Annotated in this window: 68 protein-coding genes, 7 tRNA genes, 3 rRNA genes and 1 pseudogene (3 of these 79 running past the window's edge); 21 read left to right on the top strand and 58 right to left on the bottom strand. The window is 26.8% G+C overall.

The window, feature by feature from the left end; genetic code table 4:
* Positions 1 to 11: the start of a hypothetical protein gene (locus ACZ91P_RS04780; RefSeq protein ID WP_465158271.1), read on the bottom strand. The gene continues 214 nt to the left of window position 1, outside the view; 11 of the gene's 225 nt are visible here — the first part of the coding sequence; the start codon lies at positions 9 to 11; the stop codon falls past the left edge of the window.
* Positions 1 to 250, bottom strand: the 5' portion of a protein-coding gene (locus ACZ91P_RS04775; protein ID WP_465158270.1) for a hypothetical protein. Its footprint begins 35 nt before the window's first position; the window shows 250 of its 285 coding nt (coding positions 1–250); it begins with the start codon at positions 248 to 250; its stop codon lies off the left edge, out of view. The genes ACZ91P_RS04780 and ACZ91P_RS04775 overlap by 46 nt, the downstream gene beginning before the upstream one ends.
* A 1,239-nt stretch (positions 251 to 1,489) precedes the next feature.
* Complete coding sequence (locus ACZ91P_RS04770; RefSeq protein WP_465158269.1) at positions 1,490 to 1,801, bottom strand: hypothetical protein; 312 nt, start codon at positions 1,799 to 1,801, stop codon at positions 1,490 to 1,492.
* The gene (locus tag ACZ91P_RS04765; protein WP_465158268.1) at positions 1,759 to 1,962 is read right to left on the bottom strand and encodes a hypothetical protein; all 204 of its coding nucleotides are present in this window, start codon (positions 1,960 to 1,962) and stop codon (positions 1,759 to 1,761) included. Before ACZ91P_RS04765 ends, ACZ91P_RS04770 begins: the two co-directional genes overlap by 43 nt.
* A gap of 187 nt (positions 1,963 to 2,149) precedes the next feature.
* On the opposite strand from ACZ91P_RS04765, the gene ACZ91P_RS04760 reads away from it, so the two are divergent.
* Positions 2,150 to 2,959, top strand: a complete 810-nt coding sequence (locus tag ACZ91P_RS04760; RefSeq protein WP_465158267.1) for a GNAT family N-acetyltransferase — start codon at positions 2,150 to 2,152, stop codon at positions 2,957 to 2,959.
* 24 nt (positions 2,960 to 2,983) lie between these two features.
* Here the strand turns inward: ACZ91P_RS04760 and ACZ91P_RS04755 are convergent, their stop codons facing one another.
* The 27 genes and pseudogenes from ACZ91P_RS04755 to ACZ91P_RS04625 form a co-directional block, all read right to left on the bottom strand.
* Entirely contained in the window at positions 2,984 to 3,163 is a 180-nt protein-coding gene (locus ACZ91P_RS04755; protein ID WP_465158266.1) for a hypothetical protein, read from the bottom strand.
* Positions 3,157 to 3,564, bottom strand: a complete 408-nt coding sequence (locus ACZ91P_RS04750; RefSeq protein ID WP_465158265.1) for a hypothetical protein — start codon at positions 3,562 to 3,564, stop codon at positions 3,157 to 3,159. The genes ACZ91P_RS04755 and ACZ91P_RS04750 overlap by 7 nt, the downstream gene beginning before the upstream one ends.
* A gap of 69 nt (positions 3,565 to 3,633) precedes the next feature.
* Entirely contained in the window at positions 3,634 to 3,885 is a 252-nt protein-coding gene (locus ACZ91P_RS04745; protein ID WP_465158264.1) for a hypothetical protein, read from the bottom strand.
* A gap of 323 nt (positions 3,886 to 4,208) precedes the next feature.
* Positions 4,209 to 4,748, bottom strand: coding sequence for a hypothetical protein (locus tag ACZ91P_RS04740; RefSeq protein ID WP_465158263.1), 540 nt, complete (start codon positions 4,746 to 4,748; stop codon positions 4,209 to 4,211).
* Positions 4,732 to 4,935 (bottom strand): hypothetical protein, encoded by a 204-nt coding sequence (locus ACZ91P_RS04735; RefSeq protein WP_465158262.1) that lies wholly within the window; start codon positions 4,933 to 4,935, stop codon positions 4,732 to 4,734. Before ACZ91P_RS04735 ends, ACZ91P_RS04740 begins: the two co-directional genes overlap by 17 nt.
* Positions 4,936 to 5,207: 272 nt before the next feature.
* Entirely contained in the window at positions 5,208 to 5,480 is a 273-nt protein-coding gene (locus tag ACZ91P_RS04730) for a lipoprotein (RefSeq protein WP_465158261.1), read from the bottom strand.
* Positions 5,480 to 5,586 (bottom strand): 5S ribosomal RNA (rrf, locus tag ACZ91P_RS04725). The genes ACZ91P_RS04730 and rrf overlap by 1 nt, the downstream gene beginning before the upstream one ends.
* Positions 5,587 to 5,657: 71 nt before the next feature.
* Positions 5,658 to 8,575 (bottom strand): 23S ribosomal RNA (locus ACZ91P_RS04720).
* A gap of 273 nt (positions 8,576 to 8,848) precedes the next feature.
* Positions 8,849 to 10,368: ribosomal RNA gene (locus ACZ91P_RS04715) — 16S ribosomal RNA — on the bottom strand.
* The 16S, 23S and 5S rRNA genes sit together here, the layout of an rRNA operon.
* 512 nt (positions 10,369 to 10,880) lie before the next feature.
* Positions 10,881 to 11,834 (bottom strand): annotated as a pseudogene (locus tag ACZ91P_RS04710) (IS30 family transposase).
* A gap of 583 nt (positions 11,835 to 12,417) precedes the next feature.
* Entirely contained in the window at positions 12,418 to 12,612 is a 195-nt protein-coding gene (locus ACZ91P_RS04705) for a hypothetical protein (protein ID WP_465158260.1), read from the bottom strand.
* Positions 12,613 to 12,631: 19 nt separating this feature from the next.
* Positions 12,632 to 13,333 carry a hypothetical protein gene (locus ACZ91P_RS04700; protein ID WP_465158259.1) on the bottom strand — a complete coding sequence of 234 codons (702 nt, stop codon included), beginning with the start codon at positions 13,331 to 13,333 and terminating at the stop codon, positions 12,632 to 12,634.
* A 3-nt stretch (positions 13,334 to 13,336) separates the two neighbouring features.
* A complete protein-coding gene (locus ACZ91P_RS04695; protein WP_465158258.1) occupies positions 13,337 to 13,579 on the bottom strand; it encodes a hypothetical protein in 243 nt (80 codons plus the stop codon).
* Between the two features lie 13 nt (positions 13,580 to 13,592).
* A complete protein-coding gene (locus ACZ91P_RS04690; protein WP_465158257.1) occupies positions 13,593 to 13,862 on the bottom strand; it encodes a hypothetical protein in 270 nt (89 codons plus the stop codon).
* A gap of 419 nt (positions 13,863 to 14,281) precedes the next feature.
* Positions 14,282 to 14,539 carry a hypothetical protein gene (locus tag ACZ91P_RS04685; RefSeq protein ID WP_465158256.1) on the bottom strand — a complete coding sequence of 86 codons (258 nt, stop codon included), beginning with the start codon at positions 14,537 to 14,539 and terminating at the stop codon, positions 14,282 to 14,284.
* A gap of 210 nt (positions 14,540 to 14,749) precedes the next feature.
* Positions 14,750 to 15,208, bottom strand: coding sequence for a hypothetical protein (locus tag ACZ91P_RS04680; protein ID WP_465158255.1), 459 nt, complete (start codon positions 15,206 to 15,208; stop codon positions 14,750 to 14,752).
* A gap of 12 nt (positions 15,209 to 15,220) precedes the next feature.
* Positions 15,221 to 16,003 (bottom strand): hypothetical protein, encoded by a 783-nt coding sequence (locus tag ACZ91P_RS04675; protein WP_465158254.1) that lies wholly within the window; start codon positions 16,001 to 16,003, stop codon positions 15,221 to 15,223.
* Positions 16,004 to 16,028: 25 nt separating this feature from the next.
* Entirely contained in the window at positions 16,029 to 16,814 is a 786-nt protein-coding gene (locus ACZ91P_RS04670; RefSeq protein ID WP_465158253.1) for a hypothetical protein, read from the bottom strand.
* Positions 16,815 to 16,850: 36 nt separating this feature from the next.
* Positions 16,851 to 17,399: a hypothetical protein gene (locus ACZ91P_RS04665; RefSeq protein WP_465158252.1), complete on the bottom strand. Its 549-nt coding sequence runs from the start codon at positions 17,397 to 17,399 to the stop codon at positions 16,851 to 16,853.
* Positions 17,400 to 17,413: 14 nt separating this feature from the next.
* Entirely contained in the window at positions 17,414 to 18,061 is a 648-nt protein-coding gene (locus tag ACZ91P_RS04660) for a hypothetical protein (protein WP_465158251.1), read from the bottom strand.
* A gap of 17 nt (positions 18,062 to 18,078) precedes the next feature.
* Positions 18,079 to 18,537: a hypothetical protein gene (locus ACZ91P_RS04655; RefSeq protein WP_465158250.1), complete on the bottom strand. Its 459-nt coding sequence runs from the start codon at positions 18,535 to 18,537 to the stop codon at positions 18,079 to 18,081.
* An 11-nt stretch (positions 18,538 to 18,548) separates the two neighbouring features.
* Positions 18,549 to 18,947 carry a hypothetical protein gene (locus ACZ91P_RS04650; RefSeq protein ID WP_465158249.1) on the bottom strand — a complete coding sequence of 133 codons (399 nt, stop codon included), beginning with the start codon at positions 18,945 to 18,947 and terminating at the stop codon, positions 18,549 to 18,551.
* Positions 18,928 to 19,179, bottom strand: a complete 252-nt coding sequence (locus ACZ91P_RS04645) for a hypothetical protein (protein WP_465158248.1) — start codon at positions 19,177 to 19,179, stop codon at positions 18,928 to 18,930. Before ACZ91P_RS04645 ends, ACZ91P_RS04650 begins: the two co-directional genes overlap by 20 nt.
* Positions 19,157 to 19,420, bottom strand: coding sequence for a hypothetical protein (locus ACZ91P_RS04640; RefSeq protein ID WP_465158247.1), 264 nt, complete (start codon positions 19,418 to 19,420; stop codon positions 19,157 to 19,159). Before ACZ91P_RS04640 ends, ACZ91P_RS04645 begins: the two co-directional genes overlap by 23 nt.
* On the bottom strand, positions 19,375 to 19,659 hold the full coding sequence (locus ACZ91P_RS04635; RefSeq protein ID WP_338988664.1) for a hypothetical protein: 285 nt from the start codon (positions 19,657 to 19,659) through the stop codon (positions 19,375 to 19,377). The genes ACZ91P_RS04640 and ACZ91P_RS04635 overlap by 46 nt, the downstream gene beginning before the upstream one ends.
* 899 nt (positions 19,660 to 20,558) lie before the next feature.
* Positions 20,559 to 25,427: an ankyrin repeat domain-containing protein gene (locus ACZ91P_RS04630; RefSeq protein WP_465158245.1), complete on the bottom strand. Its 4,869-nt coding sequence runs from the start codon at positions 25,425 to 25,427 to the stop codon at positions 20,559 to 20,561.
* A 422-nt stretch (positions 25,428 to 25,849) separates the two neighbouring features.
* Complete coding sequence (locus ACZ91P_RS04625; protein ID WP_465158244.1) at positions 25,850 to 26,080, bottom strand: hypothetical protein; 231 nt, start codon at positions 26,078 to 26,080, stop codon at positions 25,850 to 25,852.
* Between the two features lie 602 nt (positions 26,081 to 26,682).
* On the opposite strand from ACZ91P_RS04625, the gene ACZ91P_RS04620 reads away from it, so the two are divergent.
* From ACZ91P_RS04620 to ACZ91P_RS04610, 3 genes are read left to right on the top strand one after another with little or no spacing between them, the layout of a single operon-like run.
* A complete protein-coding gene (locus ACZ91P_RS04620) occupies positions 26,683 to 26,973 on the top strand; it encodes a UPF0236 family transposase-like protein (RefSeq protein ID WP_465158243.1) in 291 nt (96 codons plus the stop codon).
* Positions 26,945 to 27,556 carry a hypothetical protein gene (locus ACZ91P_RS04615; RefSeq protein ID WP_465158242.1) on the top strand — a complete coding sequence of 204 codons (612 nt, stop codon included), beginning with the start codon at positions 26,945 to 26,947 and terminating at the stop codon, positions 27,554 to 27,556. Before ACZ91P_RS04620 ends, ACZ91P_RS04615 begins: the two co-directional genes overlap by 29 nt.
* On the top strand, positions 27,534 to 27,854 hold the full coding sequence (locus ACZ91P_RS04610; RefSeq protein WP_465158241.1) for a hypothetical protein: 321 nt from the start codon (positions 27,534 to 27,536) through the stop codon (positions 27,852 to 27,854). The genes ACZ91P_RS04615 and ACZ91P_RS04610 overlap by 23 nt, the downstream gene beginning before the upstream one ends.
* A 759-nt stretch (positions 27,855 to 28,613) precedes the next feature.
* On the opposite strand, the gene ACZ91P_RS04605 is transcribed toward ACZ91P_RS04610, so the two are convergent.
* From ACZ91P_RS04605 to rdgB, 3 genes are all read right to left on the bottom strand, one after another.
* Positions 28,614 to 28,799 carry a hypothetical protein gene (locus ACZ91P_RS04605; RefSeq protein ID WP_465158239.1) on the bottom strand — a complete coding sequence of 62 codons (186 nt, stop codon included), beginning with the start codon at positions 28,797 to 28,799 and terminating at the stop codon, positions 28,614 to 28,616.
* Positions 28,800 to 28,904: 105 nt separating this feature from the next.
* Positions 28,905 to 29,423 carry a tRNA (cytidine(34)-2'-O)-methyltransferase gene (locus ACZ91P_RS04600; RefSeq protein ID WP_465158238.1) on the bottom strand — a complete coding sequence of 173 codons (519 nt, stop codon included), beginning with the start codon at positions 29,421 to 29,423 and terminating at the stop codon, positions 28,905 to 28,907.
* Positions 29,401 to 30,015, bottom strand: coding sequence for an RdgB/HAM1 family non-canonical purine NTP pyrophosphatase (gene rdgB / locus ACZ91P_RS04595; protein WP_465158236.1), 615 nt, complete (start codon positions 30,013 to 30,015; stop codon positions 29,401 to 29,403). Before rdgB ends, ACZ91P_RS04600 begins: the two co-directional genes overlap by 23 nt.
* A 68-nt stretch (positions 30,016 to 30,083) precedes the next feature.
* Here rdgB and ACZ91P_RS04590 point away from each other — a divergent pair, with 68 nt between their 5' ends.
* Positions 30,084 to 30,758, top strand: a complete 675-nt coding sequence (locus ACZ91P_RS04590; RefSeq protein WP_465158235.1) for a phosphotransferase — start codon at positions 30,084 to 30,086, stop codon at positions 30,756 to 30,758.
* A 124-nt stretch (positions 30,759 to 30,882) separates the two neighbouring features.
* Here the strand turns inward: ACZ91P_RS04590 and ACZ91P_RS04585 are convergent, their stop codons facing one another.
* From ACZ91P_RS04585 to ACZ91P_RS04545, 9 genes are all read right to left on the bottom strand, one after another.
* On the bottom strand, positions 30,883 to 31,461 hold the full coding sequence (locus tag ACZ91P_RS04585) for a DxFTY motif-containing membrane protein (protein ID WP_465158234.1): 579 nt from the start codon (positions 31,459 to 31,461) through the stop codon (positions 30,883 to 30,885).
* A 78-nt stretch (positions 31,462 to 31,539) separates the two neighbouring features.
* Positions 31,540 to 31,613, bottom strand: a tRNA-Gly gene (locus ACZ91P_RS04580).
* 86 nt (positions 31,614 to 31,699) lie between these two features.
* Positions 31,700 to 31,786, bottom strand: a tRNA-Leu gene (locus tag ACZ91P_RS04575).
* A 16-nt stretch (positions 31,787 to 31,802) separates the two neighbouring features.
* Positions 31,803 to 31,878 (bottom strand) — tRNA-Lys (locus tag ACZ91P_RS04570).
* A 4-nt stretch (positions 31,879 to 31,882) separates the two neighbouring features.
* A tRNA-Gln gene (locus ACZ91P_RS04565) sits at positions 31,883 to 31,957 on the bottom strand.
* A gap of 15 nt (positions 31,958 to 31,972) precedes the next feature.
* Positions 31,973 to 32,056 (bottom strand) — tRNA-Tyr (locus ACZ91P_RS04560).
* A gap of 6 nt (positions 32,057 to 32,062) precedes the next feature.
* Positions 32,063 to 32,138 (bottom strand) — tRNA-Thr (locus tag ACZ91P_RS04555).
* 12 nt (positions 32,139 to 32,150) lie between these two features.
* Positions 32,151 to 32,226 (bottom strand) — tRNA-Val (locus ACZ91P_RS04550).
* A gap of 170 nt (positions 32,227 to 32,396) precedes the next feature.
* The gene (locus ACZ91P_RS04545) at positions 32,397 to 33,338 is read right to left on the bottom strand and encodes a hypothetical protein (RefSeq protein WP_465158233.1); all 942 of its coding nucleotides are present in this window, start codon (positions 33,336 to 33,338) and stop codon (positions 32,397 to 32,399) included.
* Between the two features lie 155 nt (positions 33,339 to 33,493).
* Between ACZ91P_RS04545 and ACZ91P_RS04540 the strand changes: the two genes are divergently transcribed.
* Complete coding sequence (locus ACZ91P_RS04540; RefSeq protein WP_465158232.1) at positions 33,494 to 34,456, top strand: GMP reductase; 963 nt, start codon at positions 33,494 to 33,496, stop codon at positions 34,454 to 34,456.
* A 28-nt stretch (positions 34,457 to 34,484) separates the two neighbouring features.
* On the opposite strand, the gene rpsU is transcribed toward ACZ91P_RS04540, so the two are convergent.
* On the bottom strand, positions 34,485 to 34,649 hold the full coding sequence (gene rpsU, locus ACZ91P_RS04535) for a 30S ribosomal protein S21 (RefSeq protein ID WP_465158231.1): 165 nt from the start codon (positions 34,647 to 34,649) through the stop codon (positions 34,485 to 34,487).
* Between the two features lie 448 nt (positions 34,650 to 35,097).
* Between rpsU and ACZ91P_RS04530 the strand changes: the two genes are divergently transcribed.
* The 3 genes from ACZ91P_RS04530 (at position 35,098) to ACZ91P_RS04520 (ending at position 36,267) form a co-directional block, all read left to right on the top strand.
* On the top strand, positions 35,098 to 35,268 hold the full coding sequence (locus ACZ91P_RS04530) for a hypothetical protein (RefSeq protein ID WP_465158230.1): 171 nt from the start codon (positions 35,098 to 35,100) through the stop codon (positions 35,266 to 35,268).
* A gap of 585 nt (positions 35,269 to 35,853) precedes the next feature.
* Complete coding sequence (locus tag ACZ91P_RS04525) at positions 35,854 to 36,063, top strand: hypothetical protein (RefSeq protein ID WP_465158229.1); 210 nt, start codon at positions 35,854 to 35,856, stop codon at positions 36,061 to 36,063.
* A gap of 9 nt (positions 36,064 to 36,072) precedes the next feature.
* Positions 36,073 to 36,267, top strand: a complete 195-nt coding sequence (locus ACZ91P_RS04520) for a hypothetical protein (protein ID WP_465158228.1) — start codon at positions 36,073 to 36,075, stop codon at positions 36,265 to 36,267.
* A gap of 59 nt (positions 36,268 to 36,326) precedes the next feature.
* On the opposite strand, the gene ACZ91P_RS04515 is transcribed toward ACZ91P_RS04520, so the two are convergent.
* The 5 genes from ACZ91P_RS04515 to ACZ91P_RS04495 all read right to left on the bottom strand — a co-directional run bounded on the left by ACZ91P_RS04515 (position 36,327) and on the right by ACZ91P_RS04495 (position 42,714).
* Complete coding sequence (locus tag ACZ91P_RS04515; protein WP_465158227.1) at positions 36,327 to 36,695, bottom strand: hypothetical protein; 369 nt, start codon at positions 36,693 to 36,695, stop codon at positions 36,327 to 36,329.
* Between the two features lie 240 nt (positions 36,696 to 36,935).
* Positions 36,936 to 37,895 carry a hypothetical protein gene (locus tag ACZ91P_RS04510; protein ID WP_465158226.1) on the bottom strand — a complete coding sequence of 320 codons (960 nt, stop codon included), beginning with the start codon at positions 37,893 to 37,895 and terminating at the stop codon, positions 36,936 to 36,938.
* Positions 37,896 to 37,907: 12 nt separating this feature from the next.
* Entirely contained in the window at positions 37,908 to 41,996 is a 4,089-nt protein-coding gene (locus ACZ91P_RS04505) for an ABC transporter permease (protein WP_465158225.1), read from the bottom strand.
* Positions 41,997 to 42,038: 42 nt separating this feature from the next.
* Positions 42,039 to 42,185, bottom strand: a complete 147-nt coding sequence (locus ACZ91P_RS04500) for a hypothetical protein (protein WP_465158224.1) — start codon at positions 42,183 to 42,185, stop codon at positions 42,039 to 42,041.
* 364 nt (positions 42,186 to 42,549) lie between these two features.
* Positions 42,550 to 42,714: a hypothetical protein gene (locus ACZ91P_RS04495; protein WP_465158223.1), complete on the bottom strand. Its 165-nt coding sequence runs from the start codon at positions 42,712 to 42,714 to the stop codon at positions 42,550 to 42,552.
* 1,281 nt (positions 42,715 to 43,995) lie between these two features.
* Between ACZ91P_RS04495 and ACZ91P_RS04490 the strand changes: the two genes are divergently transcribed.
* Positions 43,996 to 44,280 carry a hypothetical protein gene (locus ACZ91P_RS04490; protein ID WP_465158222.1) on the top strand — a complete coding sequence of 95 codons (285 nt, stop codon included), beginning with the start codon at positions 43,996 to 43,998 and terminating at the stop codon, positions 44,278 to 44,280.
* A 183-nt stretch (positions 44,281 to 44,463) separates the two neighbouring features.
* On the opposite strand, the gene ACZ91P_RS04485 is transcribed toward ACZ91P_RS04490, so the two are convergent.
* Positions 44,464 to 44,601 (bottom strand): hypothetical protein, encoded by a 138-nt coding sequence (locus ACZ91P_RS04485; protein ID WP_465158221.1) that lies wholly within the window; start codon positions 44,599 to 44,601, stop codon positions 44,464 to 44,466.
* 343 nt (positions 44,602 to 44,944) lie between these two features.
* Between ACZ91P_RS04485 and ACZ91P_RS04480 the strand changes: the two genes are divergently transcribed.
* From ACZ91P_RS04480 to ACZ91P_RS04435, 10 genes are all read left to right on the top strand, one after another.
* The gene (locus ACZ91P_RS04480; protein WP_465158220.1) at positions 44,945 to 45,103 is read left to right on the top strand and encodes a hypothetical protein; all 159 of its coding nucleotides are present in this window, start codon (positions 44,945 to 44,947) and stop codon (positions 45,101 to 45,103) included.
* An 11-nt stretch (positions 45,104 to 45,114) separates the two neighbouring features.
* Positions 45,115 to 45,573, top strand: coding sequence for a hypothetical protein (locus ACZ91P_RS04475; protein ID WP_465158219.1), 459 nt, complete (start codon positions 45,115 to 45,117; stop codon positions 45,571 to 45,573).
* Positions 45,574 to 45,959: 386 nt separating this feature from the next.
* Positions 45,960 to 46,817: a hypothetical protein gene (locus ACZ91P_RS04470; RefSeq protein WP_465158218.1), complete on the top strand. Its 858-nt coding sequence runs from the start codon at positions 45,960 to 45,962 to the stop codon at positions 46,815 to 46,817.
* Between the two features lie 36 nt (positions 46,818 to 46,853).
* On the top strand, positions 46,854 to 47,945 hold the full coding sequence (locus ACZ91P_RS04465) for a hypothetical protein (RefSeq protein WP_465158217.1): 1,092 nt from the start codon (positions 46,854 to 46,856) through the stop codon (positions 47,943 to 47,945).
* 63 nt (positions 47,946 to 48,008) lie between these two features.
* Positions 48,009 to 48,170 carry a hypothetical protein gene (locus ACZ91P_RS04460; RefSeq protein ID WP_465158216.1) on the top strand — a complete coding sequence of 54 codons (162 nt, stop codon included), beginning with the start codon at positions 48,009 to 48,011 and terminating at the stop codon, positions 48,168 to 48,170.
* Between the two features lie 13 nt (positions 48,171 to 48,183).
* Positions 48,184 to 48,876, top strand: a complete 693-nt coding sequence (locus ACZ91P_RS04455) for a hypothetical protein (RefSeq protein WP_465158215.1) — start codon at positions 48,184 to 48,186, stop codon at positions 48,874 to 48,876.
* Positions 48,877 to 48,896: 20 nt separating this feature from the next.
* Positions 48,897 to 49,439: a hypothetical protein gene (locus ACZ91P_RS04450; protein WP_465158214.1), complete on the top strand. Its 543-nt coding sequence runs from the start codon at positions 48,897 to 48,899 to the stop codon at positions 49,437 to 49,439.
* A 355-nt stretch (positions 49,440 to 49,794) separates the two neighbouring features.
* Positions 49,795 to 50,028, top strand: coding sequence for a hypothetical protein (locus ACZ91P_RS04445; protein WP_465158213.1), 234 nt, complete (start codon positions 49,795 to 49,797; stop codon positions 50,026 to 50,028).
* A 76-nt stretch (positions 50,029 to 50,104) separates the two neighbouring features.
* Positions 50,105 to 50,950 carry a hypothetical protein gene (locus ACZ91P_RS04440; RefSeq protein ID WP_465158212.1) on the top strand — a complete coding sequence of 282 codons (846 nt, stop codon included), beginning with the start codon at positions 50,105 to 50,107 and terminating at the stop codon, positions 50,948 to 50,950.
* Between the two features lie 51 nt (positions 50,951 to 51,001).
* The gene (locus tag ACZ91P_RS04435) at positions 51,002 to 51,211 is read left to right on the top strand and encodes a spiroplasma phage ORF1-like family protein (protein ID WP_465158211.1); all 210 of its coding nucleotides are present in this window, start codon (positions 51,002 to 51,004) and stop codon (positions 51,209 to 51,211) included.
* Between the two features lie 7 nt (positions 51,212 to 51,218).
* Here the strand turns inward: ACZ91P_RS04435 and ACZ91P_RS04430 are convergent, their stop codons facing one another.
* Positions 51,219 to 51,350: a hypothetical protein gene (locus ACZ91P_RS04430; protein WP_465155538.1), complete on the bottom strand. Its 132-nt coding sequence runs from the start codon at positions 51,348 to 51,350 to the stop codon at positions 51,219 to 51,221.
* A gap of 64 nt (positions 51,351 to 51,414) precedes the next feature.
* On the opposite strand from ACZ91P_RS04430, the gene ACZ91P_RS04425 reads away from it, so the two are divergent.
* The gene (locus ACZ91P_RS04425; protein ID WP_465158209.1) at positions 51,415 to 51,849 is read left to right on the top strand and encodes a hypothetical protein; all 435 of its coding nucleotides are present in this window, start codon (positions 51,415 to 51,417) and stop codon (positions 51,847 to 51,849) included.
* A 31-nt stretch (positions 51,850 to 51,880) separates the two neighbouring features.
* Here ACZ91P_RS04425 and ACZ91P_RS04420 read toward each other — a convergent pair whose 3' ends face one another.
* The 7 genes from ACZ91P_RS04420 to ACZ91P_RS04390 form a co-directional block, all read right to left on the bottom strand.
* Complete coding sequence (locus ACZ91P_RS04420) at positions 51,881 to 52,276, bottom strand: hypothetical protein (RefSeq protein ID WP_465158208.1); 396 nt, start codon at positions 52,274 to 52,276, stop codon at positions 51,881 to 51,883.
* 197 nt (positions 52,277 to 52,473) lie between these two features.
* A complete protein-coding gene (locus tag ACZ91P_RS04415; protein WP_465158207.1) occupies positions 52,474 to 53,154 on the bottom strand; it encodes a hypothetical protein in 681 nt (226 codons plus the stop codon).
* Between the two features lie 258 nt (positions 53,155 to 53,412).
* Positions 53,413 to 56,148 carry a DEAD/DEAH box helicase family protein gene (locus tag ACZ91P_RS04410; RefSeq protein ID WP_465158206.1) on the bottom strand — a complete coding sequence of 912 codons (2,736 nt, stop codon included), beginning with the start codon at positions 56,146 to 56,148 and terminating at the stop codon, positions 53,413 to 53,415.
* A 59-nt stretch (positions 56,149 to 56,207) separates the two neighbouring features.
* Complete coding sequence (locus ACZ91P_RS04405) at positions 56,208 to 56,906, bottom strand: hypothetical protein (RefSeq protein ID WP_465158205.1); 699 nt, start codon at positions 56,904 to 56,906, stop codon at positions 56,208 to 56,210.
* A gap of 188 nt (positions 56,907 to 57,094) precedes the next feature.
* Positions 57,095 to 57,229 carry a hypothetical protein gene (locus ACZ91P_RS04400; RefSeq protein WP_465158204.1) on the bottom strand — a complete coding sequence of 45 codons (135 nt, stop codon included), beginning with the start codon at positions 57,227 to 57,229 and terminating at the stop codon, positions 57,095 to 57,097.
* A 29-nt stretch (positions 57,230 to 57,258) separates the two neighbouring features.
* A complete protein-coding gene (locus ACZ91P_RS04395) occupies positions 57,259 to 57,540 on the bottom strand; it encodes a spiralin repeat-containing protein (RefSeq protein WP_465158953.1) in 282 nt (93 codons plus the stop codon).
* Between the two features lie 6 nt (positions 57,541 to 57,546).
* A protein-coding gene (locus ACZ91P_RS04390; RefSeq protein ID WP_465158952.1) for a spiralin repeat-containing protein crosses the window boundary here: on the bottom strand, positions 57,547 to 57,671 show its 3' portion. Its footprint extends 61 nt past the window's final position; the window shows 125 of its 186 coding nt (coding positions 62–186); its start codon lies off the right edge, out of view; it ends in the stop codon at positions 57,547 to 57,549.

Genomic DNA, 57,671 nt, shown 5'->3' with positions numbered 1-57,671 from the left:
ATATCTTTCAACCATCTTTAGTTAAATCTAAAATATTATTAATTTTGTAATGTTGCATATATGAATTAATAACATCTCATTTATCTTCAAATAAATTTAAATACATTTTTGCTCATTCTAAACACTGTAAATCATAATGATTTTTATGGTGCGAAATACGACAATCAACGGGCTGACAATTAACTCAATCAAATGATGTTGTTATTTCATTTCAAGTTTTATTGATATATTTACTTTTATATTCTTGCATAATATTTTTTTCCTTTCTTTTTATTTATATTTTTTAAATAAAAAGAAAAATCCTTTGTTGGTTAATATTTTGATATTTAGTAAATAATGTATTGTATTTTAGTATTTATTTATTTCGCCACCCGCTTCACTTCGGGGGGGAGCAGGTGGCGGTAGGATATTTTGACAGAGTTTATCCCCGGATGGAAGTAAAACAAATTTACCCAGTTATTAATTACGCTTCATCCATCCCTAGACAACTTTATACAAAGAAAATAACCTTTTGGAGTTCCAACCCTCTTGTTTTTTTAGTTTTCGATATTGTTTTTTTGGTTTAACAACACTCTTTTTATGAAAACAAGCCAAAAAACACATGCTCTGACATTTCACAAGTGATTAATCTTGCCGAGAATTAAAAAAATAAATAGGAGTAGTAAATCCAATCGCTTTCACACTTTCTTTAAAGCTTTCGTGCCATAGATGAGTTATCCATCTTTAAGCATCAAAAAATATTAAGTTTTAGGGGTTGCATTATTCATCGGATAATACCTTTATTTGAAAGGAAATTTATAAAAAAATATCGTTTATTTTGTGTAGGGAAAGCAGAATAACATCTATTTTTATGATAAAAATTCTAAATTTAAAGATACTATCCGATGAATAAAGCAAATAAATTTATGTTTTTAATATAAAAATAAAAAAACAATCTCACAAGAATTTTTTTTGCCGGTTCATCGTACAGGACGCCTTATTTTTAATTAATTTTCAATTACTATATTATATTATACATTTTTTAAAGTATGTGTAATTTAATTTTAGTTTTTAAACTATTTTTTAGTATGTTAAAATATGAAATTATTTTTTGTATTTTTATTTTTTTGTGTTATTATGTTTTTATAAAAGAAAAAAGTTTCTTGTTTTTAAATAAATTAAATAATACCCGTTTATATGCAACACTCCCAATTTTTAGTAAAAAAATTAATAATTCCCACAATTTGGATAGAGAAAAAATTTTCAATTATTTCATCTTAGCGAATATTCTTTTAAAAGTTTTTTTGAATTTTTTGCCGAAGGATTTTCATACTGATTTTTAACAAATGATACATTAAAAACCAAAGTATGAGAATTTTGACATGAGTTTTTAACTTTTTATTTGCCAAGTTTAAGATAATTTTATTTTTATTCAAAACTAAATTAAGTGACTTAACAATTTTATTTTAAATTAAAAAAACACTGATAAACATCAGTGCAAGTTATTTAATTAACGTGAAACTTGATCTAATAATTTTTGTCATTTTTGTGACTCTTTTTCTCATGATTCTTTTGATAAAATCATTTTTCGCTCACGCATTGCTTTTTTAACACGTGAAATATTTGTCAAACGAGCTTGTTTTTTAGCACGTTCTTCATATAAAGCATTATTTTTAGCAATTTCTTCTTTTCGTTTTTGTTCTAATAAAGCAATTTTTTCTTGTTCAATCTTATCAACATCTTTAAGTTTTGATGCTGCTTTAAGTTCTTTTTCCTTTGCTAATTTAATTTTTTCTTCTCATTTTTTGATGCAATAGCACATGCTTCATTATTTTTTTTAATTCATTCTTCATGCATTAGTTTTTCTTTTGCTGCTTTTATATCAGTTTTAGTAGTTAACTCTTTTCCTTCCTCAATAATTTGATTTATTAAATCAACTACTGGTAATTCTTCTTGCATAACAATTTTCTTTTTTATTGCCATAAATAAACTCCTCATTTTTTTATGTTTCGTTTCCTATATAAGAATATTTATTTATATTTCTGCATAAACTATTATCATTATATCAAAAAAATAAAAAATTTAAAATATTCCTTTTGTGTATTCCATATATTTTGATTCAAAGGCAAAAAAATGGTAAAATTAAAATGTGGTAAAAAGGAGTAATATCATGCTAACATTTAACAATAAAAAATTAGATCAATTAGTTGCAAACTTTATTCATTATATGGTTGACCCTAAACATGACAATGGTAAACATCTAATTGAAAGTGATTATAATAATTTCTTTCATCATATTGATTCACGTAATTCAAAAAGTAATTTAAATGTTGTTATTAGTTCACATCTCATAACAGCTGAACAATTTGCAAAAGCTAGTGAAATTATTGAACAATATCATCAAACTAAAACACCTTTTACTTGATGTACTATTACCAATGATAATAATCAATTTGAAAAAACATTTTTTGAAAAAACTGACCTTCAACATTTTGAAACAGCCATTGGAATGCTAATTGACTTAACAACTTTTAACATTGCTAATCGGGCAAGTGATAATGAGCAATTTCAAGAAGTAACAATAGAAACAAATGTTCTTAATGTTGTTGAAATCATTAAAAAAGCCTTTGATTTATCATTAATTGATTTAGCAAAATATCAATCAATTTGAGAATTAAATCAAGAACAAAAAATTAGTTATTTTACAACTTTAATGAAAAATCAAGTCCCTGTTTCAACAGGAAACTTATATTTTGAGTCAGAATTAGCAATTATTGACGACATTGCTACTCATCCTGAACATCAAAAACAAGGTTATGCTAAGGAAATGTTAATTCATTTATTAAACCAAGCAAAAAAAGCAAATTACCACTATGCTGGTTTAGTTGCAACACCAGATGGTTTACCTTTATATAAGAAACTGGGATTTGAATCACAACAACTATATTTTAATGTTTACACAATGCATTATTCAAAATAATAATGCATTTTTTTGTTATCCTATTTATGATTTATGATCTGAATATATTGAACAAAGTTTAACTTCAATATTGCTATATCGTTCAATATTTGTTGGTTCATATTTTAATGTAAAATGCATAAACATACGGTAGTTTTCTTGAAGATATTCAACTCAAAAATCATTAATTAAATCTCAACCACTTCAAATTTGATTAACTAACATCAAAAAAATGACTCTGTTTCAATTGATGAATCAATCGTCATAGAATCCAATAGTTTAGTTTTTACATCATGGATAAATTTATTCTTTTTATCATTTTCGTTGGTAAAGCTACTATTATTAGCAGTTTCTCATAAATTTTTAATTTCTTTTCATAAGTTAGGTTTAGTTTTAATAATAATATCAAATTTTTCTTCATTTGGTAGGACATCAGTTGTAATTTGATAAACTTTTATTTCATTCTGAAATGCAATAACTGGCTGCTTTGTTTGTATTCTCATTGTTGAATTGTTCACTAAACTACTATTTTGTTTTAAGTTGTTATATTCGGTAATTCCAGTTATACCACATGTGATATTAGGAAAAAATGAACTTATCCCTAAGAAAACTAAAAATTTTTTCATTTTTAAAAATTCCTTTCTTTTTTATTAATTAATATTATATCTTGTATTAAAAGAAATTAGCAATCTCTTCTAACTCAGAACATGACATTTTTTGAGCATCATTTGAGTCAATTGCTGAAATACTAATTCTTTTTTTGTCTTTTGTTTACTTTGAGATCCATGACATCATTCTAGATTATTAAAATTGTTTTGTGCGTCTACACGTCATCTATGTATAATAGATTTGGCTATGTTATATTTTTGAACTGTTAGTTTAATGCCATTTAACTCAGAAAATGTTAAAATTTTTAGTTTTTCATTTTTGTTTCATTGTTTTGCCATAAGAAAAGAACATCCTTTCAATAAAATTATATAACAAAAAATATTTGTCTCTTTTTTCTGTCAATTTTATTTTAGATGTTCAATTCTATTGCTCTTTTTTAATATATTTTTATATATCTAATAATATAATATAAATATCAAATATTTATTTTAAATATAGATTAGTCTAATTCTTTTTTACATCATCATCAAGTGCTAGAGACTTAGCACCTTTTTTAGAGTGTGAGTTGTTTTTTCTGATAACATGAAATGTGCATTTCAACCTTTAGTAATATTATAAACTGTTAATGTTGTTTTATTTCAAATCATACAAATAACATCCTCTACATCTGTTTGTCCTCCTTGTTCTGTTCACTTTTTCAATCCAGTATCAATTTTATTATTCCAAAAAACTTATCTGCTTCTAAGTAAAAAGTAATATCTCCCTTATTAAAACTTAACTTATAACCTTTAGTCAAATTCTTACCTTTCAATATATAGACTGCTGTCCCATTATCGTAATAATCTGTGAATGGATCATTAGACCTTAATCCAACCCAGTATTCTGAAAGTGATAATTCATCAGTACCATAACATCCACCTTTTCAAGCTCAAATATCGGTATTGTAATTTCAATTACCCGGCATTGCTCTTACATAGGCCTTTTTGGTAATTTTGGTTTGATAAGGATCTAAAACTCTTTGTGCATAACCCTCAGGTCCATACTCATGTTGACCTTGAGAATAAACTTCAAATTTGCCATTAACTAATTTACACAAATATCAATAGCTTGATTGAAAGGGCCCCTTTGTAGGAACAGGAGCATCTTGAACCGAACAAGATATGTATCATTTATTTTCGCCAAATCTAATAACATTTGGCACTTCAACGCCAAGACCACGAACATATAACTCATCTACTTTTTCATTGATATATGAAAGTATCTCTTCAATCGTTTATACCTGCTGGCTTTTCTGGTGCTAGAACACCAGTTTTATAAATTGGTTGCCCCAAACCATGCGAAACAAAATATGCAATTCCACTGTCTCCTGTTATTTCACTACCATCCATTAACTTACATGGTTGCATTGAAATTAAAAATACGATATCTCCTTCATCATCTCGTCAAACTGAGCCTCCTAAAGCAGAAGGTATGTAAGATGTTTGAGAAAATTCTCTTCCTCGTTTAATACGTATTTCAGTTTGAGTTCAAGAATTCATATCAGGTGATGTCATTTCAACTCATTCGGCTGGAAAATATTTTCCGTTTCTAAATAAAATTCAACTGTAGTATATTCCTTCATCATCATACAAAATTGTACAAGGGTCATTTGCCCAAGCATTTAATAAACTACCATCTTCTGTGTTTTTTGGTGCGTATATCATTTAAATGATTGGTCTGATGATTTCGCTTGTTTAAGTGAATTATTAGATTCACTATTTGTTTTTACATAATTCCTAAAAATGTCAGGACGTATTGGCTTATCAACATTTTCATTTGTAACACAACTTACAATTACTTGATTTATAACATCATTATCTTTACAAGCAACAGCGCTACTTGTTCCTGCACTAACTAAAGTTACTGCACTTAAGATATTTAAAACTTTTTTCAACCTGGCACTGCCCTATTTTCACCTTGCGGCTATCGTCGGCGTAATAGTGCTTAACTTCCGTGTTCGGGATGGGAACGGGTGTATCCACTATGCCATAAGCACCAGATTATATCTGAGGGAAATTATCCGCTCAAAACTAGATAATAAACTGTCTAAAATTTGTAAATAAGCTCTCGCTTTTTGAAGTCCTCGACCTATTAGTATTGGTTAGCTGAACACGTCGCCGTGCTTACACATCCAACCTATCAACCTTGTCGTCTTCAAGGGGTCTTACTCCATAAAGGATGGGAAATCTCATCTTAAAGTATGCTTCTCGCTTAGATGCCTTCAGCGATTATCATTTCCACACATAGCTACCCAGCTGTGCCACTGGCGTGACAACTGGAGCACCAGAGGTGTGTCCATCCCGGTCCTCTCGTACTAGGGACAGATCTCTTCAAATTTCCTACGCCCACAACAGATAGGGACCAAACTGTCTCACGACGTTCTGAACCCAGCTCGCGTACCGCTTTAATGGGCGAACAGCCCAACCCTTGGAACCAACTTCAGCTCCAGGATGCGATGAGCCGACATCGAGGTGCCAAACCTCCCCGTCGATGTGAACTCTTGGGGGAGATCAGCCTGTTATCCCCAGGGTAACTTTTATCCGTTGAGCGACGGCCCTTCCACACGGGACCGCCGGATCACTAAGCCCAGCTTTCGCTCCTGTTCGACTTGTAAGTCTCACAGTCAAGCACCCTTCTACCTTTGCGCTCTATGTATGATTTCCGACCATACTGAGGGTACCTTTGGGCGCCTCCGTTACATTTTAGGAGGCGACCGCCCCAGTCAAACTACCCACCTGACACTGTCTCTGATCTGGCTTACAAATCTAGGTTAGGATTCCGACATAACAAGGGTGGTATTCCAAGGATGACTCCACAACAACTAGCGTTACTGCTTCAAAGTCTCCCACCTATCCTATACATGCTATATCAAAACCCAATATCAAGCTATAGTAAAGCTCCATGGGGTCTTTCCGTCTAGTTGCGGGTAACCTGCATCTTCACAGGTACTAAAATTTCACCGAGTCTGCAGCCGAGACAGCGAAGGGATCATTACGCCTTTCGTGCGGGTCAGAACTTACCTGACAAGGAATTTCGCTACCTTAGGACCGTTATAGTTACGGCCGCCGTTCACTGGGGCTTCGGTTCAAAGCTTCGCTAATGCTAACTATAATCCCCTTAACCTTCCAGCACTGGGCAGGCGTCACCCCCTATACGTCGTCTTACGACTTTGCAGAGAGCTGTGTTTTTGCTAAACAGTTGCCCCTTCCTCTTCACTGCGGCTCATATTACTATGAGCACCCCTTCTTGCTAACTTACGGGGTTATTTTGCAGAGTTCCTTAGCTACAGTTATCTCGCTTGCCTTAGGATTCTCTCCTTGACCACGTGTGTTCGTTCTAGGTACAGGCACCATATAAATAGTACTAGAAGCTTTTCTTGGAAGCATGAAGTCATATACTTCGCTACTAGGCGAACCGTTTTCGCTCCCCATCACACTTCAAGGTTATGCAAGGCGGATTTGCCAACCTTACCCTCTTTGTGCTTAGCCCGGAATCCAATAACCGGGATATACTATCCTTCTCCGTCACTCCATCGCTCTATATGGTGGTACAGGAATATCAACCTGTTGTCCATCGACTACGCCTTTCGGCCTCGCCTTAGGTCCTGACTAACCCTGGGTGGACGAACCTTGCCCAGGAAACCTTGGTCAAACGGCATGAGGGATTCTCACCCTCAAACGTTACTCATGCCGGCATTCTCACTTCTAACCAGTCCAGCAGTCCTCACGGTCTACCTTCATCCCTGTTAGAACGCTCCCCTACCGCCCTGTATATAAATACAAAACCCATAGCTTCGGTATTATGCTTAGCCCCGGTACATTTTCGGCGCAAAGTTACTCGACTAGTGAGCTGTTACGCACTCTTTAAAGGATGGCTGCTTCTAAGCCAACCTCCTAGCTGTCTAAGCGACTTCACATCCTTACACACTTAGCATAAATTTTGGGACCTTAGCTGATGATCTGGGCTGTTTCCCTTACGTGCATGGACCTTATCACCCATGTACTGACTGCCGAGTATACAAAATTGGCATTCGGAGTTTAATTGCATTCAGTACCCCTAGGTGGGGCCATCATACATTTAGTGCTCTACCTCCAACTTGCTAACCTCGACGCTAGCCCTAAAGCTATATCGGGGAGAACCAGCTATCTCCAGGTTCGATTGGAATTTCACCCCTAGCCACAAGTCATCCGCGGTCTTTTCAACGAACGTCGGTTCGGTCCTCCATTAAGTTTTACCTCAACTTCAACCTGCTCATGGCTAGATCACCTGGTTTCGGGTCTATGACAACATACTAAACGCCCTATTAAGGCTCGCTTTCACTACGGCTCCGTATTTTCTACTTAACCTTGCATGCTATCATAACTCGCCGGCTCATTCTACAAAAGGCACGCCGTCACCCATTAACGGGCTCCGACTTCTTGTAGGCATATGGTTTCAGGTACTCTTTCACTCCCCTCCCGGGGTGCTTTTCACCTTTCCCTCACGGTACTCTGGTTCACTATCGGTGAATAGGTAGTATTTAGCCTTACGCGGTGGTCCGCGTTGATTCCGACAAGATTTCACGTGTCTCGCCGTACTCAGGATACCATTTCGAGTCTTGTCTATTTCGTATACGGGGCTATCACCCTCTGTGGCATGGTTTCCCAACCATTTCTACTATAAACAAGTTTTGTAACTCTACTATTATGGTCCTACAACCCCAGATAAATCTGGTTTGGGCTGTTCCCCGTTCGCTCGCCGCTACTAAGAGAATCGCTTTCGCTTTCTTTTCCTCTAGGTACTAAGATGTTTCAATTCCCTAGGTATACCTTCACTATAACTATTTATTCATTATTAGGATGATGAGAGATTAATCTCACCGGGTTTCCCCATTCGGACATGTCCGGATCAAAGCTTACTTCCAGCTCCTCGAACCTTATCGCAGGTAGTCACGTCCTTCATCGTCTCCTATTCCCAAGGCATTCACCATACGCCCTTTGTAACTTCAAAGTTTTATAAATTATTTGACTTGATTTTAAATCAGTTTTTTGAGAATCATTTACAAATATAACTGTGAAATTTTAGTTATTTTTAAAAAATAACAGAAATTTTGAATTATTGTTATTTTAATCATTTGATTAAAATAACTAGATGTCTATTATCCAGTTTTCAAAGAACAATTCCAATAACATTTACTTGTTATTGTCAGAGAAACTAATCTCTGAAAACTAAACATAACGGTCATTAAAACTAGTTAATTACTATAAAGTATTAACTCCATAGAAAGGAGGTGATCCATCCGCACGTTCTCGTACGGATACCTTGTTACGACTTCACCCTAATCATCAATCCTACCTTGGGCGGCTTCCTCCTTGCGGTTAGAATACCGACTTCTGGTATTATCAACTCTCATGGTGTGACGGGCGGTGTGTACAAGACCCGAGAACGTATTCACCGCGACATTGCTGATTCGCGATTACTAGCGATTCCGGCTTCATGAGGGCGAGTTGCAGCCCTCAATCCGAACTGAGATCGGTTTTTTCAGATTAGCTCCCTCTTACGAGATCGCAACTGTTTGTACCGACCATTGTAGCACGTGTGTAGCCCAAGACATAAGGGGCATGCTGATTTGACGTCATCCCCACCTTCCTCTAGCTTACACTAGCAGTCCCGTTAGAGTATCTCAACTTAATGGAGTAACTAACGGCAAGGGTTGCGCTCGTTACTGGACTTAACCAAACACCTCACGGCACGAGCTGACGACAACCATGCACCACCTGTCTCAATGTTAACCTCCACTGTATTTCTACAGCTTTGCACTGGATGTCAAGCCTTGGTAAGGTTCTTCGCGTTGCTTCGAATTAAACCACATGCTCCACCGCTTGTGCGGGTCCCCGTCAATTCCTTTGAGTTTCACTCTTGCGAGCATACTACTCAGGCGGAGTACTTAATGCGTTAGCTGCAGCACCGAACTTAGTCCGACACTTAGTACTCATCGTTTACGGCGTAGACTACTAGGGTATCTAATCCTATTTGCTCCCTACGCTTTCGTGCCTAAACGTCAGTGATAGGCCAGTCGACCGCCTTCGCCACTGGTGTTCCTCCATATATCTACGCATTTCACCGCTACACATGGAATTCCATCGACCTCTTCTACACTCTAGCTTAACAGTTTTCAAGGCGAACTGGAGTTGAGCTCCAGGATTTGACCCCAAACTTGTTAAACCGTCTGCGCACGCTTTACGCCCAATAAATCCGGATAACGCTTGCCACCTATGTATTACCGCGGCTGCTGGCACATAGTTAGCCGTGGCTTTCTGGTAAGGTACCGTCAAATAAGTATCATTTCCTATACTTACTGTTCTTCCCTTACAACAGACCTTTACAATCCGAAGACCGTCTTCAGTCACGCGGCATTGCTCCATCAGGCTTTCGCCCATTGTGAAAAATTCCCTACTGCTGCCTCCCGTAGGAGTTCGGGCCGTGTCTCAGTCCCGATGTGGCCGATCAACCTCTCAGTTCGGCTACGTATCATTGTCTTGGTAGGCCATTACCCCACCAACTAACTAATACGCCGCATCTTCATCCATTAGTGATCCAAACGAACCTTTTAACATTCTCTGATGCCAGAAAATGTCGTATGCGGTATTAGCAGTCGTTTCCAACTGTTATCCCCCGCTAATGGGTAGATTAGATACGTGTTACTCACCCGTTCGCCACTGGGTGCAAGCACCCCGTTCGACTTGCATGTATTAGGCATGCCGCCAGCGTTCATCCTGAGCCAGGATCAAACTCTCATTAAAAAAATATCGTTTTTGTTCCTAACTTTAATGACGGATATTCATTGATTAAATGATTATCTTTTGTTGTTATGTTTAGTTTTCAAAGATCGTTCTTGTGTCAGCAAAACACCTTTTAAATCATACAAAATTATGCGTTTATTGTCAATAACTTTTGACTCTTTTTTTCATATTTATTAAGTAATAAATTACTACCAACTGACACCTTTATAAGTATATAAAATCCTCATTTTTTTTGCAAGTGTTTTTAGCAAAAATATTAATTTTTTTTATAAAAAAATAGGGGCCGTTGAAAAGATACGGGTTGTTAGTTAAAAACAAGATATAATCTTGTTTTTTCTTTTATGTTGTAAATTGTACTATGAAGTCTAGCACTCTACTTAATTTTATTATAACACCAATAAAATAAATGTTCAATATAATTTATTTTAAAAAAATTTAGTAGTTTTGTTTTAAATTTATGAATTTTGGCACAATGAAAAATAAAATGATTAAAATTTTTATAGGTAATTATATTAAAAATTAAACATTTCTATAAAAACTTCTTTTGAAGATAGTCAATGTAAAGATTTTTTAAGTTTAGAGTTTATTATATTAGCAACTTCTTGATAATAATTTCTTGAATAAATACTTAAATCAATTCCTTTGGAAAATCAATGTCTAAAATCATGAATTGCTCTTTCAACTTTGGATTTTTGAGTTAAAGTTCCAGCATCACAAAAATATACTTTAGCATTTGTTATTTTTTCATTTTTTTCTCAATCAGCAAATTCTTTGCCTTGATCTGTTATTATTCCTTTGCATCTATCTTTTAAAAATTTGTTAGAAAAAATTCGTTTTAATGCGTTTGTAACTTCTTTTGTTGTTTTTTCTTTTAATGGTTCAATGATTAAAACTAAAAAAACACTATTTTTTTGCCAACCATAGTGTCCATTTGAAATCAACCAAATTCATATTTATCATGTTTTGCTTCTTCAATAGTTCTAAAATTTCTTATTTTACAGCGATTATCAATCCTATTTTTTGTTTTATATTTTCTACCATGAAAATACAAATTATATTTTTTGAAATTTAAAAATCCCAAATGAATATATTTATATAAAGTTTTAAAACATACTGGAAATTTAATACCAAACTCTTTTTCATATTTTTTACAGATTTGTTCTGGTAAATCATGAAATTTGTTATATTTTTCATCTAGTCATTCTAAAATATTTAGCAATAATGATGATTTTTTAAAACATTTTTGTCGTTTTTGTAAATAATCTTCGTGTACTAATTTAGCGTTATATTCATTATCTTTTAACCTTTTTATTTCTCGTCTATATTGTATTACGATTTTTATGCAATATTTTTACTATTTTAGATATATTGGGTTTACCATTTTTTCTTTTTAAAGAATCAAGTTCTAATAAATCTTTTAACATTACTCTTTCTTTAAAAGTAAAATGATGCTTTGTTTTATCCATTTTAAAAAAATCCTTTATTTTATATACAAAGTTAATTATATAGTTTTTTGAGTTTTTGGGCGAGCGGTTGATTTTCTTAAATTTTTGTGATAAAATAATTTATAAGTTAAAAAAGTTTTTGAGATTCTTTCAAACAAATTTGGGAATCTTTATAAAATTCTTTGCTTAACGCTTAGAATTTTTCCCAAGTATTTTGAAAAGCGCGGCAAAAGTTTTTTAAATTTTAAGTAATTTTTCACAAAACTATAGAAAATCACCGCGAGCCCAGATTTAGTACAATATAATCAAATTAGAAATTATTATTATTTTACAGAAAACAATAATATGGATTTAACACATATAGACAATCTAATTGTTTAAAAGGTTTTTCATTTGCATCAACGTTATTTCAATAATTTATTTGAAATATCATTAATTAAAATATCTTTTTCATCAATCATTACATAACTTGTGCTATTATCTTGGACTGTGGTATTTTGTTGAATTTGTAATTTAAAGTTAAAATCACTAATTTCATAACCAGTTATTTTAATATATTCATCTTTGTCAATAAAACCTATTTTAACGCTATTTTGAGAGTAATTTAAGATTGGTTTTTGCTTTGTCTTAACAAGAAGATTATTAATTTTATATCATATTTAATTAACTTAATAATGAATTCAGTTAATTTAATTTCTCTAATATATATCATTTGTTCGTATGATGCGTTTGTTTGAATATTTACTCCCGCAACTTCTGCTTGTGTTTGTTGGGCTCCCCTTGGCGATTGCGGGAACATGATGTGATGGCGATTTATTTTATTGATTATAGTAATTAGTTAATAATCAATCATATATTTTGGTTAATTGTTCACCTTTAAAATTACCCGCAATATAATCTACTGGTTGAAAATTACTATCAGGGTCTCCTTCAAGTAATAATAAGTCATTTTCAATAAATGATGCCAGCATTTTACTAATTTCTTGGTCAACCACACCAGTAACACCATTAGTATTAATAGTAAATTTACCACTATTTAATAATGGATCTAACATTATCTTTTCAGCAATAATATCTAAAATACTAGCAAATTGTTTACCATAATGAGCAGAAGGCTCAAAATTAGGGTTATTAGGAATAATTTGAATTGGAATAAAATTAAGTGGTAATATTTCTTCTCTTTGTAAAGTTGTATAGTTATTTCATTTAGCATCATCAATATATAAGTCGGTAATAATACTATATAATCGTGTTTTTAACTTTCTAATAACTTTAACTTGTTTAGTTACAGCATCAATCTCTAATTTTTCAGTAATAAAAATACTCTGGTCATTTTTAATATAAGAGTCATAATCAAAAGTACAAGATACTAAATTACCTAATTCATCATATTGGTCATTGTAAAAATCAATAGTAATAAAATTAAGTTTTGAATTATTAGCAAAAATAAAGTATGCACCCTTACCATTCTTATTAATTTTATATTCATTATATCAATTTTTATTAGTAAAGTCTTGCATCTTTTAAAAGTTATTAATTAATTTAGTATCTAATTGTTGATTAGTAAGTGGATTATAAATGCTAATTTCTAAATCTCGTGGATTTAAAAAATTAGCATTATCTTCACAAATTCTTTTTTCTAAAATCTTATTATGTTTTTGAAAAGTAACATTTTTACGATTAGTAATAGTTGATGCTAAATTAAGATAATAACTATCAATATCATATTCTTTTTTTAATTTCTTTTTTGCTGGTAATAATCCCATTTATAACACCTCTTTATTTTGTTTCTTCTTTTTTAATAACATCTTCAATACTATCTTTTTTTTGTTTTTTGTTATGTGTTTTGATAAATCTAATTGTTTCAATAATCAAAACTATAATTCCAGCTCCGATAAGCATTGCTGAAACAATAACATATGCTGGTCAAGAAATACCTAATGTTTTTTCTCCTATAAAACAAATAATAATTCCTGCAATAAAAAACAATGATGAAACTCCAAAGATTTTCAAAAACATAATTACATCTTTAATATTTACTTTTGGCATAAAATCATCTCCTTTCTAACTTACTTTTTTTCTTTCAATATATAATTTAGTCATTTTAGCAGCAGCATTTTTTGAATATATTATAATTTTTCCATTATTTCTTAATTGTGCAATTTGATTTTCATTACCAGTAGTTGTTATTCCACTTGATATATTTCCTGTAAATCCTTTATAAGTTGATAAATAAAAACTATTTAAAAATTGATTATTAACTCATACTTTATATTTATATTTATTTTTATCTCAATCTTTTATTTGATATTCACTAACATTAGGAGTTCAATCAGTAATATCTTGAATTTCTCAATCACTACTTTTAATTTGATAATGTTCATTAATATATTTTGTAGTTGGTAATGTCTCATTAGTTATTTTTAATTCTGATGTTGTACTTTTTTTAATAATTTCAAAGTTAGCAGTTATATCATTTTTTTAAATGAAGGGTCTCAAATTTCTAATTCACCTGTTTTTTGATTAAATGAAGCATTCGCTTTACCACTTTGAGTAGGTATTAATTTAATTTCAATTTGTCGTGTTCTCATATAATTAACAAACTCACCGTCACTAGTTGGATCATCAATTGCTAATTCATCATTGTAACCGTTTGTTACAGATATTTTACCTTTATTATTACCACCCTCAGTAATAACAAAATCATTATGATTTAATGTTTTCATTATAGAATCTGGATTAATAATATTAGCAGTATTAGATTTTCAAACTTTATTAGTTTTATCATAAAAAATAGTATCATTATCAAAAAGAACATTTATTTCATTATTGTTATTTTTAACAATAGTTTTATTGTCAATCTTAGTTTTTTTTTTTTTTTTCTATTAAAGCATCAACTTCTAATTAAGAATAATATGCTTCTAAATCAATCATTGTTAAATCAATACCTTCTTCTTGAAAAGTACGAAACATTTTTTTAAAGTTGTTAAATTAGCCAATGATTTTGCATAGGTATGCAATAGACCTTGTCAAGTAATCATAGGGTCATTTTGCGATGAATAATTAATATCACCAACACTCATATTTGCCGAAGTAAAAAATTCAATTGAAATGCGGTTAAATGTTCAATTCTCAATCGTAATAAACACCATATTAATACAAATTTTCTTTAATAATGGATCTTTAAATGTTTCAAACTTTAGTTTTGAAAATGGATAGTTTAAGTAAAAATTAATCATATTTTGGGCTCTTAAAACAAATGTTTTAAATCATAATTCTACATCACCTTTAAAGAACTTATTATAACGAACTGGAACTTGTGTAATTTTACCTGTCATTGGAATAAAATTATTATAATTTTCCAAAGTAACATTTTGTCATAATTGATTTAACATTTAATTATCTCCTTATCATTTACTTTTTTTAGAATATATTTTCTTTAATATAAATTTTTTACTATTTAGTAATGTTTTTGTTTTAATTGTTTTGTTTAAATCTTGTTTTGTTCTGAGTTGTTTATATTCTTGAAATACTAGTACATTACCTAACAAACTAGTAACCGCACTATCTTCTAGCATATTTAACAATTTATATTTATTAAAGTTATTTTTAAATTGTTCTTGCATTTTTAATATCTTAGCAATTATCCGATATATTTTAAAACTATCTTTTACTACTTGCTGATAAACAAGTGGGGCAAAAGAAACTAAATTAAACAAACTTGTTTTTTTAAATCCCCAACCAATAAACCATTCACTGTTCATATAGAATTTAAACGGTTCAGGAGCCAAAACAAACTGTTCTGCTTTGATTAAAGTTGTCATAACGACAATAGGGGCATATTTAGGATTTTTATAATATATTGTTAAAGCAACTTCACCCGCAACTGATAATGGAACAATTTTAACTGCTAAAAAAACATCAGAACCATAAGCAACAGGTAATAATTGACCTTTTTTAATAGCCTTAGTTTCAAATTTAGATAATATTTTTTTAGTTTTATCAGTAATTTTACTAATTACTTTTTGTTTAATAGTAATTATTTGTTTTTCAATTGGGGCTAATAATTTTTTAGTTACTTTTTGAATATAAAAATTTGGGTTTAAATGATTTAAAATTTTATTTAATTTAATTGGTGTTTGATGAAAAATATTTAATAATTTATTATTATATATTTTACTGCCCCGCATTAAATTAGCATTTAATATTAGGTTTTTACCAACACCTTTTTTGAAGATTAGTCATTATGTTATATCACTCATTAGTATTAATTTTGCTTATTTTATCAATATTTAATCCATATTCAGACAATAATTTATTAGCATTTATTTCATTTATGCGTGGTATTTTTTGAACTAATGTAGGACTTATTTTTTGAATATTTTTTTCAATTTTTAATAAATTATTAATTGTTTCTAATTTAGAAACTTTAAAACTCTTATAAAAATTATTTCGGGCTAATTTTCCAATTGTATATAATAAAGTTTCATTATTAGCTTGTTTTGTAAAATCAAATATTAATTTATCAGATAAAATCTTTTTACCTCTTACTTGTCTTACAACATCTTCTAAATTATTAGCAGTTATTACACCTAATTTTTCAAGTAGTTTAGTTTCTTTCGCTAATTTTAAAATTTTAGTTGTTCGAGCAGCACGCTTTAATTTTCCAATACCACCAATTGCTGGTAGCAAATTTAAGACAGTACTTTTTACTGTCACTTCTGATGTTAATTTATTGTATATTTGATTTACGGCAAAATCGGTTACTGTTTCTACTCCAAATGAGATAAATGCTGCGGCAAAATTAGATAATCCCGCACCAAGACCAACAGCCGAAGCAATACCACCAGTTAAAACTGATAAACCAAGTGCTAAAACTTGAATTCCTAAAAATCCTAATAACTGTAAACCAAAATTTTTTTCTTGTTGTTGGATTGACAATCTAGTTGGATTTTTTTTAACAGCATAAATAAGGGCTGTTTTAGATGTTCCAATTGGCATATATATCAAACGAAAAAGTACTATTTTTTAGTACTATTAAGAATTTTTAATTTTAACATCAATCGGATTTGTTTGACCAGTAGCGTTGTTTTTACCTTTAATTTGAACTTCAACAGTTTTATTATTTGTAATATTAATTGGTCAGTCTTCACCTTTACTTTCAATAAAGTAATCAAAATCACTTTCAGTTAAAGAACTATTTACTGCTTTTACTGCTTTTAAAACAACATCTTTTAATTGTGATTTTAACTGTTCGGCTGTTGCTTTTGTTGGGTCTGTAACATGAATATTTGGTTTATCTATTTTATTAATATCAATTTTTGAAACAATATGTTTAATAATTCCCTTAGGTTCAACTACTGCCCCACCTAAATATAAAACTCTTTCCATAATCAAAGTATTACCCATTCCAGTACCCAATGCAGCTGCACCAACTCTTAATGGAGTATGGTCTTTTTTGTGTAAGATAAGAGGGTCATATTTTTTACTAAATTTAAAGGCAATTGTATTAACACCATCTGGTAATAGAGTAATTGTTTCTTCTGAACCATATTTATTAATAATTGGTAATTTTTTAGGAACCATATAATGTTGTTCCTTTAACAGTTTTTCATTGCTCCGCTTGTTTCAATTACATTGTTTATTTGGTCATTTGCTCCAAGTTGTAACTGTAATTTATTATGAATTCCACGAATAAAATCAGCCGAACCCAAGACAACTGTTTCTGATGGGGTAAATCCATTTTCATATATTTTATCCATAATTTCATCGTGAATTTGTAAAGCATTAGTATCATCTGCTTTTTGGCCTTGAATGGTTGCAACTACTCCTTTAATTTCTAAAATTTTATTACGTTTATAAGCAACCTTAGTATCCATTGCTTGTTCAATATCAGCAGCCCAAAGATTAGGGTTAAAATCACTTTCTACAGGGTCTAATTTACGAGCAAAAGTTAAAATTGTATCTAATTCAACAATTCCATCATCAAATTCTACTTCTGAATAATTTAATAATTTATCATCAGTATTAAATACTTTCCCATCTTTACCAAAACCTTCATTATATTTAATATTTTTCTTTCTTTTATATGCTAAACTAAATTTACTTGCATCTTTTCATGCAAATAATGCTTCTCAACTAAATTTTTGTTGATAAGTTTGTAAATATCATTGTTCAAATGTTTCTCGATCTCGTTTTGTTGCTTGATTAGCAATATCTCCGAAAATTCTTTGTGGGTTTTGTGCCATAATTTACTTCCTTCTTTCTATTTATTAAATAAATTGTCTGTATCTAAAATATTGTTTTCTTTGTTTTCTACTTTTGGTACGCCACCAGTATTAACTGTTTGTACCTTAATTAATTCATCATAAACACTTTGCAATTGTGTTTTAATGATTTCAATATCATCAGTAATATCATAAGACTTTAATAAAACATTTTTAAATTTTTCATTATCAGTTAAAGAATTAATAAAGTCAATTACTTCAATTTGTTTTAATTGAATTGTTTGTTGTTCAATTTGCGAAGTTAATTCAGTATTTTTTGTTTGTAGTTCGTTGATTTGCTGATTACTATTTTCTAAATTAATTGCATTAAATTCTTCAACTTCAGCAGTATTTTCTAAAATGATTTCAGCAGTTTTAATATCTAAACTACCATCTTCATTTTTAATAGGTTCACTATTTTCATTAATAAAAACATATTTTACATTTTTTAATGCCATTGTTTTTCCTCCTATTTTTTAATATTTGTATTTGTTCTTTTTCTAATCGCTTTTTGTATAATTTTAAAACTATCTACTCGAAAAGAAAAAAAATAGCGTTTAGTTTTTATATTTAACTGATTAAATACTGAGCCTTTAATTTTTATCTCATTATCTTTTTTTAATTTCAAAAACTCAGTTAAAATAGATGGGTTATATATTGATAATGTTGAGTAATTTAATCCTTCTCACTGACATTTAGCCGAACAAGCATCAACTTCAACACCACCAGCAACCAGTGCCTTAATCTTAGTTTTAATCGGATTTTCATGTAATCTAACAGTTAATTCTAACTTATCAACTTTTTTATTTTTTATTTTAGGTTTATTAGTTATTGATTTTTTAGGTAAATTACTTTTTGTTTGTGCCATTTTTGTCAACTCCTTTTGCTAAAAAATACTGTAAATGTTTTCAAGCATCGTGTTCGTGCTCTGACATTTTAATATTTCCTTTATAAATATAATTTTTCTTAATGACTGGTGATTGTAAAATATATTTTAAATTAAATAGATATTTGCATAAAACTTTTAAACCACCAATAAATTTAGGAGTAGATAATGGATTTTTTATTTTTAAACCCTTATGAAGGTTGATAATCTTCAATTATTACAATAACTTTATTTAAATAAGAACAAATTTTATTTTTAAACTCATTTAATATTAAATACATATTATTTATTGCTTCTTCTTCATTTTTGGAATTAAAAGTAATATTATTAATTATTTTCTTTTGCAAAACATTATAAATAATAATACCAGTTTGTCCAATTCCAGCAGGGTCAATTGCAATAATATATTTTAATTTATTTGTTTTATTTTTTTGTCAATTTGTAATATTTTTCATCCATCGGATGCTAAATCTAAAATATCGTTAATTTTATAATATTGCATATATGAAACAATAACATCTCACTTGTCTTTAAATAAATTTAAGTACATTTTGGCTCATTCTAAACATTGCAAATCATAATGCTTTTTATGATGTGAAATACGACAATTAATAGGTTGACAATTAACTCAATCAAATGATGTTGTTATTTCATTTCAAGTTTTATTAATATATTTACTTTTATATTCTGTCATTTATCTATACTCCTTAATTCTTTTTATTTGTTGCTCAAATTTCATCATTAATATCATTTACTGTTACCAGATAAGCTTGTATCATTAATTCTTGTAATTTATTTTTAATTTTTTTATTTCATTTTTTCATCAAATATTTTTTTTCTGTAAAAAACATAATATTCCTTTATTGGTTAATATTTTGATATTTAGTAAATAATTTATTTTAATATTTAATTACTTCGCCGCCCGCTCCACTTTGAAGGTGAGCGGGGGCGGATAGGATATTTTGATAGAGTTTATCCCCCATACGGAAATAAACAAAAAACAGTTTACCCAGTTATTAATTACGCTTCATCCATCCCTACACAACTTTATATAAAGAAAATAACCTTTTGGAGTTCCAACCCTCTTGTTTTTTAGTGTCCGATATTGTTTTTTTCGGTTTAACAGCACTTTTTTATGAAAACAAGCCAAAAAACACATGCTCTGACATTTCGCAAGTGATTAATCTTGCCGAGAATTAAAGAAATAAATAGGAGTAGTAAATCCAATCGCTTTCACACTTTCTTTAAGGCTTCGTGCCATAGATGAGTTATCCATCTTTAAGCATCAAAAAATATTAAGTTTTAGATTGCATTATTCATCAGATAGTATCTTTATTAAAAATGATATTATTAGTTGTTAAACCGAAAAAATATAATAAATCACAGAAAGGAAATTATAAAAATTAACTAATTTGTAGGGAAAAAATAGGTTAATTTTTAATTTTAAAGATACTATCTGATGAATAATGCAAATAAAAAAATCGCTCTAATAAGCGATTACTTTAATTTGTATTTAATTACTTTATTTATAATTTTTATAAAACCTCAACTTTTTTCCGACTACCTAAAAAAGTTAATATTTTTTTCATTTTTCTATTCTTCCTCAATTATAAAATAACTACCAATTGTATTTGTTACAATTTTTCAACCATGGTTAGGATTAAATAAAAAATGATTATTTATTTCTTGAAAATGATTGTAAAGAATATTGATTAAAGTATTAATATCTTCATTAGTAATTGACCCGCCTCAACCACTATGATCTTCTTTATGAAAATTAGTAATTTCTGATTTTATTTTATTTTTAAATTCTTGATAATTATTTGCATTTTCTTGATAAATTTGTTTAATTTTATTTCATTCATTGATATTAATATCTAATTTTAGTTGATCATGAGCTAAAAATTTATAGTATTTTTCAATTTCATTATATTGATTATGTGATTCATGTTTAACTATTGTATGATCAAAATTAATTCATCAAAGAATAGCAGTTCCTGCAATTACTAATCCCCCAATTACTAATGATAAACCTAAAGTTTCGGGAGCTAATGCTGCCGCAGTACCAGCTTCTGTTCCAATAACTGCCCCTTCAGTGGCCACAACTGCGGATCCTTCTGTAACTGATAAAGTTTCAGCCGCTGTTAAACCTTCTGCTACAGTACTTTCTGATAAAAGTGGAGCCATTTCTACTGCTTCCCCTATTTCTGTTGAAACAACAGTACGAGTGGTTGATAAACTATTTTTGATATAATTAGCAGTAGTTGATAAACCTTTTATTGGTGATATTCCAGTCATTTTTGAAATTCCTAAAATTCCCGTACCAGAAATTCCTGTAGAAGTAAGTCCTAAACCAACATCTCTTAATTTATCTTTAAATGCTTTTTGTTCATTTTCGGGTAATGATTGATAATGTTGATTGATTTCATTTAATTTTTGTTGTTTTTCTTCTTTTGATAGAGAATTATATTTATTTATTGTTTTTTTAGTTGTTGTTTCTTGTGAATTTGCAATATTTATGTTTATTGGTTTTTTTACTGAAGGTACAGGTACATTGTTATTATTACTTCCAGTAGATTTATTTGAAATTGTTATATTTGTTTTTGATTTTTCTGCTTCTGTTAATTTTTGTTGTTTTTGTATATCTGTATTTTTTTCTTGTGAATTTATAATATTTTCTTCATTTGTATTTTGTAACAAAATAAAATTATAATGATTTTCATTTACATGAAATATTTGTAAGTTTGCATTTGGATTATTTGTTTCAAATATGTTTCTATTATTTACATTAATATTAGAACCTAGCAAATTACCAATCGCTAAAATTTCAAGTTGTCCACCCCACGATGAGGATTGTCTCATTCTTTCTAAGTAATTATTAATATTGATTTCATTTTCGCTTATCTGAATTGCATTGCGAAAAGTTTCAATATGATTTATCTGTGAATTTATTTGTGTTGGATTGTCTAAATTACCTCGTATATAATCAACAACACGATTACGAAACACATTTGTTACTAAATTATTTGCTATTTGATTTTGATATCATAATTGATTTAAATTTCTATTATTTTCTAAATCATATTGCTTTAATAATTTTTGAATAAGTTGTAAATATTTTAAATTTTCTTCACCAAATAATTGGATAAATCGGTTTTTAAATTCTTCATTATTATTTCTTACTAACAATAAATATGCTGTTGCCACAGATCAAAACAAACAACTATTATCTGATGGTACATTATACATGGTATTTTCTTGTTTTTTATTAGAGTCTCGACCTTGTGTTTCGCTAGTTCTGGGATGATCACTAACAGAAATATTTGAATTACTATTATTGCCAGATTTAGGAGGTTGATTTAAAAAGCCACTTTTAAATCCACCAAAACCTAATTCATTTTTTTTATTTTTAACTCTAATTGTTTCATTTGATTTTTGATCAACAGTAAATGTAACTATTACGCCACCAGAACAATTTTTATCATTAGAAGTAATAAGTGCAGTTGTTATATTAATATTTGTAACTTTAATTTTTTTTAAAAAATCTAACTTAGGATTTAATTCTCTAACATTTTTTAAAATTGTTTGCTCAGAATTATCGGCTATTTCTCCTAAATTACGATTTGTAATAATAAAATCTCATAATTTAATTTTTAAAGCTTCTTTTACTAATTCATTTTGTTTTTCTTTTACTAAATTATCATAATTTTGAATTATTTTTGAAAATTCCTTTAATTCCTTATTTTGCTTAAAATATTTATTTAATTCATTAATAAAGTTATTTTTAAATTGTTCTTGAAACTCTTTTGAATTAATATCTTCTTCAATTTTTTTAATTATTTCTTCAGAAATTTTTTTGTTTTCTTCTGTTTCTTGTTTTTCTTTATATAATTTTTCATTTCTTTTTGGTTTTTTTAAATCTTCTAATGCTTTTTTAGTTTCTTCTAAACTTTTTATAATTTTATTTTTTTGTTTTTCATCTATAGGTTTTTCTAATAATTCATTACATAATTTTATTTTATTTTTCAATATTTTATCTATTTGTGTTTCAAATTCTTGTTCAAATTCTTTTGAATTAAAATGTTTTTCCATTTCTTCTTCAAATAAATTAGGAATAATTTTTTTTAAACTACTTTCAGTGTTAATTTTAGGGTGTTTTAACAATTCTTCAGCAATTTGTGTTTTACCAAAAATTTCTGCAAAAAATAAAGGTGTTAATTTTATTTTTTCTTCAAGATTTATATTAGTATCATAATGTTTTAACTTATCAAAAATTTCTACCGAAAATGGATTTGTTAAATTATCTTTTTTAGCTATAACATTAACATTTATTTTAAGGTGTTTTAACAATTCTCAAACAATCTCGTTATTACCAATTATTACTGCTAAATGTAAGGGTGTTATATCATTTATAGCTTTAAGATTAACATCAATCTTAGGATTTTTTAATAATTCTTTTACAATTTCTGTTTTGCCCAAACGTACTGCGGTGTGCAAAGGACTTGTATTGCATAAAGGTTCTGTTTTATTTAAATTAATATTTTTATGTTTTAATAATTCTTTTACAATTTCTGTATAACGAAGAGAAAGTGCTATATTTAAGGGTGAAAAAAAATCATTTGAATTGCCATTTATAATTTCTGATTTCGGAAATAAATTAATTAATAATTTAATAATATCTAAGTTTTTTTGATAAACACTTGTAACTAAAAGAAAATTTTCTTGATTTTTATTAATACCAATATTATAAATTAATTGATTTTCATTAATATTTATTTGTTTTATATTTATCATATTATATAATTTTCCAAAAAATTTTCTTATTTCTATTTGTTTTTGTATGTAATTTAAAATTTCAACCTTAATTTTTTTATCAGAAAATTCTTTGTTTTGTGGATTATCAAATAGATTTTCTACTGCTTTGATTATATTATAATTTTCATTTTCTTTTTTAAAAATCTCATTAATTATATCTTGATTATTATAAATAAAATCATACATTTTTTTGATTTTTATTAATTGTTCTCAAATTTCTATTCTAAATTTATTTAGCATTTCTGAATAATCTTTTCATCCGCCAAATTCTTTTTTATTACCTCTTAGTTGTGTTGTATATTCACTTCAAGTAATTGTTTGAGTTTTATTAAATATTTTTTCTTGAATATCTACTAATATATTTTTACTACCTTTAATAATTTTGTTTAATTCTGTTATTTCTAAATTTCTTTTAATTTCATTAATTTTTTCTTCATTTTCTTTAATTTTTTCTATTTGTTTTTTACTTTCAATTAATTCATCAGTATTTTCGATATTACTGTCAATTTCATTAATTATTTGATCTCAATTATCAATTTTTATAAGTTGAATTATATTTGATTTTTTACCTAAATTTTTTTCAATAATATTTTTTATTTCTTTTTTTAATTGATTTTTTTCTTTTTGTTTTTTGTCAATTTCTTTTTTAAAGCTATCAATTTCTTCGTTTGTTAATTCTTTATCATTTTTAAATTCTGCATAAATTTCTAAACTTTTTTCATCACATTGAAAACGCATTGCTTCACTAGTAGCAAAAATCAAACGAACTAAATCATCTTTTATTTCTTGATTTTGTTTATTTTCATCTTCAAGAATTGATAATTGATTAATAGCATCATTTAAAGTTTTTTTAGAAATTAAAATTGATTTTCCTTTATCTATTTTTTCTTCTCTTATTATAACGTCTAAGCCTTCTTCGTTATAATCTCCTGTATAATTTAAATTAATATTTTGATAATCATATTTTTTAATTATTGTTTTATTTATATTTTGAATTATTTGTGCTTTCGCAAGATCTTTTTGAAGTTTATCATATTTTGTTGCGTTTTGTTTAGTTTTTTCACCTAATTTAGTAATTTCATTTTCTAAATCATTAATTTGTTTTATTTTTTCATCTTTAAAATTAAAATATTGATTTTGATTATTAATAAATCCTAAGACATAAAAATTTTCTAATCTAATTACTAATTTTATTCTTTTTTTATTACTATTTTTTAATATTAATATTAATATTTTATTTTTGTTATTTTGTTGTTTTTTAATTCAATCAACCATTTTTGGCTCTAATTCTTCTAATTTAGAAATAATTGTTTTATTATCAAGTTCTGAACTTAAAAGTCCGCCCATATTAAGAGTTCTTAATGGATCAATATAATTTTTATTAATAAGTTCTTGTAATATTTTTTGAATATTTTCAGAATAGTTTTCATCTAAAGTAATTTCTTTTTCAATAATGTCAACTTCACTATCTGAAATTGCTGAAAATTGAGATTGTTGCTCATCTTGCGTTTTTGAAGTAGTTGAGATATTTTCATTATTTTGTCTTTTTTTAATATTGTGTTTTCTATTGGGTGCTGCTGCAATGACCGATGGTATTGCATTTCCAGTTATCATAATTGTTCCTAATAATCCTAAAAGTTTTTTCATATTATTTATTTCTTTTCTTCCTTGAATATTTTTTTCAATTTCTATTGACATTATATATATATATATATATACAAGCACTTTTAAATACATTTTAGAAAATAGGAAAATTAAAATGATTATTAAATGATTATTATTGTAATTATTTTAATAAACACGCCCAAAAGCACTAAAAAAGCACACACAAAATACAAGAACAAAAACACTTTAACACCAAAAAACAACACACAAAAACAATTAAAATATAAAATAACAACCAATATTGCGTTTAAAATACTTAATAATGGCAGATTTTTTTAATTATTTATTTGACATTATATTTTAATGACGGTATCATCACCACATAAATTAAATAAAATATAAAATTAAGCAAAATAAAAAAGAGTGTTTATTATCACTCTTTAAAAAACATTAAATTTTAAATATTATTTTATTAAATTTATTTTTTCTTGTATTTGTAATAGAGAAATACCTAAATTTTTTGAAATTTCAGATAATGATTGAATTTTAATTATTGATTGTTTTAAATTTTCAGATATTTTTTTCATATTATTTTTAAATTTTAAAACATTAATATTTTCGCATATTTTATTTATAGTATTATTTAAATCTATTAATTTATTAAAAAAATTGTTATTAAATTTAATTTTTTCCATTAGGTTTTTTCACCCCCTTAATTTAATTAAAAAAGTGATTATAACCGTTTAAATTTCTATTTTTTTATTGATAAATATAATAATTATATTATAATAAAATTATAGATTGATAGTTGGTTTATCATTCTTTTTATTTATTAAATTAATTTAATAATATCATATTTATTTTTTTAGACAATGTTAATTGTTTTTTTTTATTTGATATTATATTTTAATGACGGTATCATCGTCATGTAAATTAAAGCGAAAGGAGTAAATGTATGAAAGTTACAGTTAATAATATTGATGATGCTATTGAATTTTTAGAAATAAGTAAAAAAATAGTTTAATTAAACTATTTTTATTTAAAATAAACTACTAATAAATAATTAATATTATTTATTTTTAATTTCTATTTATCTTAATTTACCATACATAGGGCAACAACTATAACCGTATGTTTTAAAAAAAGATAGTTAATAATATTTAATTATTGCTGTCTCCTTTCTATTACATGATTATTATTAATCTTGTTTTTTTATTAAAACTAAATTTGACAAATATCAAAAATAGAGTTAGTGTGTGAGTATTATTTGATAATGATTAGAAGGTGGAAATGCTAAATGATTACAAATATTGATTTTTTTAAAGATGCTGAAGAAGAAAATGATAAAAAATATGTTGAGGATATTACTAAAAAATTAATTGAAAAAGATGATGAATTGTTTAAAATGACAAAAGAAAATCCAGAATATCAAAAATATAAAATAAAAGAAAAAAGAAATAAAACTATAATAACAAAAAGATGCCGTGTAACTATTCCGCGAAGAAGATATTATTATTTTGATGAAATTTTAAAAAGAAAAGTATATGTTTTTTTGTTAGATGAATATTTGGAAAGTTGAGTTAGATAAAATTGACTATATTTATATTAATCAAAGTAATAAAATAGATATTACTGGAGATACTATATATGTTCAAGCGGATGGTACATTTCAAACTATGCGAGATGATAAAACCAAAGAAAAATTAAAAGAACATATATTAATTTCTAGTATATTTACTGGGTTTGACAAGGAAAAATCAACTGAAAAAAGACCAGTAATTGAAAATAAAAAAGGTGTTTTCGAAATGAATAATATTCCACATAAAATTAAAAATTTAACTAATATTAAGGTATTTACAAATAAAGTTATTGAAGCAATGCATAGTTATAATATTAAAAAAGATACAAAGATTTTAGTTTTGGGTGATGGTGCAAATTATATTGAAACTATCGCTAATGCTATTGCAAAAGAATTTAAAAATAATATTCTTGATGTAAGTTTAGATAAGTATCATTTAGTTAAAAAATTTGAACATTTATGATCATATCGAAAAAGAAATAAAATGCAGGAAATAAAATATAATATAGCAAAACACTATTTTTATAAATGGCAAATATGATGAATTATTAGATTTATTAAATTCTCTTTTGCCATATATTGTTGGAAATAAACGAAGTTATTTATTAAAAACAATTAAATATATTAAAAATAATGAAAAAGGTATTCGTAATCAAATTCTCCCTAATAATATTGGTTGTCATATGGAGGGTGATATTTCGAAAGCAAAAAGTGTTAAAGGTAGAGGAGGTAAAATTTATAATAAATTAACTTTTAATAATTTATTAACTGCTTCAATTATTAAAACTAATAGTGAAACGAATATGAAAAATAATAAAGAAATGAAAAATATTGTAATTAATAAAAATAATTTAGTTGAAGTTCTTAAAGTTCAAAATTTAAGTATTTAGTTTTTAATTTATTATTTTTAAAGATGTTAAATTAAATAAAAATTATTTTTTAGTGTGCAAAAATAATAAAAATAAAAAATATAAGAGATAAATATTGACAATAAAATAGGTTGAGTTAAGATAATAGTGTAAGTGGAATGCTTAAAGTGTTCTAATTTCTTAAATTATATAACTTACCCTATAATTATTTATACGACCAACTTTTTTATATATTTATTCCTTTCTGTAAAATGTTATAATTACTTTAATTATACTATACATTATTTAAAAATATTTTGGATTTAAAAAAATATGAGATTTAATTTTAGTTAATTTAAAATAATTTAATTTTAGTTTTTAAACTATTTTTTAGTATTTTAAAATATGAAATTATTTTTTGTATTTTTATTTTTTTGTGTTATTATTTTTTTATAAAAGAAAAAAGTTTCTTGTTTTTAAATAAATTAAATAATATCCATTTATATGCAAGACTCCCAAAAAATAATTACTTAAAAAGACCTTATTTTAACATCTTTTTCTTAAAATTATTGTTTTCCTTACTATTAAATTTTAATTTATTTATATAAAAAGCCACTTCAAAAGAAATGGCTAATTGGTATTAAGTTAATAATATTAAGTAATGTTAGTTAAAACTGCTTAAATACGTAACACGGTCAGCAATTATATCGTTATAATAATTTTCTTCATCAAAATTATTGGAACGAAATGATTGAATTCGCCCTTTAACAGCAATAATTGCTTTATCACGTAAACTAATATCTAAATCATCGATATTATTTGTTCATACTTTACATTAACTAAATCACTATCATAGTTACCATCTTTATTTTTAAAAGGGCGCTGAATCTTTAGTAAAAATTTCATTAGTTTTCGTTCTTCTTCTTTTTTATCATAAATAATTTCATAAGTTCCTTCTACTTGCCCAACCAATATTACTTGATTCATTCTTTATCATCCTTTCTAAAAACAATCAATATAACTCAATACTAAAAAAATTATAAAAAACTTTTTTCAAAAGTAAGAAAAAATTCACAAAAAGCATTGTTATTTTTATTTTAAAAAATCAGCCCCTTTTTGAATTTCAACTTTTGATAAATCAGGATAATCTCATTGCCGCATAATTTCATAACCAACAATTCCAACTGTATTAGCAACATTTAAACTACGGACTTTTTCTGACATTGGAATACGAAAAGTTCGTGATAAATGTTCTTTCAAAATTGTTGTTGGAATACCAGTTGATTCACGCCCAAATAAAATAAAAACTTTTTCTTCCTTTGTAAAATCAATTGCACTATGTGGTTGTTGTGCATAACGAGTTGCACAATATAATTTAAGATTTGGATTTAATTGTGAAAAATGATTTCAATCATTATATGTTTCATAATCAGCAAACTCAACATAATTTGCACTACTGCGAGAAATAAATCGTTCATCAAAAATAAATCCAAATGGTTCAATTAAATGTAACTTAGCATTAATTGCAACACAAGTTCGCATAATGGCTCCAACATTTTGTGCAATTTCTGGTTCAAATAAAATAATGTTAATTTTTTTTGTTGTCTTCATCTTTTCCTCCTAGTCATCATTTTTTAAACATTTGAAAAGCCTTTGAACGATGCGAATACTTATTTTTCTCTTCTACAGTTAATTCAGCATAAGTTTGACCAATTTCTGGTAAGAAAAAAATTGCATCATAACCAAAAACATTATTACCAACTGGTTTTTCAGTAATAAGACCTTTTGTTATTCCTTGAAAATACCTTGTTTCGTTTGTACTTGGATTAATATAACATAAAACACAAACTGCTTGTGCATCACGTTCTTCTAGTGAACGACATTTTTCAATTAATAAATTATTAATAATATTATTATCCGTAATTGGTTCTGCTCAACGGCGAGTATTAACACCAGGAAAATTTCCTAAACCAATAATTTCTAATCCAGAATCATCCGCTAATACTGGCTTATTTAACATTTTGCTTAAATAATCAGCTTTTAAAAATGCATTTTCTTCAAAGGTTGTTCCTGTTTCAGAAATTTCAGGCACAGGTACTATTAAATCTAACAATGATTTAACAATTATATTAATACCTTCAAACATTTCTTTAAATTCTCGTACTTTGTTCTTATTACTAGTAGCAATTCAAATTTCATTCATTTTTTATTTCCCCGCTTTTCTTAACTATATATATTGTATAATAAAATTAATAATATATAACAGACAGAATGGAAGTCAGAAATATGATGAAATACCAAATTAAAACAAAATTAAATTTAGGTATTACTAACCAAAATTATCAAAGTATTGATAATCTTTTTATCCGTTATAGTAATCCTTTTACTAATTTATTCATTGATCATCAAAATGAAATTTTTGTTTTAGAACAAATTAAAAATGCCGATTTAACATTACCAATTGTAGATTATGGCTATGATGGTGATCATTTCTTTTTGGTTACACCATACTACCCAACTTTACAATCACTTAGTACGGTTAAACTTACAAACCAAGTCTTAAACCAAGTTGCTACAATAATTAAACAATTATGAGAAACTAAAATTAATCCAAATAATCAAATTAAAATATTTAATCCTAAGCAATTTTTAATAACATTAAAAACAGCAATTTGTAAACAATTGGTAAATTTAGCTCCATATGAAGAGAAACTTGATTATTTAAAATTGCAACCAACAGAACTTGTTTTATGCCATAATGACTTAAATCATGGTAATTTAGTTTTTTTAAACCAAAAGCTTTATTTAATTGATTTTGAATATGCTATGCTAAATGATAAATTTTTTGATATTGCTTCATTTGCTTCTGAAACATTAACAACAAAAGCTGAACGAACTTATTGATTTAATCTTTTTAATTTAACATCACAACAACAAAAAAAGTAGTAGCATGAATGTATTACCAAAACATTCTATGAATTTACTGAGCTAATTACATGTATGAACAGACAAAACAAAATATTTTCTTAACAATTATTAATTTAAAATTAACTAATTTACAAAAAAATAATTAAGGTTCTTTCTTTGTTACTGATGAATCAACTGGTGAATTATTGTTTTCTTTTTTATTAATAACTGGTGGCTCTAATTGTTTCTTACTTTTTTTTATTTGAAAATATCCACGAAGATTACGCATTCATACGGTCATAAATGTACCAACAAAAATAGCAATTAAGAGAAAAAGAAATGATACTAAGCAACGATATAAAATCTTATCTCATCCTCATCAATATCCAGTTAAATAAATTCCATATAACATTCAAGATAATGCAATAGTATAGGTAAACTGGTCAGCTTGATGAAAATGAAAATAAAACCCTAAACAAGTTAATAAAAAAACACTAAAAACCATTGTTAAACCAAAACCAATTCCAACGCCAACATCATAATAATAGTCAAAACTTAAGTCAGGAGAAGTTAAAAAAAACAATAATAAAAATGGTCCTACAGCTTCAATGATTAAAAATAGAAGACTTTTTCAAAATGCTGTGCGTGAAGCATGAAATTCTAAATCATGTTGCATTTCTGGTGGTAAATGTTCTCAATTACTAGTAGACTCTTTTTTATTATCATTTTTAATGACTTTCATAACAATCACTAACTCCTCTTTTGCCCCTTGCCTTTTTATTTTAACATAAAAAAATTGTTAAACTAACAATTAATATCATGGAGCAGGTGAAGGGAATCGAACCCTCACAGTCAGCTTGGAAGGCTGAAGTTCTACCATTAAACTACACCTGCATTTTAATTTTAAATTTTATCCTAAACTACAGTAATATATATACCACTGTCTTAACATAATGTCAATTTTTTTTAAATAAAATAAATGGTACCCGAGACCGGACTTGAACCGGTACAGTTGTAAAACCGACGGATTTTAAGTCCGTTGCGTCTACCTATTCCGCCACTCGGGCATATATTTTTTATAAATGGTCTCCTGTAAAGGACTTGAACCTTTGACCCACTGGTTAAAAGCCAGTTGCTCTACCGACTGAGCTAACAGGAGACAATGGCTGGGCTAGCTGGATTTGAACCAGCGCATGAAGGAGTCAAAGTCCTTTGCCTTTCCGCTTGGCTATAGCCCAAAATATACATAAAGATGGTGGAGGGGGAGGGATTCGAACCCCCGAACCCGAAGGAGCTGAGTTACAGTCAGATGTGTTTGGCCACTTCACTACCCCTCCAAAGAATGGTGCTGGCTAGAAGAATCGAACTCCCAACCTACTGATTACAAGTCAGTTGCTCTACCTATTGAGCTAAGCCAGCAGGAATCATTAATGGTCGGGTGTAACGGACTTGAACCGCTGACCACCTGCTTGTAAGCCAGGCGCTCTCCCAACTGAGCTAACACCCGATGACACAATGTAAGTATTGTGTTGAAACCTTTTTAATTTTATATAAAACAATAATTTTTGTCAATTAAAATATTATTAATTTTTTTTTTTTTTTTTAAGAAGATTACATTATCTAAAATCACTAATAAAAATGGATTTTAATATTATAAAATCCATTTTAAAAATCTTATTAATAACGACGTTGCATATGGTCAGATGCTTTATATTGTGGAATGTTAATCATATAACCATCTTCACGACGTCATAATCCTTTAATTACTTTTGTAATTAGATAAATCATAAAGATTGTTCCAATTAATGTTGCAGTAAAATTTAAAATATTAGCGAAAATTGCTAGTCCATTTTGTCCTTTTTGGAAGATACGGGCAAATGCTTCAATTAGTTTTAATAACGCCGTAATAATTTGGATCACTAACATTATTGTTACTAAAATAGTATAAACAGTTGAAACGAAACGTAATCATTTTCCATAAGAAGTTTCAGCCATCATATTAGCAACAACTTTATTACTATAAAAACCAGGGACAAAAATTAAACTTAAAACACTAACAACAGCTAAAACTCCCATCATAATGGCAAAATTTTGTTTTGAGTCTCCAACTCAAGTTTTATCTGTTGCCTTGTTATAAAAAATCATAATTGCAACAATACTAGCAAGAGCTGATACTAATCAAGCAGTCCCTAAATAACGGACAATAACAACGCGAGCATTTTTTGTTGCTTTAACATCAGTATCTGGTAATCATGTTAATGCAAATGGTGCAAAAAAACCACCAATTGATAACGATAATACCGCTAAACTTCATTTGTTTGCACATAATTCGGCATCAGTACTGCTAATTGCATAACGAATCAATCCAATATTACAAATTATTGTTGTGAAAAATGAAAAAATCACTACTAGTAAAAGTACAACTTTAACACTTGTTAAATCAGCATATGAATTCATTAATCAAGTATTTGCAGCGTTGATATCACCAGGAAAAGTCCCATTGTTATATCGGCCTAAGTAATAAAAGTAAGCCCCTCCTGCTATTGTCATTCCCGCAATACCCACAATACTTGATAACACAATTCAAAATCTAGTAAAACCAAAATTTCTTGTCATCATTTGTATAATCACTATTCCTTTCTACAATTACATAATTAATTATATGCTGGTTTTAATATGATTACAAGATATTTTTTTATTCTTTTTTAAAAAGAAAACTCGGGTTTTTCCCCTTATTTTATGGTACATTAAATAAGTGAGGTGAAATTAAAAAAATGAAAACATTTGATTATGAAGACATTCAATTAATTCCAGAATTATGTGTTGTTAATTCTCGAAAAGAATGTGATACAACCGTTAAATTAGGAAAACATACTTTTAATTTACCTGTCGTACCTTCAAATATGGCAACGGTAGTGAATGAAGAATTATGTGAAAAATTAGCAGAAAAAAATTATTTTTACATTATGCATCGTTTTAACGTAGATCAAGTTAAGTTTATTAAACATATGAAAAGTAAAAACTTGGTTACATCAATTTCAGTTGGTGTTAAACCAGATGATTTTGCACTAATTGAAACATTAAAAAAAGAACAATTAGTACCTAACTATATCACAATAGATATTGCTCACGGTCATGCTTTTAGTGTAAAAAAAATGATTGAACATATTCGCAGCCATTTAGGTCATGAAACATTCATTATTGCAGGTAATGTTGGAACACCAAAAGCTGTTCGTGATTTAGAACAATGAGGCGCTGATGCAACAAAAGTTGGCATTGGACCCGGAAAAGTATGTATTACTAAATTAAAGACTGGTTTTGGTAATGGTGGATGACAATTATCGGCTGTTAAATGATGTAGTAAAGGTAGTTCAAAACCAATTATTGCAGATGGTGGATTACGAGTTAACGGTGATATTGCGAAATCAATTCGAATGGGCGCAACAATATGCATGATTGGTAGTTTATTTGCTGCGCACCAAGAATCACCTGGAAAACAAGTTGAAAATAATGGTATTAAATATAAAGAATATTTTGGATCAGCAAGTGAATATAATAAAGGTGAAAAACGTTATGTTGAAGGTAAAAAAGAGTTAATTGAAATTCGTGGCAGCATTTTTGAAACATTACGTGAAATGACAGAAGATTTACAATCATCAATTTCATATGCTGGTGATAAAGATCTTTCGGCCATTAAAAAAGTTGATTATGTAATTTTAAAAGATAGTAATTTTTAAAAAAAATCCCACTTAAAATGGGATTTTTTTAACGAAAACTACGTGATTGTTCTTGTTTATAACGTCTTTTTTCTTTTTTGCTCATTCAGTGTTCACGTTTTCGGGCTTCTTTTCTTTTAACTGAAGAAACCTTGTTAAATCGTTTTAACGCTTTGTCTAGCGGTTCTCCTGCTTTGACAACAATAGTAGCCATAATATTTCAACTCCTAAAACTATATAAATTAACAATATCATCTTATCACACTTTTTTTAACAAAACAAACTTTTCTGATTTTATGTATGCATAAAATTAAAATATTTATTGGAATATAAATATTTTAATTAATTTCTTTAAATTTCCTACCATATCTTAAACTTAATACCATATTTTTATTCTTTTTTAACCTTTGTTAAAATTTCATAATTATTATTCTCGATTGTTAATTTTTCTTGGACAACTGTTTTAATTTTTCGCGATAAAAAAGAAATCCTGCCATTGCTTTTTCATAATCTGTTATAACAACTTCTGAAAAAAGACCTTTTTCAAGGCAAAGTGCTTTTAATTTATATGATGTTGTATAGTGTAAACCAATTAAAACAAAACAACTCTTATTAAAAGGTTCTTTTTTTATTTGAAATAAAACAACTCCTAAAAGGAGGTAATGATAATTAAGCAACAAAAAATATGTGATGTTAATGATTGTTATAAAGTAATATCATTCATTACCGAAGAATTTTTATCAAATAAAGTTTTATGAACTTGTGAAAAACATAAAGATTTATTGAATAAAGTAAAAGATAAAACACAAAAGCGGTTTTATAAACGTTTATAAAATTCAAAAATTATCTTTGATTGAGAAACTGGGTTTTTAAAACTTAAATTTTACAAAACAACTTAATGCAGAGTGGGACGGTTATTTTAAATAACTAAGTGCTTCCATAAGAAGATGAGTTTATACTCATTCCCACAGCCAGCCGAGGCGAGTACTGAAACAATGTATGAGGAAATATGTAAATCGGCGCTGGTTCATTAGAACTAAGCGATAGTCGTGATGCGTCCAAGGCTAACATCAAACGACAATAAATATTGAGATGGTGACACAAACAATTAAATTTGCGTTTAGCATTCGATCCTTTGCATGGGTGCGAGTAAATTTAATTTCAAAAACTGAGCGTCAAATCCCAGAGCGAAAGCACAAATGGGCACGGATAAAGGAAGACATATATATGTCTGGCGTCAATATTAAAAAACAACTGTGTATTATTAAACATTCAAATAATTAACATACCGCCACCGCTCACCCCCAGTGAAGCGGATGGCGTAATAAATAAATAGATAAATACTTATATAACTAATTCTCGCTTGTCACTTTCACTTGGGAGTGAGTGCTAGCGAGTTAAAACTAGGAGGAATTATAATGACAGAATATAAAAGTAAATATATTAATAAAACTTGAAATGAAATAACAAGATCATTTGATTGAGTTAATTGTCAGCCTATTAATTGTCGTATTTCACATCATAAAAATCATTATGATTTACAATACAAAATTAACGATATTTTAGATTTAGCATTAGATGGTTGAAGAATATTACAAATTGACCCAAAAATTAAAGGAGTAATTTAGGAGGTTTATATGAAAAAGTTAAATAAAAAACCTTGAAAGTTTTTAAGTAAAAAGAAATTACATAAGAAAAAAATTGAGCGTGCTAATGAAAGAGCAAGAATAGAAAATAAATGTCAAAAAATTAATTGTAATAATAAAAATGCTTATTTTGGAAATAATTATATTGAAAAAATTTGTGATAAATTAGAGTGAAATTTAGGTTAAAGAATTCGGAGGAATAAATTATGACTAAAAAATACTTATTAATTATTAAAAATGAATATTTAACTACTATCATTTAACTTATAACGTTGATTATTCTTATTCCTTAAACTTAATATAACATCATCAACAATTTCTTCACTTAATATTAAACCTTGTGGAAGATACTCTGACTCCACGTAATCACTATTAATCTCTGATTTTAATAAATCTTGTTTTCAAAATAATGTATAAAAATTATTATTACATTTAATAATTATAATAACCTTTGAAGCAAGTGCAGTAATTTGATCTTTCAAATAATATTTGAAAAACATTAAATTATTAATTTCTTGCGAGTTATTATTTTTAACTTCTTTTATTGCTTGTGCTAATTGATTTCAACATTTATTGTACATTTCTTCTTCGGCAATATAAAAAATATCTTTCAACATAAAAACTCCTTACATAATTAATTTAAAATAATTTAATACATTTTATAATTATTACATCATAGAATTTTCTTATGGAACCATTTTTTCTATTATAATTATACCACATTTATTCTAAAAAATTTATTTAATTATATCATATTATTAAATTAAAAATAAATATTTTATTCAAATTATTAAAAATAAATAATAAATTGCATAATTATAAAATTACTGCAAATAATTTTTATTAATATGTAATTAACTAAAACTTATGTTAGCACTACCAATATAGTATTCTGATTTATGATAAGAAGTAATTCTTCCACCTTTGTTATCAGGGTTAATTTCTAAATATAAATCATTTAATAAAGCACTTAGTCGATTTAACTGGCTAACAAAATTAACACTAATAAACATCATGATTACTTGTAAAATAGTTACTTTTGGTAATTTACCTAAATTTGTTGTTAACTTCATTTGTCCTAAATTCTCTTTTACTATTGGAGGTTCAGGTGGGACAACAGAAAAAGACACTTTAACTGAACCATAATAATCTGTTCTTGGGTTATTATCTTCTGACCAATGGTCTTTTCCTGAAATTAAAGTTGCTTCAGTTTGATTAGGTTCAATCATAATTTTATCAACTTTATCAATTTGTCGGTTTCATATTTCTGATGTTTGTGGTCCAATAAAATACTCACCAAACTTATCTAATTCTGAAATAAGTTGCATATTGTTAAAAATAGTGGCAATTAAAATTGTTTTTGGTCGTGCATCAGTAATTTGTCCTAAATCAATACTTTTTACTTTATCAGCTAAATGGTTTGAAGTTGTTACTGTTTTATTAATTTTTATTGTATTTAAATTTGTTCCATCATTAAAGTTCAATTCATATTGACCATTACGATACAAATCAATTTTATTAATTGGTTTTGATTGATTATTAAATTTATAATTTTTTATTAACTGATCAAAGTTTCATTTTGTTCCTTGAAACAATTGCGCTAATTGCTGGAATAATTCAGGAATAGTTTGTTTATTATTTTGTGGATCAATTGTTTTAAAATCAACTCCAACAAAACCAGTTACTTCAACTGGCAAAACTGGTGGATCAACTGGAATATTATTTCAATTATCATTTTTAGTACAACTAACTACAGACATTACTGGTCCTGAAACTAGAATTCCAACAGCAATAGTTGCTAATAATTTTTTCATTTTAATTCCTCCTTAATCCGCATTCATAATTGCAATCAATGGATTAATTCGATTCATATTGAATCAACTAATTAAATATGCAATAAAGTATAATAATAATCCACTTCCAATTGCAATAAATGGAATCATGACATTCATAAACAGTGGTAAAACTATTCCAATTCGAATTAATATCATATTAGAAATAATTAAAAATAATCATCCAAAGCCAAAACCGGCAATTGTCATTATTACAATAATAGGAATATACATTCCAATAACTAATTTTGTGATATAACGATTTTGATATCCTAATACTTTCATTGTTGCAATAATTGTTTGGTTTTCTGCAATAACAATATTACTTGTTAAAATAATAATCATAAAACTTAATACAAACGAAATTCCAATAATAAAGAAGATAATCCCATTAACTGCTTTTGAAATATTTCCTAAAATTGATTGTGCTTCAGCAATTGGCATTAAACTACCAAAAGTACTATTTGCATATGGTGGATAAGAAATTTCACTTCTAATACCACCATTTAAACCATAAAAACTATAGTCACCAAATAATTCACTTGTTCCTAGTCCTGTTTCAATATCATCAATTTTATCACTATTAGAAATTTTATAATTAAAAATCGGATATTCATTTTCAAAGACAGCAATTCAATTAACTGTACTTTGATGTACGCTTCAATATTCAACAAACTTATTTCATAAGTTATTAACAGGCGTACTTGAATGATCTTTAATAAATTTTTCTAACAAGTTTAAATTCTCTTTTCTTGATGGTGTTAATTCAGGATTCTTCCTGATAAATGAATTCATTCATTCATTTAAAAACAATTGTAATAAATAATTCCGTGTTTTATCATATCCTAGTAATTGTTGTGTCCTTTCTTCATTAATTCAAGCTCGTGGTGAACCATATTGATTAGTAATACCAACAACTGTAAAAGTTTGATTCTTCATTTGATTACTTACTCGATAACTTCCATCAACAATTTTATCGTTTAAAATTGATGGTTTTGTAAAATTTGGGTCAAGTGAATCAATTTTACTTTCTAAAACATATTCATTATTTTTATCTATAACCTTATTTTTATATTTATTATCACCATTAAACATTAATTTACCAACTCGCCCTTGTGCTTGAGCATCATGACCTGTTACATCACTTCCATCTCAACCTTGTAAAATTTGATCAGAAGTAACACCTTGATTACCATGAACTAATGCTTTGCGAATCAAATACGGACTAATTTGATTTCCAACTGTAACATTTAAGCGTTTAGCTAATGATTCATTTAAAACAATATTATTACTTGCTGTAAATAATTTTTCATTTAAATTCGCACCATTTTTATTAGTTAATGCTTGGTTTTTAAATGTACGATTAATTCCGTAAATCTTAAACTCAATACTATTTAATTCAGCATTAATCATTGTTCCCCGATCATCTGTTAATGGATTAAACGGAATTACTCCGAAAGTTAAATTAAAATTACCATTGTTTTGATTAAATGCTTCTTGCATTTTTAACCGAACAGTTTGCGGAGAACGTGAATATACTCCTTGAATAAAACATTGATTAACATTTTCTACAAAGTAAGCATAAATTCAATTATATAAATCATACATTGGTTTTTTTAAACGTGTATTAAATTCATTTCCTGTTGCTGAATTTAAAACATCATAAAACGATACAGACAATGGTTGTTCTAATGCTGAACGAAAATGATTATTAGCTAATGTAATCGTTGCATTTCCTTCTCCAAAATCTCGTTTATAATCACTTTGGGTAAAAATATTGTTTCTTAAATTATCATTTAAATTTAAATTCCCTCGTGAATCAAAATAATCTGCACGTTTAATGTTTAAACCAACAGTTTCCCGATATTTTCAATAAAATAATCGAGATTTTTCTAAAATATCAATATATTCGCGAGCTGTTTCTGTTGTTCTTAAATATTGTTCAATAGTTGATTTTTTTAAAAGATTTAGAGCAAAATCATTGTAATCACCTCATGTCGTACTACAAATTGCTTTGGATAAACCCGGATCACTTGAAGTTAATTTATTACTTTGCAAAAATTCTTTTGAAATATTACGATATAACAATGACCGCATATCATCTGCTTGATAAGTTGGAGCAAAATTTTCAGAATTAATTTGCCCTGTTTCAAAATCAGTAAGATATTGATTAACATCTCTTGTCATATTTGTTTTAGTTAAAAGACTGTTTTTACTATCTCATGGTTTTTGACTTGGATCATATGTTCGCAAAAAACTTGTTGGTAAATTATAAATCGGACTATTATATTCAACTAGGATTTTATAATTATCTCCTTCGTATGAATAACGAATATTATTTTGTAAGATAATTGGAATTGTTGTTGACATTGTAATCATAATGGTACTAATAATCATTGTTAAAGATACTCCTACCATTTTTCCAATTGAATTAGATAATTGTACTGCTTGAAATCGTGCATCAAATGTTTTATGAATTGCAAACATTTTATAAACAATTTTTTTAAAACGACCATGTGAAACTGTTTTTTCTTTACGAATTAATTGTAGTGGTGTTCTTGAAACTATCATAATTGTTCCACTAATCATTGTGACACAAGTTAATAAAGCGAAAATAAATAAAACACAAGTTACTAATGCTAATGGTGCAAATACAAAATTTCCATATGGTAAATTAAAATATGAACCAAATAAATATTTAACAGTAAATTGGCCACTAATTCCCGTTCCATAACCAACTATTCCCCCAATTAATGCAATCATTAATGGATAGGAAATATAACTAAAGGTTAATACACGACGACGATATCCTAATGCTCGTAACAATCCATTTTGTGGGCCAGTTGCATCAATTTGTCGACGAATAACTAAAATTAATACAAAGAACGAAATAATTAGTAAAATTGTAATTAAAATATAAGAACCACTAATAAAAGCACTTAATGTTCACGTAAAATATGTAATTCGTTTTGCAAATTCATAACGATTATCTGTTCGAAACATAGCAATTGGTAAACCAGTTGATAGTGTTTTAACATAATATCCATTTAAACCAATATGTTTTCCCTGGTCAGTATTTAAATAATTATTAATTATTTGGCTATAATTACTTCGCATTTGGTCAACTTTTGTCTGTTGAAATTTTCCAACATAATAAATTTCTCGTTCTAATTGACTTTCTGGAATTAAAATTTGTTTTGTTAAATCTAACTTTGTTACAGGATATTTATTACCAACTGTATCTTCAACTGTATCTTTAACTAAGCCAAATAATCGCGGATCTAAATATGCAATTCCTTCATTTTTCATATTTGGAAACGGATGCCCTGCATCAATAATTGGTGTAACATAATCCGCTGATTGTCCAAATCCAACGACTCGAAACCAATTTTCATTTGAATATGATGATTTTGGCAATCATTTATTAATATCTTCTCTTTCATATGAAGTTAAATCAACACCTTTTAATTCACTATCAGCAACTTTAATTGTTGTTCCATATCTATCGGGTTGTAATCGAATAATATCATTAATTTTAATATTATTTTTACGAGCAAACTCAGGCGTCAAATAAATCCAATGCATTGTTTCTTCATTAATTGATAATAAATATTTCATATAAAAACTTAACGGCATTCCATTAGCAACAATAAATTTATCAATTTCTTGATAAGGATTTAATGTTACTGCTTTAATAACTTTATTTTTTCCCAAACTAAATGTTCGTGCTTCAACACGATTATAAATAAAATGTTCATTTCGATTTTTTAATTGTTCTTTAATATATTCTAAAATTGCGTTTTGACGAACCCCATTATCTGTAATTTTTTCAAACTGTTCTGGTTCCCCATTTGAATTTTTAACATAAGTAGTATTAGTAAAACTAACAAAAAAATCATGTTGATTACTTAATTGTTCAGAAATAAAAGTATTATAATTATTCTCTACTCGTTGTTTAGAAACTTCAATAATTGTAAAAATAAAACTAGTCAAAAATACTAAAACAACTAAACCAAAAAATTGAATTTTATTTTTAACCGTGTTTTTAAAATTGTTTTTAAATAATAACTTAAAACCTGTCATTTTTCTACATTCTTTCTTCTTCTCTTTTGTTAATATTTGAATTTAGTTAAAATAAAGATTAGGTGGTGTTGCTTGTTTTTTAAATTGTGTTAATAATTCTGTTTTACGAAGATTATCAACAATACTAGTTTTTTTAATAAATCATTGATTAAAATCATAATTTGGATAAATTATTAATAAAATTGACATTGTTAATTAACTTTGTTGGGGAATAACAATACTAGTTAAAGTACATTTACAAAATGTATAGTAACTAGAAGCAATCACATCATTAATGTTTTTTTAAATAACCTATATATAAGCGAAACAATATTAGCATTACAATAAAACTAATAGTAAAAATTGCATAAAAAACATAGCATAAAATAACTAAAAAAGAATATATTGTTTCATATGCAATTATATTTTGCAATTGAAAAATTATTGAAGTATAACCAAAAATAATATATATGAAATTAAAACAATATTACAAAGTCATAAAATAATAATTTGTCAATTAGAAAATAAAATTAATTTCCACGCTAAAATTGTTGTCTTTTTTAATTGTTTAAAATTAATCAAAATTTGAACTAAAATTCCCAAATGTAATATTTAAAAAACTATAATTACCAGCAATATCAATAATTGAAAACGATGATGAAAATAAAATATAAGCAAGAAAAATAATAAAGAAAATATTAATAAATTTTTGATATTTTTTTAGAACATATATTTTCATTACCATCACCTTTATAGCTTTCATTATATTTTTCTCATATTATTATAACATTATTCCTAAATTAATGTAAAATTAAGTTTAATAAAAAACTGTGAAATTGTAAAAAATACAGTAAATAATATTACATTTCCGTTTTATATAAAAGGTTCTTATTTTAAAGAATTAAGTTTAAAAGCATTAACAATTAAAAAATGAATTGATGAAAATGGACAAGAATTAGCAGAATTTATATATCGACAACAAGCTTGATTAATAAATGGAGAATATAAATCACAATCACTAAAAGATTTAAAATTAGTAGTTTCAAAAATTGATTATATTTTTAGAGAACCATTAGAATTAATAAAAAATTTTAAAGGGATTGTAAATTGTAAATGCAAATGTAGCACTTTATTGAAAAAGAATAAAGTGCTTTTTATTTTGTAAAAAATACTTATATTTATTGGATTAATCGTTAGATAGTATCTTTTACACTTAATAAAATATGTTTTTTCAGAAAAATCCATCCTTTCTTTTCTTAAAAAATTTTGAATAATTGTTTTATTTAGTTGTTAGTTAATTGTTAAATATAATTACTAAAAAATATATTTAATAAACAAAGAATTAAAAAAGATAATGAGATAAAAAAATAAAGATACTATCTAACGATTAATCCAAAATTCAATCTTTAAAACTTAATATTTTTTGATGCTTAAAGATGGATAACTCATCTATGGCACGAAGCCTTAAAGAAAGTGTGAAAGCGATTGGATTTACTACTCCTATTTATTTCTTTAATTCTCGGCAAGATTAATCACTTGCGAAATGTCAGAGCATGTGTTTTTTGGCTTGTTTTCATAAAAAGAGTGTTGTTAAACCGAAAAAAACAATATCGGACACTAAAAAAACAAGAGGGTTGGAACTCCAAAAGGTTATTTTCTTTATATAAAGTTGTGTAGGGATGGATGAAGCGTAATTAATAACTGGGTAAACTGTTTTTTGTTTATTTCCTTATCGGGGTAAACTCTATCAAAATATCCTATCCGCCCCCGCCCACCTTCAAAGTGGAGCGGGCGGCGAAGTAATTAAATATTAAAATAAATTATTTACTAAATATCAAAATATTAACCAATAAAGCAATATTATGTTTTTTACAGAAAGGAAAATATTTGATGAAAAAATGAAATAAAAAAATTAAAAATAAATTACAAGAATTAATGATACAAGCTTATCTGGTAACAGTAAATGATATTAATGGTGAAATTTGAGCAACAAATAAAAAGAATTAAGGAGTATAGATAAATGACAGAATATAAAAGTAAATATATTAATAAAACTTGAAATGAAATAACAACATCATTTGATTGAGTTAATTGTCAACCTATTAATTGTCGTATTTCACATCATAAAAAGCATTATGATTTGCAATGTTTAGAATGAGCCAAAATGTACTTAAATTTATTTAAAGACAAGTGAGATGTTATTGTTTCATATACGCAATATTATAAAATTAACGATACTTTAGATTTAGCATTTGATGGATGAAAAATATTACAAATTAACAAAAAAATAAAACAAATAAATTAAAATATATTATTGCAATTGACCCTGCTGGAATTGGACAAACTGGTATTATTATTTATAATGTTTTTCAAAAGAAAATAATTAATAATATTACTTTTAATTCCAAAAATGAAGAAGAAGCAATAAATAATATGTATTTAATATTAAATGAGTTTAAAAATAAAATTTGTTCTTATTTAAATAAAGTTATTGTAATAATTGAAGATTATCAACTTCATAAGGGTTTAAAAAAAATCCATTATTTACTCCTAAATTTATTGGTGGTTTAAAAGTTTTATGCAAATATCTATTTAATTTAAAATATATTTTACAATCACCAATCATTAAGAAAAATTATATTTATAAAGGAAATATTAAAATGTCTTAGAGCACGAACACGATACTTGGAAACATTTACAGTATTTTTTAGCAAAAGGAGTTGAAAAAAATAGCACAAACAAAAAGTAATTTACCTAAAAAATCAATAACTAATAAACCTAAAATAAAAAATAAAAAAGTTAATAAGTTATAATTAACTGTTAGATTACATGAAAATCCGATTAAAACTAAGATTAAGGCACTGGTTGCTGGTGGTGTTGAAGTTGATGCTTGTTCGGCTAAATGTCAGTGAGAAGGATTAAATTACTCAACATTTTCAATATATAACCCATCTATTTTAACAGAGTTTTTGAAATTAAAAAAAGATAATGAGATAAAAATTAAAGGCTCAGTATTTAATCAGTTAAATATAAAAACTAAACGCTATTTTTTGTCTTTTAGAGTAGACAGTTTTGAAATTATACAAAAAGCGATTAGAAAAAGAACAAATACAAATATTAAAAAATAGGAGGAAATACAATGGCATTAAAAAATGTAAAATATGTTCTTATTAATGAAAATAGTGAACCTATTAAAAATGAAGATAGTAGTTTAGATATTAAAACTGCTGAAATTATTTTAAAAAATACTGCTGAAGTTGAAGAATTTAATGCAATTAATTTAGAAAATAGTAATCAGCAAATCAACGAACTACAAACAAAAAATACTGAATTAACTTCACAAATTGAACAACAAACAATTCAATTAAAACAAATTGAAGTAATTGACTTTATTAATTCTTTAACTGATAATGAAGAATTTAAAAATGTTTTATTAAAGTCTTATGATATTACTGATGATATTGAAATCATTAAAACACAATTGCAAAGTGTTTATGATGAATTAATTAAGGTACAAACAGTTAATACTGGTGGCGTACCAAAAGTAGAAAACAAAGAAAACAATATTTTAGATACAGACAATGTATTTAATAAATAGAAAGAAGGAAGTAAATTATGGTACAAAACCCACAAAGAATTTTCGGAGATATTGCTAATCAAGCAACAAAACGAGATCGAGAAACATTTGAACAATGATATTTACAAACTTATCAACAAAAATTTAGTTAAGAAGCATTATTTGCGTGAAAAGATGCAAGTAAATTTAGTTTAGCATATAAAAGAAAGAAAAATATTAAATATAATGAAGGTTCTGGTAAAGATGGGAAAGTATTTAATAATGATGATAAATTATTAAATTATTCAAAAGTAGAATTTGATGATGAAATTGTTGAATTAGATACAATTTTAACTTTTACTTGTAAATTAGACCCCGTAGAAAGTGATTTTAATCCTAATCTTTGGGCTGCTGACATTGAGCAAGCAATGGATACTGAGGTTGCTTATAAACGTAATAAAATTTTAGAAATTATTAATAAAGGAACAGTTACAACTATTCAAGGCAAAAAAGCAGATGATACTAATGCTTTACAAATTCACGATGAAATTATGGATAAAATATATGAAAATGACTTTACCCCATTAGAAACAGTTGTCTTGGGTTCGGCTGATTTTATTCGTGGAATTCGTAATAAATTACAGTTACAACTTGTAGCAAATGACCAAATAAACAATGTAATTGAAACAAGCGGAGCAATGAAAACTGTTGAAGGAACAACATATTATATGGTTCCTAAAAAATTACCAATTATTAATAAAGATGGTTCAGAAGGAACAATTACTCTATTACCAGATGGTGTTAATGCAATTGCCTTTAAATTTAGTAAAAAATATGACCCTCTTATCTTACGTAAAAAAGACCATACTCCATTAAGAGTTGGTACAGCTGCATTGGGTACTGGAATGGGTAATACTTTGATTATGGAAAGAGTTTTATATTTAGGTGGGGCAGTAGTTGAACCTAAGGGAATTATTAAACATATTGTTTCAAAAATTGATATTAGTAAAATTAATAAAATAGATAAACCAAATATTCATGTTACAGACCCAACAAAAGCAACAGCCGAACAGTTAAAATCACAATTTAAAGATGTTGTTTTAAAAGCAGTAAAAGCAGTAAATAGTTCTTTAACTGAAAGTGATTTTGATTACTTTATTGAAAGTAAAGGTGAAGACTGACCAATTAATATTACAAATGATAAAACTGTTGAAGTTCAAATTGAAGGTAAAAACAACGCTACTGGTCAAACAAATCCGATTGATGTTAAAATTAAAAATTCTTAATAGTACTAAAAAATAGTACTTTTTCGTTTGATAGATATGCCAATTGGAACATCTAAAACAGCTCTTATTTATGCTGTTAAAAAAAATCCAACTAGATTGTCAATCCAACAACAAGAAAAAAATTTTGGTTTACAGTTATTAGAATTTTTAGGAGTTCAAGTTTTAGCTCTTGGTTTATCAGTTTTAACTGGTGGTGTAGCATCCGCCGTTGGTCTTGGTGCGGGATTATCTAATTTTGCCGCAGCATTTATCTCATTTGGAGTAGAAACAGCAACTGATTTTGCTGTAAATCAAATATACGATAAATTAACCTCAGAAGTGACAGCAAAAAGTACTGCCTTAAATTTGCTACCTGCAATTGGTGGTATTGGAAAATTAACGCGTGCTGCTCGAACAACTAAAATTTTAAAATTAGCGAAAGAAACTAAACTACTTGAAAAATTAGGTGTAATAACTGCTAATAATTTAGAAGATGTTGTAAGGCAAGTTAGAGGTAAAAAGATTTTATCTGATAAATTAATATTTGATTTTACAAAACAAGCTAAAAATGAAACTTTATTATATACAATTGGAAAATTAGCCCGAAATGATTTTTATAAGGGTTTTAAAGTTTCTAAATTAGAAACAATTAATAATTTATTAAAAATTGAAAAAAATATTCAAAAAATAAGCCCTACATTAGTTCAAAAAATACCACGCATAAATGAAATAAATGCTAATAAATGATTGTCTGAATATGGATTAAATATTGATAAAATAAGCAAAATTAATACTAATGAGTGATATAACATAATGACTAATCTTCATAAAAAAGGTGTTGGTAAAAACCTAATATTAAATGCTAATTTAATGAGGGGCAGTAAAATATATAATAATAAATTATTAAATATTTTTCATCAAACACCAATTAAATTAAATAAAATTTTAAATCATTTAAACCCAAATTTTTATATTCAAAAAGTAACTAAAAAATTATTAGCCCCAATTGAAAAACAAATAATTACTATTAAACAAAAAGTAATTAGTAAAATTACTGATAAAACTAAAAAAATATTATCTAAATTTGAAACTAAGGCTATTAAAAAAGGTCAATTATTACCTTTAGCTTATGGTTCTGATGTTTTTTAGCAGTTAAAATTGTTCCATTATCAGTTGCGGGTGAAGTTGCTTTAACAATATATTATAAAAACATTGGGTATTTCTTGACCAGCATATGTTATTGTTTCAGCAATGCTTATTGGAGCAGGAATTATAGTTTTAATTATTGAAACTATTAGATTTATCAAAACTCATAACAAACAACAAAAACAAGATAGTATTGAAGATGTTATTAAAAAAGAAGATACGAAATAAAGAGGCGATATAAATGGGATTATTATTAGCAAAAAAGAAATTAAAAAAAGAATATGATATTGATAGTTATTATCTTAATTTAGCATCAACGATTACTAATCGTAAAAATGTTACTGTTCAAAAACATAAGGAGATTTTAGAAAAAAGAATTTGTGAAGATAATGCTAATTTTTTAAATCCACGAGATTTAGAAATTAGCATTTATAATCCAATTAATAATAAACAGATAGATACTAAATTAATTAATAACTTTTTAAAAATGAAAGACTTTACTAATAAGAATTGATATAACGAATATAAAATTAATAAGAATGGTAAAGGTGCATATTTTATTTTTGCTAATAATTTAAAACTTAATTTTATTACTATTGATTTTTATAATAACCAATATGACGAATTAGGTAATTTAGTATCTTGTACTTTTGATTATGACCCTTATATTAAAAATGACCAGAGTGTTTTTATTACTGAAAAATTAGAAATTGATTATGTAACTAAACAAGTTAAAGTTATTAGAAAGTTAAAAACACGATTATACAGCACTATTACCGACTTATATATTGATGATGCTAAATGAAATAACTATACAACTTTACAAAGAGAAGAAATATTGCCACTTAATTTTATACCAATTGAAATTATTCCTAATAACCCTAATTTTGAGCCTTCTGCTCGTTATGGTAAAGAATTTGCTAGTATTTTTTAGATATTATTGCTGAAAAGATAATGTTAGATCCATTATTAAATAGTGGTAAATTTTCCATTAATACTAATGGTGTTACTGGTGTGGTTGACCAAGAAATTAGTAAAATGTTGGCTTCATTTATTGAAAATGACTTGTTATTAGTTGAAGGAGACTCTGATAGTAATTTTCAACCAGTAAACTATATTGCTGGTAATTTTAAAGGTGAACAATTAACCAAAATATATGATTGATTATTAACTAATTACTATAAAATAAATCGCCATCATGTTCCCGCAATCGCCAAGGGAGCACAACAAACACAAGCAGAAGTTGCGGGAGTAAATATTCAAACAAACGCATCATACGAACAAATGATATATATTAGAGAAATTAAATTAACTGAATTCATTATTAAGTTAATTAAATATGATAATGCTATTTTAAACAGTAGAACATTTAATATTAAAAATATTGATGATTTAATTATTTATGTTCGCCTACCAGTAAATGCTACTTTAAACAGACAATTAAATAACAATGAAACTATTATAAATATGCCTAATGAAGAAGGAGAACAAGAATAATGTTAAAACCATCTGAAAAAATGTTAGCACAATTAGCAGAAAATGATGAACCAATTGACTATTCAATTGATAGTATTCCATTAGATTTTGCTAGTCAATCGTAGTACAGCGACCCTGATTTAGAACAATTATTTACTGAAGACCGTGCCAGAACCTTATATATTTATAAAATTAATAATCTCTTGTTAAGACAAAGCAAAAACCAATCTTAAACTACTCTCAAAATAGCATTAAAATAGGTTTTATTGACAAAGATGAATATATTAAAATAACTGGTTATGAAATTAGTGATTTTAATTTTAAATTACAAATTCAACAAAATACCACAGTCCAAGATAATAGCACAAGTTATGTAATGATTGAAGAAAAAGATATTTTAATTAATGATATTTCAAAAAAAGACAAAGAATTTTTAGAATCCTATGATTTAAAAATAGTATCTATTAATGAACCAATTACCGAAGACAATAAAAATGAATGTTATATTATCGAAGAATATAAAAGACCTTATTCACCTGATGGTGTTGATATTATTAAATCTACTCATTTAGTTAAGGTGACTGATTTTAAATGAAAAAACCAAATATAGTATTCATTTAGTATTACAAAAATCATTACCCGAAGATACAGTATTTACTGGGATTGAGATTAAATACCCTAAATCAATGTTATTTGGAAATATTAAATGTTGAGGTAATATTAATGGTGTTTATTCTTATCCTTCATCAATAGTTGAAAATGCTAATTTAGTACCGTTGCTATCTATGTCTATTGAAACAAAACCTAATTTAAGAGTATTTCAATATTGATTTACCGAAAGTTTTTTACCGTGGTTTATTGCAAAAATATATATTCAACCAGATAATATTTTAAGTTTAATAAAAAATAATGGTTTAGAAAAAGTTTTATTAAATTATTTAACTTATCGTTATAATTATGATCGAAAATTTCAAGGTGCAAAATATGATGAAAAAGGAAATCCCACTAATAAAGCGGCTGAATTACGTCAAAAATTTGAAGGACAAAAACCAGAAGATGTTATTGATGGTTTATTTGAAAATTGAAAATTAGACAATCCAAGTGAATTACATAAAAGATATGTAAAAAGAATTAAACAAGTGATATACATGTTATTAAATTATACATATAGTAAATATGCAATTAATAAAGGCTATAATGATGATGTTAAATTATTTGCCCCTTATTATTTTGAATTAATATCTAATCCAAGAGAGGTAGAAACTGGATATTGAGAGTTTGAACATTGCAAAGTTAAATTAAATTCATCATATTTTAATTTTACTGGTGGTTCTATTCCAACAACACCAATAAATTATTGAGAAGAGGTTTATTCAAATGACAAACCATTTAATGAGAAAGATGATAAATGATATTTTGCTGTGTGGCGTGGTGATAAAAATGCTGATTGGCGTATTATTAAGTTTAAAAATAATGAAATGACTATTAAAATTGATAATTCTAATAATCGGCAATTGCAGAAAACTGATTAAGGTATAGGAAGAGATTTATATATTACAAATGATTCAGGGGTTGTTAAATATGTGACACATTGAACAGATGATAATGGTTCTTACTTTAAATCAGTTTATCGTTGAAATAATGATAGCGAACCAAATACACCGTTTATTTTACCTAAAACAGGACAAATTACAGATTGAAATTTAAAAAATCAAAATAATATTAATAAAAATGATGAAATTAAAGAACTGTTAAAAACAAAGATATTTCAGAAAACTATATTTATCAATTAGAAGCAAATTACTTTAATTGATTATCCATAACAAGTGAATTAGAAACAAATAATATACCTTCTCTTATTCCTGCTGAAATTAAACTATCTGATGGTGAATATGGCAAATATTTAACTAATTTAATTGTTTCTAATGACAAAATAAAAGATTATTTAAACTATTTTTCTCAATGAAATAAATTACTTTATTCTAAATCAAATTGAGTGAGTATAACTAAAAATTTAGTTGAGGACAGTATTAAAATAACTTTTTTAAAACACGAAAAACTATTTAATTTAAATCAAATCGAAATATCTGGCATATGATGTTATGGGAATTATGATATAAATATTTTTATTGAAAAAATAAATAAAAAAATTACTGAAGGAAAAGATATTAACTTAGAATTAATCAAAAATTGTCCTATCGGAACTAAAGTCAGTGAAAAAGACAGAAATACATATTTACAATTAATCGAAGATAATGAATGATATTTCTATAAAAATGGCATTGAAGATGAAAACTCATATTCAAATATCACAGTTGTTAATTTTTTAAAACAATCAAATAGTTTATATTTTCCTATCCACCCACAAAAGAACAAATTAATATTAATAATTTACAATTATTTAATAAAAATAATGAAAAATTATCATTAATTACATTAGAAATATAAAAAGTTATTTAGATTTATAAATCTAAATAACTTTTTAATTTATTTTCAACATATATTTTTGGTTCGCTATCATTATTTCAACGATAAACTGATTTAAAGTAAGAACCATTATCATCTGTTCAATGTGTCACATATTTAACAAACCCTGAATCATTTGTAATATATAAATCTCTTCCCATACCTAAATCAGTTTTCTGCAATTGCCGATTATTAGAATTATCAATTTTAATAGTCATTTCATTATTTTTAAACTTAATAATACGCCAATCAGCACTTTCATCAACACGCCACACAACAAAATATCATTTATTATCAATTTGATTAAATGGTTTTTCTTGATATGCTATTCATTCTAAAATACCATTTTTTGTTTTTATATTATTTTTTTCTTTTAATTCTGGTTCTGCCATTTCTCAAATTGATGAAAAAATACTAATAGCTTTTTCACAAGGAGATTGTCTAGAAAGAGATTCCCATATTAAATGTCTTATCTACATTCTTTTTTCTATATCATTTAATCTATTTCAAAATAATCGAGTTAAATCAATTTTCTTTAAATTAAATCCCAAATTTTCCTGAATTATCGGGTTTGTGTTTAATATTTCAATTACCTTTGATAATGAAGCACCATCATTTGCATTGTTTGGAAAAAAACTTGCAATTTCTTCTTGTTCCATTTCTTTAAGATCTTTATTATTAATAATATTATTACTAAATAATCTAATAAGGAAACAATTTCTTTAATAACATCATTAGTTTGCTGTGGATTAAAGATAATTTTGTTGTGTTTTGTTAATGCCATTGTTTGATAAATTGGTCCTAATAAAAAAGTATCTTTATCGTTTAATAAAAAAATTTGTTTAGTATCAAAGAGACTTTGTTGCGTTGCTGTTAAAATAATTGGATTTTCTTTTTTATTAATAGATAAGGCTGGTTGATATTGATCAACACTAATTTTAACATCAGAATATTCTTCGCCATCAATTATTAGTTTAATTGTTTTCCCTTTAATGTGTTTTAAAAATCGTTCTGTTTGAAATGCTGAAAACCCAAAACTTTTCGTAATTGATACCCCATAAAAATCCATTTTTTGTGTTTGTAAAAAACTACTAACATTAATAAATTCTTGTTGTAAAAAAATAATTACTTTTTCAGCAAATGGTGCAAAAGTACTTTTATTAGGATAAAAAGTAAATTTTTGTGAAATTTCATAACCTTTTAAATAATCTGGATCAAGGGCAGGTTTGGTTAAAAAACTCAGTTTTGACGCTACTTGGCAATAAAGCATTAATTCTTTTTCATCGCTTGAACTTTTCTGTTCATCAATTTTTAATAATGTTATTTTTTTGTTTGATATAACTGTTCGGCAATATTAAATATTGCTAATCTCGCTAAACTCCGAATGTATTCAAGATTAAAACTTTCCATTTTACTATAGGCTCCTTTAATAAAATAATACTATCCTTTAATTATAATACATTTTTGCTTAACTGGCGAAATGGATTAATCTTTTTTACTTACAATTATAAATACATTTTAATATCATCTATTCTTCTTCAAGTTGAACAAAAAATTTTGCAGTAAAATAATTGTCTGTTAACATTGTGTCATACTTGCCAAAGCCAACAAAAGAATATAATTTTAATCCTAAATTTGGTCATTTTAAATTAATTTTATTTTGTAAAAATAAGTATTTGGTTATTGCACTATTTTGCATATCTCGCACTAATTTATTAGCCATTGTCATCACTTCTGGAATTGACCAATAAAATATCTTTTGATCAGGTAAATATTTGGTTAATTTTCCATAACCAGTACCATCTTCATCCGCCAAAATAACTTGTTTTGTTTGATCAAATGTTAGATATCCTGCTTGAAAAGCAATAATTCGTAATTCACCTCGTGATAATAAAAAATTAGTTCGGCCAATTATGGATAAGACTTGTTTTACAGTATAAGTTGTCCCGGGTAATAATGGTGTTGCTGCACTAGAATACATTTTTAATGTTTCATGTTCTAATTTATATTGTAAAAGTAACAATAATTCAGCCACAATCACTTGATGCTGGTCAATAAAATAAGTTACTAAATCAGGAATCGTTAAATAATTTGGAAATAATTGCGTAAAAACATTCATACTTGTTACTTCATATAATAATGATGTTATTAATAAATTATCATATTCTAGGTTAATTGCATCAGCAGTAATAGTTTGACTTAAACGTAAAATAAAATAATTAATAATTGGATAACTATCTAAAAATAAAAATTGTTTTAAAATATTTTTATTACGATTAGTATTATTGTCATTTTGATGATAATGCGTAATATTTCGGCCAATTTTAACATAAAAATCATTAACATAATTATAAAATTGGTATAAGGATAAATCATAATCAGATAGTAAATGTTTTAATCCTGCCTCTTGATATTTTTGATAATATTCACGAATATGGGTTTTAATTCGAGCTCGATTATCATATCATTTTCGTAAGTTATTTAAAATAATTTTTTGTGAGCGTTGTTCTAAGGTAATTGTACAATTATAAGGCAGTCCTTCATTAGCTAACAGTCCCTTTATTGATGTTAATTTCGGATCATATAAGTTTTTAATCCCAACAGTAATATCATATTTGCTATCAATATTACTAATTAAATCATAAACTTCTAAGCGACTTTTTAATTCTGTTTTACGAAGCCCTCGCCCAAGCTGTTGTAAATAAACTGTTTTTGAATTTGTTGGTCGTAATAAAATAATAGTATTAATTTCTGGTACATCAATTCCTTCATTAAACATATTAACAACACATAAATAATTAATTCGCCCTGTTTTAAATTCATGTAAAATCCGCGCGCGGTGGTCACGATTTTCAGATGTTAAATAATCTGCTCGTAAATGGTTTATTCGTAAAAATGTTACTACCAATTTAGCATGTTCAGTTGTAACACAAAAAATTAAGGCAACTGGTTTTGCATATAAGCCAATATATTTATCAATCATTTTTAATAATAACTCATTTCGAGCATTTGTATTTAACTTTTTAAAAAGTTCATTATCAGCATTTAAATCAACACCAGTTAAATCAGCCGTATTATCATCAATACAATAATAATCAAATGGACATAATAAACGTTGATTAACTGCATCTCATAGTCGTAATTCTTCGGCATATTCATTAAGAAAATATTTTTTAATGGACTTACCATCTTCTCGTTCTGGTGTTGCTGTTAATCCAAGTACTTGTTGTGGTTGAAAATAATTAAAAACTTGGTCAAAGGTTGTAGCAGCAATATGGTGTGCTTCATCAAAAATAACCACATCAAAATGATTTGTCGCAAACTGTGGTAACCGACTTGCCATGGTTTGAATAGTTGCAAAGATATGCGTTTGATTCTGTATTACTTTGCCCTCATACATTACTTCTCCAAAAGTTTGATCCATCAAAACATTGCGAAAAGTTTGTAAGGCTTGGTCTAAAATTTCTTTCTGATGAGCCAAAAACAACAACTTCAAGGCTTGATGATTATTTTCTTGTAATTGGTGTAAATAATCAAACGCAGCAACAACAGTTTTCCCCGTTCCCGTTGCCATAATTACTAAATGTGCTTGTTTACCACAAAGACGACGATACTGTAATTTTGTCACAATTGCTTTTTGAAAATCATATAAGTATTTTCGAATGGTTAAAATTTCAGTTGCAGTATGATTAAACATTGTTGCAATTCGCATTGATTGATTTTGACTAATACGTTCTAATAAATGATTACGTGCGATTTCATCATTAAAATCAACTAAAACTTCATTTCATAAATGCTCAAATTCATCAATTATTTCCGTAACTAAATTAGGATTATTTTTTATTGTTAACTTAATATTTCATTCTCGCCCAGTAACCATTCCTTTATAAGTTAAATTTGAAGAACCAAGAATTACGGTTGAAATACCATGGAATCGTTTAAAAAGGGAAGCTTTAATATGAATTCGTTCACTTCGTTTTTCTAAATTATCTTCAACTTTGACTTGGATATTATCATAAGTTGTTACTAAACGGGTCAATTCTAATAAATTATTGTATTCTGATAAATCATCAAAAGTTGTTGTAATAATTCGAATTGAAATTTTTTGTATTCAGCAATGTTTAATTGATGCTTCAATTTTATTAATAATTGCCTTTGAAATAAAAGGAAAAACAAAGCATACTTCATCAGCAGTATACATTTCATTATTTAATTCAACTAATAATTTTTGCTGATTTTGATTTGTAAAAAACTTTTCTCCCATTTATTTTCATCTCTCTTCTGGTAATTATTAAATAAAATAAGTAATTATAAAATTATTTACTAGACAATCATAATGTCAAATTGATTTAACCATGTAAAACATTCTTTTAATCAAATAATATCAATTTCAATTTTTGCAAGAATATCTTGAATAATATTATCAAATTTTCCGGAAAATTCTACTGTTGTTAATGCCATTGTTTTATCATTTCAACTTTTAACTAAATAAGATTGAAATAAGAACGTTAAAACCCCATCAGCAACATCAACTGCTGGAATGGTTGGCACTTTTCCTGCTAAAATAAATAAATTCTTTCGAACTTGTGGCGTTAAAATTGTTTTAATTGCTCGTTCAGATGTACCACCAACTAAAAATTTTTCTTCAAATAAATTATCTTGTAAATTAATATAATTTAATGGATTAAAAAATTTAGTTGTTATCCCGCGTGGTTGCATTGTAAATTGTCCTGTTAATTTATGATACGGTTGAATTGTGAAAATTGGGATACGATAAAATTCTTCTTTATCAACCTTATTGTTAATTTTAGTTGAAACTTTATGTGTAATTGTTCCAAAGGAAATATTTCCACTAGCATGAGTTAAATTAAACACAAAATCAATTTTAGTCTTATTATTAAAATTAATTAAACGCGTTGGTAATGGTTTAAATATTTTAGTAATTTCTAATAATGTTAATTCAGAAGTAAAATATTCTCCTAATGCTAAATTATAAATTGTCACTAAATCAATTTTATCCATAATCTGATCTGATAATTTTAATAATCGTGTCCATTTAACAATATAATAGCAAACTGTGATAATCAGCGCAAGGCCAATTAAAAACATTAAAATAGGAATTCATATTAAAGTTATTTTAATATTTTTTACGACAAATAAAATAATAATAAAAATTCCCATAATAATAAAAAGGGTCCTAAAAACATCATTTAACGAATAATTAATTGGAATCGTTTCTTTGGTGGCTGAAAGGAAATATTATTATGGTAATATTCTTGCAATTGATCATTAATAATTTTTCGACTTACTATTTTTCAATCATTATTTCTTAACTTTTCAATCATTTTAGTTTCCTCTTCTATTGCAATAATTTTTAGTATGAAATCTCTTTTGAGAGTAAAGTTATTTTAAAAGTAAACCTGTTAGTAATTAATTGACTATTTTTATTAGCCATTACCGTAAATTCAATCATTTCTCCTGGCGTTTGGTGATCAGAACTTTTATCATGATCATTAGTAATTTTAAAATCTGCAACTGTTACATTAATTAAAAATGTTGTATCAATTGCTTTTCTTACTTCCTTGATTAAATTAGCATCTCGATTTAATTCCTGATAATCAGCATCCGGATTGGCAATCAAAGCAATTTTTGCTATCGTAACTTAACTTATATTTAATTTTTGCAGCTCAACAGTAAAAGTAACTCTTCCCTTAATTAAATTACTACTTTCTGCTGCTTTAACAATAAAACTTACTTTTTGACTTGGCTCTTGTTTTTTATCACCCT

The sequence above is a fragment of the Spiroplasma endosymbiont of Halictus nicosiae genome (assembly GCF_978018445.1).
The sequence above is the reverse complement of the archived record's forward strand: the minus strand, read 5'-3'. Positions and strand labels throughout refer to the sequence as shown.